The organism is Pseudomonas sp. B111 (genome assembly GCF_026428275.1).
In the GTDB taxonomy this organism is placed as follows: domain Bacteria; phylum Pseudomonadota; class Gammaproteobacteria; order Pseudomonadales; family Pseudomonadaceae; genus Pseudomonas; species Pseudomonas aeruginosa.
In genome coordinates, this window is sequence record NZ_CP097857.1 from 4,165,079 (window position 1) to 4,222,749 (window position 57,671).

The window sequence follows — 57,671 nt, forward strand, 5'->3', positions numbered from 1 at the left end:
CCCCAGGGTCAGTATCCAGTCACCCACTCGCAGCTTGATGTCGCCATCGGATTGCAACTCGAAGGCCGGCCCCCAGTAGGGATGTTGGTCGTAGTAATCGGGATGCGGCGCATGGGCGTGAAGATCGATGAGCATAATCTGGATACCTCAGGGTGGCATTTTTTATGTTTGTGTAGCGCAACGCTCGTGATGTAACCGATCTAGCCGGGTACACATCACTCAACATGCGCGTCAGGCCCGCTTTCATGGCGAAGCATAATTTTAAATTGATCATAAATCAAAAATCTGTTCAATTTATTTTTAAGATCACAATACACAACCCCTACCCCGCCCCCTTCGAGTCAAGCGGTGACAGAACGGCTCTAGGAGGGATGGGAAAGGAAAAAGGTGAGGAAGACAGGATCGAATAGGAAGGATGCGACTGAGCGAGAGCGGGGGCTAAAGCAGAGAGGACGGGGAAGGGAAGGGAAGGGGCCAGCCCCTCCCCCTAGCAGAGGGTGACTGCAAGGTCGATCAGCGGCGAGAGCGCGAGGTGGAACCGACAGTCAAGGCAACGATGAGCTTCCGCACACGTACCGGCAGGAGACGGCGACTAACCCCTTCAGGCACGAGCACCTCGCTCAGGACATAGCGAATGATCATTTCGCAGACCAGCTCCCTGTCGATCTTGATGCCTAGCCGGGCATCCCACTCATCGAACACGATCCCAAGCAGGTCCTGAAAGCGCACGATGGAATCATGGAATATCCGTCGGAAGAAACCCAGGGCGTAGTCGGGCGCCACCACAAGCAGACGTCGGGCGCGGCTCTGCTCAAGGTAATTATCCAGGTAGACAATCAGCGCATTCAAACGCGCGTCGGGGTCGGCAATATCCCCCAGCGCCAATGCCAGCGACTCATGGAAGCTGTCCCGCTTGTGACGAGAGAAGGTATCCAGCAAGTCTTCTTGGGAGGAGAAGTAGCGATAGAACGTCCCCCGGGACACCCCAGCCACCTGGCAAACATCCAGGATCGATATCCGATCTGCACCGGAACGCAGCACCACCTCCTCGGTGGCAGACAGGATATTCGTAACGGTCTCCTCGGAGCGCTTGTTGGGTCTTACTTTGCCATTCGCCGACGAGGCAACACCGTTTTTCTGAACAGGCCTTTTCGTTACGGCAGCAGGTTTCTCCGCCGGACTGGCCTTCTTTCTGACGGGCTTGTCACTCGCGCCCTTGCTCGATCTGGTGGCTTTCGAAGTCATTGACAAGGATTCTCATGGGATAAATGAGCGCAATCCTAGCACAAGATATAGGCATTATTAGCAAAATCTGTCCAAATTTTAACTGGAGACATCTGTAAAATTTGAATCTAGAATGGCATTCTCTCTTCAAAATAAAATCGCCTGCCCGCACCAGGACAGGCTCCAAGGAGATCGAGACATGAACGGCACAGGCCATCCGGACACCTGGTCCATGGGGGAACGAGACACTGTCATCGCAGCGCTTGAACGAGCGGCAGCGAAGCATCCAGACCGAGTCCTACTGGATTTCAGCGGAAAGTTATACACATATTCTGAAGTCGACTCGATTTCCACGCGCATGGCCCACGCACTCTCGAACCTCGGCGTACGACCAGGCGAGACCGTGCTGACAATGCTGGATAACAACATCGACGCAGTCGTGTGCTGGCTGGCGATCAACAAGCTGCGTGCAGTTAGCGTTCCGATAAACACCGCGCTCAAAGGCGAGTTCCTCCGTCACCAGATAGCTGACACCGGAACCCATCTGGTCATCTGCGAAGCGGACTACCTGCCACGCATCACTTCGCTGGCCGAGCAGCTCACTAACGTCACCCGGATTCTCTGCCGGGGTGACTTCATTGCTCCGAAGGACTGCCGCATTCCTATCGCCGCTTTGGATGAACACCGTGGCAATGACGACACACCTCTAAGCGTCAAGCCGGAACCTTCCGACTTGGCTTGTCTGATCTATACCTCTGGCACCACCGGCCCCTCAAAAGGCTGCATGATCAGTTACAACTTCATGTGCAACCTGGCGCGCCTGCAGCTGCGAGCCGGTCCGGCCAACGAAAACGACGTTACCATCACGCCCCTGCCGCTGTTCCACATGAACGCCTTGTGCGTCAGCATCATCGCCAGCATCCTGGTTGGTGCGCGGGCAGCGATCCTGCCGCGCTTCTCGGTCTCCAATTTCTGGCAGGAAGTCGAACGTTCCGGCGCTACTATTGCCTCTATCCTCGGCGGAATGGGTGGTCTGCTAGCTCACGCCCCTGACAACGAAGCGATGAGGCGCTGCCATGGTCAGATCCATACTGCCCGCGGCAACCCCTATACCGAGGAAACCAAGAAAATCTGGCGCGAACGCTTCGGCAGCAAACTGGTCGGCGGAAACGGCTACGGCCTCACCGAGGCTTGCGTAGTCACCTCTCTGGCCGCTGGCGAATACGCAGCGCCCGGCTCGTCCGGCAAGCGCATCCCAGACTTCGACGTGCGGATCGTCGATGACAATGATCAAGAGCTGCCCGCCAACACTCCCGGCGAAATCGTCGTCCGCCCATTGCGCCCAGATATCATGTTCCAAGGCTACTGGAATCGCCCCGAAGATACCCTGAAGCTAATGCGCAACATGTGGTTCCACACCGGCGACATCGGTAAGTTCGACGACGAAGGCTTCTTCTATTTCGTCGATCGCAAGAAGGATTACCTGCGCCGCCGTGGTGAAAATATCTCCAGCTTCGAGATGGAAGCCGCCTTTGCTGTGCACCCGGCCCTGGCCGAGGTTGCCGTGCATGCCGTGCCGTCCGACAAAGGCGAGGACGACGTCAAGGTGACCGCAGTGCTACATGAAGGGGCCTGCTTGACTCCGGAAGAGCTGTTCAACTGGGCTGTCGAATCGGTCCCCTACTACGCCCTGCCCCGCTATATTGAGTTCCGCACCAACCTGCCGAAGAATCCGCAGGGGCGCGTGCTGAAGTATGAGCTGCGCGAAGAAGGCAAGACAGCCGACACCTGGGACCTGGAAGACACTGAGATCAAGGTTGCCAAGCGCTGACCCACCCTGCAGCCCCGGCCTTGCTTTTGGGCTGGCCGGGGCTCGCTATCCATCCACTCGACAGCACCGGCTTGCAGCTCACCCTGAGTGACCTCGCCGCCGTGTTACAGAAAAAAGCGCGGCGGCATTAGCCGCGCTCGATACCTCCGTCAGTACTCGCGCACAGGTACGGTGGCCGGTCGGGAATTGTAGCCGGGGAGGTGCAGCCCGCCATCGACATGGAGAGTCTCGCCGGTGACGAAGCGCGACATCTCAGAAGCCAGAAACACCACGACTGGCCCAATGTCTTCCTCCGGCTCCCCGCAACGCCCTAGCGGGCGCAGGGCGGCGGAACGTTCGGCAAACCCTGGGTTCTCCGCCGCCAGCTTATGGAAGGTCGCCCCCATGGCAGTAGGCGCGATGGCATTCACACGAATGTTGAAGCGTCCCCATTCCGAGGCCGCACTGCGGGTCAAGCCGACGACCCCCGCCTTCGCTGCGTTGTAGTCACCATGCAACCAGGCACCGACCTCGGTGTCGATGGAGTAAAAGTTGATGATCTTGCCGCCGCCGCGCGCGCGCATGTGCGGCAGCGCAGCCTTCATCGACCACCAAGCGGCCCACAAGGTGGAGTCGAGGGTCCGAGCTAGCATCTCGTCGGTCTTCTCCTCCAGCAGCACATTGGGCGTGGGGGCGAACGCGTTGTTGACCAGAATGTCCAGCCCTCCGAAACGCTCCACTGTCACCCGGATAGCCGCCTCGATATCCACCTTGCTGGTCACGTCGGTCTTGATGAAAACCGCGCGTGCGCCAAGCGCCAGCAACTCGTCTTCCACAGCCTTGCCAGAGGCTTCGTCCAGCTCGGCTATCACGACCGCGGCGCCGGCCTTGGCAAAGCTCAATGCCACGCCGCGGCCAATACCGCCACCAGCTCCAGTCACCAGCGCTATCTGCTCGTGCAATAGCTTCATAATGAATTCCTTCTTGTTTTTAGATGAACACTTTTAAGTATACTGTTCAAATATACTTCAATCCGCAAGACCAGGCACCTGCGGAAACCAACGCAAGGAAAAAACGATGACCAACATGTTCCGCCGCCGAGTGGAAATCGTCTCTACGCCACAGGATGCAACACGAGAGGTACGGGCCGCTCTTGAGGACGATTTCCATCACTTCCGCGTCTGGCTACGCCATAGTGACGGCATGGTACGCGAGATCGGCGGGGAGGCCGTGCGCTACCCCTACTCCGCCTGCCCACAAGCGTCCGGCCAGTTGGAACAACTGATAGGCATGCCACTCAGCCATATCGCCCATTCAGTGACCCGGCAGACCGATGCCCAGCATCAATGCACACACCTGCTAGACCTTGCCGGCCTAGCCATCGCCAACGCGGCCCGTGGAACGCTCCGCCGATGCTACGATGTCCAGGTACCGGACCGCGTCGACGAACACACGACACCGGTACTGCTTCGTGATGGCAGGCTCCTGCTGAGCTGGGACGTACGAGGCTCGATCATCCAAGGGCCAGCGCCCTACTGTGGGGTAAACCTGCGCAAAGGAATGGCTCGCTGGGCCCTTAGCCACCTTCCCGAAGAGGATGCGGAAGCTGCGCTGCTGCTACGCCGGTGTACCCAGATCTCACTTGGCCGTCAGCATCCATTAGACTCCCAGGTCCATGCATCCAGCACCAGTCTCTGCTTTAGCCAGCAGCCGGCACGGGCTGCGCAGGCCCTGCGGATCAAGGGTTCAACGTGGGATTTCAGCGACACGGCAGCACGTCTATGCTCGGGCGACCAAGACTGGCTAGCCGGAGAGTAACCAGCCGGCCACTCCCCCCTTTCCCCTCAGGAGAAGGGATAAGCCAACCGGACGCAACAAAACTCCGACACAACGTGACGCCGGCTTCGGCAGATAACGTGCACTCCGAAAACGTCAGTCTGCCCCACAAAGACAGGGCCAACATAAAAGAACCCCGGCACCGGGATAACTCGCTCCGGCACCGAGGTTCACAACAGCATTGAGCGCCCCTTCAAAGAATGGAGCGCCAGGTTAGGGGCGTCAGAGGAACACTGCGAGGTTCGGCGTGCCCAACACGGCCTGGTCAAGAATGACCTCACGGCGCGCCAGCTTGAAACCCTCATCGGTCACACGCAACACATCCCGGCGCTCACCACTTATGATGTCGACATGGTGGTCCTTGAAGCGATTGCGGGTTAACAGTAAGTAGCTGGTCACCACGAATTCGTTGGACTTTTCGGTCTCCTCGACGAAGACGTTGGTCACCAGACGTCGGGTGCGCGAGGGCGGATCCTCCGCCCACGCACTCTTGCCGGACAGCCGCAGAATTCGCCCCATGATCGAGCGGTAGTCGTCATGGTAATGCTGCACGGTACGCACGATGGTGGTGGACAACTCCGACTGCAGGCGGGTGTGGCGAAGCGGTACGGTATAGACGAGGTCTGGGGCCAAGCGTGCGCCCCACTCCTGCAGACGAATCTGATCCAACAAGGTCGCCTCCTCATAGAGGAAGGTCACCACCTGGTTGTAGATATCCGAACCTACCGAGACGCGCTTGATGCCGACGGGCGATCCCGGCTGGATCTGATCGACACCGCGCTCTTGTACTTGGGCCATGGGTAACTCCTGAAATGTGTGGTTTTGCCTGGAACGACGCGACGATCAGCCCTCCGCCGTCATCAGTTCATGCCAGTACAACCACCAATGCCACTGGGTGTCGTCCTTGGTGAAGCCCTCGTTGACGATGCCCGGCCCTGGCCAGCCCGCAGGCGCGCCGGTCTCATAGCAGGCTTGGTACTTGAGGGTCATCTGGCGGCCCATCGCGCCCTTGGCAGCCAGGGTCATGTGCGGCCAAGTGTCGGAGTCATCCTGCTCGACCATCCCGGAGGTACCGAATAGCTGGATAGTCTGCTTGAGCATCTTCTCGCGCAGTTCTGCCGGCGCGTCCTTCTCGGCGAAGATCCAGTTGACGAACTCGAGCTTGTCGGGCCCCTGAGGCACATAGGCGTGCATGGTCATGGAACCAACCACCGATCCATCCGGCTGCGGGATATAGACGAACCCGAACAGTATGTTCGGGAACATTCCCCCGACCTGCGGCGGCATGCTGGTCAGTACCTTGAGCTGCTCCTCGCTGAGATTGCGCGCCAGTTGCTCAACCATCTCACGCGTCATCCCGGCCGGCGGCAAGGCGTTCAGCTTCTCCTGTACCGACAGTTCCGCAGGATCGAGACCGGTAAGGCGTTTTATTTTGCGGGCCAGGTCAATGCAGCGAAGAGCATGGCCGTGCGGCGAACTGACCTCTACCCCGATCATCTCTGGACTGAGGTCGGCGCCTTCACCTTCACCGTCGCCTTTCTTCGCATAGTTACCGACCTCGCCCAGCCAGCGGTGCAGGGTCAGTGTATGGAAGCCATCGGCGGCGGACTGCTCACCAGCGGTCTTCCAGTTGGCGTTGACAATGAAGCGCTGCGGCGGACCGAGCACTTCCATGCCCTTGTCAGAACGGCAGAACAGCATGTCGTAATACCACTTGGCGTCGCCGAGGAACTCATCGAAGGAGGGGCCGTCGATGTTCCAAGTGGCGAAGATCAGCCCACCATAGAGCGTGACCCGAGCCTTCTTCAGGCCAAGCGCCTCCTTTGGCAAGATCTTGCCATGCATACATTCGCGCTCCACCGGCGAGCCGATGAAGTCACCGTTGGGACGGAACGCCCAGCCGTGATAGATGCACTTGTGGATTTGCGTGTTGCCGCAGTCGGCAGTGCTGATGCGCATGCCGCGGTGGGGACAGACGTTGAGGTTTACATAAACCTCTCCCTCCTTGCCACGGGCGACAATCACCGAGTCGGAACCCATGTCGCGCACAACAAAGTCGCCGGAGTTGGGAATCTCGGACTCATGGCCGAGGAACACCCAGATCTTGCCGAAGATCTTCTCCATCTCCAACTCGTAGATCTCGCGGTCCGACAACACGCGCATCTGGACTTCGCGGGTATCGGGGAAGATAAGGTCGGAAACCTTGGTTCCGTCGGACAATACAGGACTTGTTCTTGTTAGCATGATTGCCTCCTGATCAGGGCACTACGGCGAATAAAAGCCTCGGCAGAATATAAGACACTTTTAATAAAAATGTACATATAAAGCGCAAGACAAAATACTGGGATATGACGTGCCAACAGAGCTGCGGCTTGAGACACATCAGCCCCCCCTTTGCTCCGCGCACCCCACCCGGGTGCGCAGCACACCAATTCCCTCCACAGCCAGTTCGACCAGATCGCCAGGATTCAGATAGCGCAATTGCTCCAGGCCACAGCCGTTGCCGACCGTGCCGGAGCCGAGGAACTCCCCGGGATAGAGCGTTTCCGAACGCGACACATGGGCGATGACGTCCTCGAAGGACCAGCGCATATCACGAGTGTTGCCACGCCCCCACTCCTCGCCGTTCACCTTCGCGACCATTTCCAGATCGTAGGGGTCGCCCAACTCATCAGCCGTCACCAGGCATGGCCCCATGATGTTCGCCGTATCGAAGTCCTTGCTCTTGGCTGGGCCAAGCATGCCGGGCATCTCCGCAGCCTGGGCGTCGCGGGCGCTCATATCGTTGAAGATGGTGTAGCCGACGATGTGCGAGCGAGCTGCATCGCGACTGATGTCCTTACCACGCTTGCCGATGTAGCAGCCGAACTCCAGCTCGAAGTCGAGTGCCTTGCTGAAACTCGGCCATTGGAATTCGTCGTCAGTACCGATGACCGCGAAGCGGTTGCATTTGTAGTAGATGGGTTGGCGGTTGAAGGTTTCGATGACGCGCTCGTCGGCACGTGCATTCATCGCTTTGAGCGTAGCCTCAGGGTCTGGCGTCCGCAGCGCGCGAGCCCGGCGTGCTGCGGCAAAGCTCTGCCGCAGGTGTAGCTCGAAACAGGAGCAGTCGCGCATTTGCGGCGGCGGCTGAATCGGTGCGTGCAGCTTCACCGCCGCCCGGGCACGCACAGCTCTTGCAGGAACCAGCTCCACCATCGAACGGGCAAGAGCCAACCCCTCCTCCCCGGCCTCGACCAGCGCCAGCACGCTGGCCAACTCGGGACGCTCATTTCCATACCGGACCTGGCAGGCGGCCTGTAGGTCCAGGACGATCTGGTCGTGCTCCAGCAAGGCACCGGCACGTGCGACCCTGTTGCCGTCGGTAAAGGTTACCAATCTCATGACTTTTGTACTCCAGTCGAAGAGCAGCAGAAGGTCACGGGCGTCATACCCGACCAGATACGGGCAGGCAGGCACCCGTGATAGGTGTGGCGTCGTCCGAGAGCAGGAACGCAATCACTCTGGCCAAAGCTCCCGGCGTTACCCAACGACTGGCATCGGCGTCCGGCATGGCTGCGCGATTCGCTGGGGTGTCGATGATGCTTGGCAGTACAGCATTGACGGTGACCCCACGGTCTTTTAACTCTTCAGCCAGCGCCTCAGTGAGGCGTGCCACTCCGGATTTAGAGGCGGCATACGCGCCCATGCCCGGGCCCGCCTTCAGGGATGCTAGAGCACCAATGTTGACGATGCGTCCGGATGCGGCAGCAAGCAAATAGGGCAGCGCAGCCTGGCTGCTGACTAGAGCCGTACGAAGGTTGATCTGATACAGGCGATCCCAAGTATCCAAAGCACCATCCTCGAATGATTCCCAGGCGAACCCGCCAGCGACGTTGACTAGGCCGTCGAGATGTCCGAAGCGCTCCACCACCCGGGCCACAGCAAACCGCGCCGACTCGGCAGAGGTTAGGTCGACGCCGCCCAAGGGCAGAACCCCAGAAACATCGCCCAGACTAGCTGGAACTTCGGTGCGATCGAGCAGAGCAACCTGCGCACCGCGCTCCAGCAGCAGGCGGCCCACGGCCCCGCCGAGGGCACCGAAGCCGCCGGTGACGATGATTGTCTTGTCTTGCAAAGGCCGGGACATGGCAAAAGGATCCTCTTGTTGTTAGATGGCGAGCTATATGGCTAGCGCATAGCCCCGCACAAATATATGACACTTTTAAAAAATATGTGCAATTATTAGCACGCATACATCCAAACCAGTGCTCTCAGGTTCCGCGAATGATCAGAAAACTGCCCGCCCTCAACGCTGATAACCGCGCCTTCTGGCAAGGCGGCGAGCACGGTCGACTGTTGATCCACCACTGTCATGGCTGCACGCACTATTTCCACCCGCCCGGGCCAATCTGCCCCCGCTGCGCGAGCCTGGACGTCGCACCTCGTGAGGTATCAGGAAAAGGCAAGGTGCTGAGCTACACCCTCAACTACCAGCCTTGGGTCGCTGACCTGGAAGTGCCCTACGCCGTCGCCATCATCGAGCTGGTCGAGCAGCAGGGCCTGCGTTTCGTCAGCAATGTAATTGGGATGGACCCGCTCCAAGTGCGGATCGACATGCCTGTACGGGTCAGCTTCCTCCACGTCGAGGATGTCTGGCTCCCTCTGTTCGAGAAGGATCAATGATGCTCCCTCATCGCTACGAAAAAGAGGTCGCCATCACTGGCATCGGTCAGTCCGAGGTGGCCCGACCTTCCAGCAAGTCGGCCATGCGCCTGACCCTTGATGCCTGCCTGGAAGCCATTGCCGATGCTGGCCTGGAGCGCCATGAGATCGACGGCGTCGCCTGCTGGCCGGGCGACAACAACAATGGCGATCCCTTCTCGCCGGTCGGTCCCAGCGCCCTGAAAAGCGCCTTGGGGTTGAACGTCAACTGGTTCGGCGCCGGCTACGAGGGGCCCGGCCCATTGGCCGGGGTGATCAACGGAACGATGGCCATCGCCGCCGGTCTTTGCCGCCACGTCCTGGTTTTCCGTACCATCACCGAGGCTTCGGCGCGCCAGCACAACAAGCAGGCGGGAGCGCTGACCAACAAGACCCAGGGACGTGATAGCAGCTACGCCTGGCAATGGCTGACGCCCTTCAATATCATGTCCGGCATCAACCTGATGGCCCTCTACGCGCAGCGCCATTTCCACGACTATGGCACGCGCCCCGAACAGCTCGCGCAGATCGCGTTGACCTGCCGGCGCAATGCTGCGCGCAATCCTAAGGCCATCTACCGCACACCGATGACGATGGACGACTATTTGCAATCGCGGATGATCTCCACGCCCCTACGCATGTACGACTGTGATGTGCATTGCGATGCCTCCACCGCCATCGTCCTGTCGCGCCGCGATGCCGCACGGGACACGCGCAATACTCCGATTCGCATAGAGGCCATCGGTGCCGCACTGAACCAGCCGTGGTCCTGGGACCAGATCTCCCTGACTGAGATGGCAGCCTTCGACGTTGCCCGGATGATGTGGTCGCGCACCGACTACACGCCGGTTGATGTCGGCTCGGCTCAACTCTACGACGGCTTTTCGATCCTCACCATGATCTGGCTGGAAGCCCTGGGTCTGTGCCCGGTGGGACAAAGCGGCGCCTTTGTTGAAGGCGGAGGGAGGATCGCCCTGGACGGCGAGCTGCCACTCAATACCAACGGTGGCCAACTGTCCGGAGGACGCACCCACGGCCTAGGCTATGTCCACGAAGCATGTCTGCAGTTATGGGGACGCGCACGAGGACGCCAGACTGCTCCGCATTCACTCTCTGTGGTGGCCGCCGGCGGCGGCCCATTGGGCGGCAGCCTGCTGCTGGCCCGTGACTGACACGGCCACCAGCAAGAGATCAGAACAGAATACCCGCCAGTTCGGCACAGAACTCGATCAGCTCGGCAGCCAGTTCGCCAACCCCCTCGTCGTCTCGCTGGCCGCGGAACATCACGGCGGAGACAGTGAAATCGATAGTGCCCTCAGGGGAATACACTGGCGCAGCGACTGCCTGGATACCAACCGAGAAATACCCATCGTCCACTGCCCAACCCCGTTCCGCGGCTAGGTGAACCTCCTCGCGATAGATCTCGATTGGCAAGGGACGCGCCCAGCGTATCCGATGGTAGATATCCTCGAATGCCGGCGTGTCCAGGTCCAACTGGGTCGAGAACAGCCGACCGCTGGCGCCCATCAGCATCGGAAAGCGCTGCCCCTCGGCCATGTCGATGCGCACATCGGCAGGACTGGCCGCCGAGCTGACGATGACTATGCGATCCGCCCCCATGCGCCGCCAAAGGGTGATGGTTACCTGCATGCGCGCTGCGAATTCCTGTAGCAGCGGCTTAACCAATTGCACACGCTGCCCTTGGGTAACCAGTTGCCCAACCAGGCGGGCCAGCCCCAGGCCGGCCGAATAGCGCTTGGACATCGGGTTGAAATCGATCACATCTTCCATGAACAAGGTACGCAAGATATTGAAGCAGGTGCTGGGGTTGATCGACAGGCGCCGGGCGATGTCCACCGAACGCTCCGGCGCCCCGCTCTGACTCAAATGGCGGAGAATGCGAATCGCGTTAGCGACCGGTTTCACCGTGACGCTGGCACCCTTGCGACTACTGCCTGCTTCCGTGAACTCTGGGCTTTCCATAGGAGCGTTCTCTATTATTTTCAGCCGATAAATTCTATAACGAGAACACTATCGGCCAGCAAATTTAATATAGAGATTTCTAGACACCCTCTACCGGTGCTTGATTGATATAGCGTCGGATCGATCGGTCCTCGCGAAAAGGCGAAAGCAGTACTGCCTGCGCCACGTCCCCCCGGGTCATGCGCCCGCACTGCCGCAGGTAATCCAGCCACGACTCGACGATGAAGCGCTCTACGTAGCGGTTGGGCTCCTCTAGATCACGGTACAAGCGCCAATTCCGCGCACCATTACGCCGTCGCGTCTGGCCGACGCCATAAACCACACGCAGGAACGCCTCACGTCCGGCAGCATCCACCTGGTAGCCGACCTCAATGCACACCGGCCCGTCGCCGTGGTCGACGCCCTCAGCGACCAGCATCGGCTTATCCGTCTGCAGGGCATCGGCAAAGTCAGCTTCGCGGCCCATCTCGATGGCCCCGCTACGAGTCAGGAACAAGCCCAGGAAGATGCTCGATGCCGATAGCAGCAGACTTTGCTGCAAGCCCAGGTATTGCGTGATAGCCCCCCACAGGGCACCACCAAGGGCCATCGAGCCCATCAGCACCAGGAGGTATACCGAGGCGACACGTGCTCGCACCCAGTTCGCAGCATAAGTCTGTACCACGGTGGAGATGGTCGCGTTCACCGCCATCCAGCCCATGCCGGCCAGCAGAAGCGTGGCGCAGATCACCACCTGGCTGCGCGACAGCGCCGCCGCCAGGGTCGCCACGGCAAAGGCGAGGGCCCCGATATCGATCAACCGTCGCAGAGCAAAACGCCGATAGACGCTGGTCAGGCCGAGCGCAGCAAGGACCGCGCCAGTCCCCATAAACGCCATCAGCAGTCCATAGCCACCCGCGTCCATGTGCAACTCCTCCTTGGCTACCAGCGGCATCAGCGCCCATAGCGCGCTGGCGCAACTGGTGAACACGAATACCTGCCTGAGCGCGCTAGACAGAACCGTCGAGTGGCGGATGTAGCGCAGGCCGCTGCGCATGCCGCCGGCTAAGGTTTCAGGTGGTAAGCCGTCGGCATGGACGCGAGCCGGCAGACGGTAGATGAATACGAGCACTGCAGCCATGCACAGTGCGATGACCAGAAATACTGCGGCACTGGTCCACCAGACGATCAGTAGGCCGGCCAGAGCCGGCCCCAGGGCCCGAGTGGCATTGATGGAAATACCATTGAGAGCGACCGCCGCCGGCACCTGCTCACGCGGGATGACTCCGACCACAGTCACCATCCAGGCCGCCATACCCAAGGCGCTGCCGCCCCCCAGCAGGAACGTGAACAGCAGCAGCGACCAGGCCCCCAGCAGTCCCACCCAATCCAGCAGGCAGAGCGCTGCGGCCGCCACCAAGATGACCGCCTGGGTGAGAAGCAACAGACGGCGCGGATCCATGCGGTCAGCGAGCACCCCGCCCGGCAAACCGAACAGGAAGACAGGCAGAGTAATGGCTGTCTGCACCAGGGAAACCATCAGGGGTGATGCCGATAGCTGGGTCATGATCCAAGCTGCCCCCACGGTCTGCATCCAGATCGCTAGGTTGGCAAGCGCGCAGGCTAGCCAAAGGCTGACGAACAGCCCATGACGCAAGGGCGCCCAGAACGAAGAGTGTTCCGCCCCTGCCAAAGCAACGTTGGCCTGCCTGTCCATACTCATTCGCCGTCGGGCCTGCCCAGCCGCCCAGCACTTCGCGCAGCAGGCAGTCTACGCTGGCGGCCAACCCGGTTGCGCAGCTCGCCGATCCCGCCGATACGCGCCTCGACCAAATCCCCCGACGCGAGGAAGCGACCGTCCTCCAGGCCCACACCGTGAGTCGAGCCGGTGAACACCAGGTCGCCCGGCCGCAAGCTGATACGCGCATCGAGGTAATTGAGCAATTCGTCCACCGGGAAGATCATCTGCCGAGTATTGTCCCTCTGGCGCGGCTCACCGTTGACCTCCAGCCCCATCTCCAACTCAGGCTGTCCGATGCCGCCTAATTCGTCGAGAGTGACGATCCAGGGACCGATCGGTGTAGTGCGATCCATGGATTTCTGGGTTAGCAGGTCGAGGCGACCGATACGCCTCCCCGCATCCCGCGCACTGATGTCATTGCCGACCGTGTAGCCGAGCAGGCAAGCGCTGGCCTGCGCCTCCTCGCCTAGCGGCCGGGCAACCACAGCGACCAACTCGACCTCATAGTCGAGCTGTCCGGTCAGGGCCGGATAGGCTATTTCGTCGTACGCCCCCACCAGCGCGGAATCCGGCTTCAAGTAGGCCAGTGGATGAGCCGGAGGCGAACTGCCAAGACGCTCAAGATGGCTACGATAGTTCAAGCCCACGCCAAAAACACGCGCCCCCGGTTCCAAGGGCGGCAGCAGACGGCACGCCGACAGCGCAAGGCGTTCATCATCGAGTCCTAGGTTGATCCAGCCCCCCTGGCCGATCGCCTGCGCCCAAGCAGCGAATGGCTCGCGAACACGACGAAGGTGCTGCAGATCCGGATCGAGCAACCCCCAGAATACCTCACCGCCCACCTCCACCCTAGCCAGGCGCAAGCTCAGCGCTTCTTGCCGGCTAGGTACTCAGCGTCCAGCACTTCCTCGGGGGTACGCACGCTCGGCCCAAGGATCGGACCAACCATCTCATGACCCCATAGACTCAGAGTCTCGGGGTTGAGCTCATAGGGATCGCCCTGCCACGGCTCAATCTCGGCTATGGTCTCGAAGGCAAAGCCGGAGGGGGTGAAGTGGTAGAAGGACAGATGCGGATCCTGGCTGTGCTGGCCAAGAGTCATCATCATCGGCAGTTCACGCTTGCGCACGATATCGTAGGTTTCCCCCACATCCCGCACATTGCGCACGAACAGACCGACATGCTGCACCCCCATGCGCCCTGGACCGTGGCCGTAGGCAATGTCATGGCTGGTCTTGTCGTTCAGCTTGGCGCGGAAGAAGCCGGTTCGGCCCTTGCCGGCGCCGGCTCCGTACCAGTGGAAGCCCATCACATCAAGCAGGAAGCGCTCTAGCTCCGGGGTGTATTCCGGGGTGATCACCACTACGTGTCCAGCACCACGTTCATCGGCCAGGAAACCGGTATGCGGTCGACCGGGAATGAAAGAGCGCGGCGTCCACTTCTGTCCGTAGAACAGCTCGTACTGGTAACCCACCGGATCGCGGAAACGTACTACTTCACGCACCCCACGCAGCTCGCAAAACGCCGTATCGCCACGGACGAACTCAACTCCCGCAGCCTCGAGCTTCCTCAGACCGGCCTCGAAGGCCATGCGTCCAACCGCCTCCCAACCGATATAGGCAAGGCGATCCACCTTGCCGGGATGAAAGGCAAAGCGGTGCCGCCGGTCGTCGATCCTGAAATATAACGACTCCAGATCGCTGTCCGGCGACTTGCCAACGCCGAAGCCCATGACCTGCGGGCCATATTCGCGCCAGGCGTCAAGGTTCGCGGTCTCGAACCCCATGTAACCGATGCCGATGATATCCATGCCTTCACCTTCTTGTTCGAATGTCTTGGGAGGAACTGTTGTGCCTAGCTAGATAGCCAGCAGACCACCATCGATGACGAAATCAGACCCGGTTACGAAGGAAGCCTCGCCGGATGCCAGGAACAACGCCAGGGCGACCACTTCCTCCGGCTCGCCAGGACGATCCATCAGGACACCATCGAGAAGCGCCGCTCGCGCCACCGGATTCTCCAGGAACTCCGAGGTTCCCGGGGTAGCGATGAAGCCCGGACTTAGACTAACGGCGCGAATCCCCAGGGGAGCCCCTTCGACAGCAAGTTGCCGAGTAAAGGACACCACCGCTCCCTTCGCTGCGGCATGCGCGGAAATTCCCGCGACCTTGGAGCCGCCCCAGGCTGCTGTGGAAGAAACATTGATAATGACTCCGCGCCGCTCGGCCAGATGGTTCCAGGCGTACTTGGTGGTATAGAACAGCAGGTCGATCTCGTTGCGAATGGTGTAATGCCAATCCTCGACAGACAGTTCATTGACCTTGCCGAAGCGAGCCGCCGATGCATTGTTGTACAAGATATCGATGCCACCATGCTCAACGACGGCCGCCTCGACCCAAGCCCTGGCCTGCTCATGGTCACCGAGGTCGACGGACGCTCGACCATGCAAACGAAGTCCCTGAGCGCTTAGCAGAGTGGCGGTTTCCTCGTGCGCTGCACCATTAAAGTCGCAGCCCACGACAATAGCGCCCTCGCGGGCGAAGCGCAGCGCCGCCGCCCTACCCTGGCCACCGCCAGTTCCGGTGATCAGCGCGACTTTACCTTCAAGACGCCCAGTCATTACATGCTCCATTTCTTATTCTGATTTTCTCGGATCGGCTACCGCTATCGCCCCTCGGGCTTGATCTCTTCGAGCCAGATGGCTTCGGCCGGACAAGCTTCGGCGCCCTCTCGCGCCTCGTCCTCCAGCTCGACGGGAACAGCCTTGTTATCGACGTAAACTAAGCCATCGGCATCCAGCTTATAGATGCTGGGACAGATCGCAGCGCAGAGACCGTAGCCACAGCAGCGGCTGCGCTCGACCACAACCTCGAATCGGGCCTTGTCGGAACTCATCTTATTCTCCTTATCCATCCAGGCAGACGTAAAAATAATGAACACTTTTCTCAATTTTGTAAACAAATGCCCGTTTCACCCCCAAGAAAACCAAAGCCATCTCGCCTCGAATAGCTGCGACCGATCCCCCAGACCGCCAAAACCGGCCAATTGCCGCCGATCCGTCGGCAACAGAAGGGCAAACACAATCGCTGCTCCCGCACAAGATCAAACCAAGATGCAGTCGACCGCCTCCGTCTCTCCTTGAAAGCGGAAGCGACCTACCGCCAGGGTCAACTCCTCGGAGAGTCCTCGTAGAGAAATAACGGCACTGGAGACACTATGGGCAATTGCATCCCCCTCTCCCGCCATGCGCGCAATGCGCTCGACATTCAGAGCCACGTTCCGTCCACCGGCGTTCTGCACGCGGACCGCATCGGCAATCTGTTCAACCCCACGAGTGGAATCCCCCACCAATTCCGCAGCCTGCTGTAACGTGGACTCCAGGTCAGCCAGCAGCCTGCTGCTGTCCTCCAGCGCCACAGTGCCAGCGCGCAAGGCTTCGTCCACCACTTCAGACTGCCCCTCCAGCTTCGAGGTCAGCTCGTTGATCGAGTTGGCCGCCACGGCGGAACGTTGCGCCAGGCTGCGTACCTCGTCCGCCACCACGCTGAATCCACGTCCACTTTCGCCGGCGCGCGCAGCTTCGATAGCCGCATTGAGGGCCAGCAGGTTTGTTTGTGCCGACAGGCCCTTGACCTGAGTAATGCTCGCAGTGATGGCCGCGGTGCTTTCCACGAAGTCGCCTACCGATCCGCGTATCTCTGAGAACGCGTGACGCACGCTGTCGATCTTCTCGAGCAAGCGTGACAGCGCCAGATGACCATTCTCCGCCCCATGCAGGCTCGCCTCCGCCGAACTGCGCAAGTTTTCCGCATGACTGGAAATAGTCGCTATACCGTCACTCATCTGCCCGATAGTCAGCGATACCGCGCCCACAGCATCGACCTGCGCAGTGGAGCTCTCAGCCACCTGTGCGGAGGCATCCACCAACTGTTCCGCTGAGGCACCAACTGACACTGCCACGTTGGTGACCTGCCGCATTGCCTGCTGAAAGCTGTCAATCAGCTCGTTGAAAGCCTGCGCAGTATGGGCTATCTCGTCACGCCCCATTACTCGCACACGGATGGTCAGGTCGCCATCGCGCAACCTCACGGAAGCCTGCTCAATTTCCCGAATGGCTCGAACAATCTGTCGACGCAACAGCAGACTGACAAACAGGGCCAGAACGCTAGCTGCAACGAGGACAACAATCAGCATCCTGGACAACTGCCGCTGCAAGTCGCCAGCCTCGACGAAGGCATTGGAGGTCAACTCCGCCTGCACCCCCAGCAAGCGGTTGAACTGCCCCTGCAAACCGTTGTATTCGGCACGTATTCGCCCCAGCAACGCCGCCGCCTGCAACTGATCATCAACGGCCGTGCGTTTGAAGTCAGACAAGCTTTCGCCGACCACTCCAGCCTGATCTTCCACGGCTCGATAGAGCGCTTTCTCCTCGTCGCCCAGGCGGGTCTCCTGAGCCAGTTTGCCCATCCCTGCCTGCAAGTCATCGATACTGTCTTGCATATCCTCGAGATAGGACTCGAGCTCCTCCCTGGAGGCCGAGCCATTCGACTCGAGGATCCGCACTACCGCAGCATAGGCGCCCACCATCGCCGCCTGCGAAGCCGAGGAGGTTTCGAGGACCTGGCGATACTGATGGAAGCGCAGGTGGTCGATTTCCTCGATCACGGCGTGCTGCTTGACCAGCCCCCGATAGGCCATCCCCGACACGATCAGTAGCGACAGGACGAACAACCCTGGAAGTACGAGAAGCTTGGCGCCGATCGACAGCCCTCTCAGAAACATCATGGCACTCACCGTTCTTGTTGTTATGGAAGATAGCTGGACAGGCCCGCTGCCCCGCCATACTATTTGCACAGTATTAACATTTATGTTCATAACATCAAACAAAAGCCTTACCTGCTCGAGACCCGGCCCTACAAAACCAATAAAGGACGCCAAAGCATGTCTACCGCCCGAAACGAAGCGGCTATCGACTTCACCGAGTTCAAACGGGGATGGCGTATCCTGCTGCTATCCGTGGTTGGGGTTGCTGTCAGCATCAATGCTGCCCTGCTCTATGGGTTCGGTACCCTGGTAGTACCGCTGGAAGCGGCATTCGGGTGGAACAAGAGCGACCTTCAGGCGGCGATAACTTTCCTCTTCGGTGGCGCGGTAATCTCGCTGCAACTGGTTGGCTGGTTCAACTTGCGCTACGGCATGAAGCGGGTGACAGTCATCTCGCTGACCCTGCTGTCTCTGGGCTACCTAGCTACCACTCAGTTGAACGGATCGATCTGGTCGCTATACCTAGCTTTCGCTGTCCTGCCTTTGATCGGCATGGGGGCGCTGGCGGTAACCTGGACCCAGTTGCTCAGCCTCTGGTACGACCGCAATCGCGGGCTGGCCCTAGCTATCGGCCTGTCCGGTACCGGCTTGACCGCGGCGGTCGTCCCGCGCCTGCTGTCCTGGGGCATCGAACAATGGGACTGGCGCGCGGCCTTCGTCATCCTCGCCCTGCTCAATCTGCTGGTCCTGCTGCCGCTGACCCTGCTGTGGTTCAGGCTCTCCGCCAGCACGACGCAAAGCAGCCAGGGGCATGCCAGGGAACTGCTGGACCTGCCCGGCATGAGCTTTCGCGAAGGAATGCGCTCGAGGAAATTCTGGACCTGCAACCTGGCTCTGGGCCTGGTGATCTCGTCGATCGTCGGCATGGTCACCAGCACCGTGCCGATGCTGCAGAGCAAGGGCCTATCAGCCAGCGATGCCAACCTGATCTTCAGCGGCTTCGGCATCGCCCTGATCTTCGGCCGTCTGCTCATCGGCTACCTGATCGATCGCATGTGGCCGCCGCTGGTATCCGCCGTCAGCCTGGCCCTGCCAGCCATCGGCTGCCTGATCTACCTCAGCGGCACCGTCGAGTTCACACCATTGCTGCTGGCGGCGATCCTGGTCGGCTTCGGCGCCGGCGCCGAGTTCGACATCGCCGCCTTCCTGATCGCGCGCTACTTCGGTGTACGCGAGTACGGACGGCTGTTCGGCGTGCATCAAGGCCTGAATACCGTGGCCTCTGCCCTTGCCCCGCTGCTGTTCGCCTTCCTGCTCAGCCGCACCGACTCCTACTCGGCCATGCTGACCTACACCCTGGCCTGCAGCCTGGTCGGTCCCCTGCTCTTGCTGACTCTCGGCCGCGTTCCGCGCTTTGTCGCAACACCGCTCGCGGCCCATCCCTGATCCGAACATTCCAGGAGAACACCATGCCCACACTGACGTTCATCGAACACAACGGTACCGAACACCAGGTCAACGCAGACGTTGGCCAATCGGCCATGCAGGCCGCCACCTTTGCCTCCGTGCCCGGCATCCCCGCCGATTGTGGCGGCGCCTGCGCCTGCGCCACCTGCCATGCCTACGTAGACGAAACCTGGCTGGAACGTCTGCCACCGATGGACAGCACCGAGAACGACATGCTCGATTGCGCCGTCGAGCGCCGCGACAACAGCCGCCTGACCTGCCAGGTATTCATCAGCGAAGAGCTCGACGGCATGGTGCTGCGCCTGCCCGCGTCGCAATTCTGAAGAAGAGGTTTCCATGTCACTCGCCTCAGTAGTCATCGTCGGCGCCGGACAGGCCGGTTTCCAGGTTGCCGCCTCGCTGCGACAAGAAGGGTATGACGGCACCATCACCCTGATCGGCGATGAGCCGGGCCTGCCGTACCAGCGCCCGCCGCTGTCCAAGGCCTACCTGCTCGGCAAGATCACCGAGAATGCCCTGCTGTTCCGCCCCGCCGATTTCTTCGTCAAGCAACGCATAGACCTGCGCCACGACCAGGCCACTGCCATCGACCGACAGAACCGTCGCGTGCTGTTCGCATCCGGCGAGGCGGTCGCCTACGATCACCTGGTGCTGGCAACCGGTGCGCACAACCGCCCACTGCCGGTGCCCGGCGCCGAGCTGCAGGGCGTTTACGGCGTCAAGACCAAACAGGATGCCGACGCCCTCGCCCCCCTGGCCAAGGCAGCCAGCAGTGTGGTCGTAGTCGGCGCCGGCTTCATCGGCCTGGAATTCGCTGCGGTAGCCGCCGAACTCGGCGCCAGCGTGCACGTGCTGGAGCTTGGCGATCGGCCGATGGCGCGCGCTGTTTCGACGGAGATGTCCCAACTGTTCCGCCAGGCGCATGAGTCCTGGGGCGTAAAGTTCGACTTCCGCCAGGGCCTGACCCGCATCGACGGCAAGGATGGCAAGGTCAGCGGCGTCGAGACCTCAGACGGACGCAGACTGCCAGCCGACCTGGTAGTTTTCGGCATCGGCGTGATTCCCAACACCCAATTGGCCAGCGAGGCGGGTCTGGCCATCGAGAACGGCATCCGCGTGGACGCCAATCTGCTGACCTCCGATCCGCACATCTCCGCTCTCGGCGACGTCGCCTGCTTCCCCTGCCTGCAGAACGGCGAGCAACCGACTCGCCTGGAATCCGTGCAGAACGCCGCCGACCAGGCACGCAATGTGGCCGCTCGGCTGCTCGGCAAGCCGGCCCCGTACAGTGCGTTGCCCTGGTTCTGGACCGACCAGGGCAACCTCAAGCTGCAGATCGCCGGGCTCTCCACCGGCTACGACAGCACCGTCATCCTCGGCTCGCCGGAAACCCAGCAGCTCTCGGTACTGTGCTTCCGTGACGACCAGTTGGTCGCGGTGGAGTCTTGCAACCGACCGGGCGACCACATGGCCGCGCGCAAGATTCTCTCCCGCCCGCCGCAGCTGAGCGCCGCCGAGGCCGCCGCCGAAGGCTTCGAGCTCAAGGCCTGGGAAGCCGCCAACCGCGACTGAACGACCACCGCCGCGCCCACCGCCGGGCGCGGCGTCAACCAGCGCCACGGCCAATCCCGCTTCCTGCGACCGGGCCTGTCCGCACTCCCGTCCGCTCAAGGCGACACCTGATGAACGCCCGCAGCCAATCGCTTCCCACCGGCCTGTCGATCGTTTCGATCGTCTGCTTCAATTTCGCCTCCTACATCGCCAACGGACTCCCCCTGGCCGTGTTGCCCGGCCATGTCCTGAATACCCTGGGATTCAGCAGCGCCATGGTTGGCCTGGTGATCGGCACGCAATACCTGACGACCCTGCTGTCGCGCCCACTGGCCGGCCTGCTTGCCGACACCCATGGCGCCAAGCGCACGGTCATGACCGGACTGGCCGTGCTGACCGGCAGCGGCCTGCTGACGGCCCTGGCGATCATCCTGCCGCTGCCCCTGGGTGTCGGCCTGGCGCTGCTGATCACCGGGCGCATCCTCCAGGGCATCTCTTCGGCGCTGATCTCCACGCCCTGCTGCACTTGGGCCATCGGCCTGCATGGTACGTCGCGCACCGCACAGGTGATGTCCTGGAATGGCATCGCCGCCTACGGCGGAACCGCCCTCGGCGCGCCGCTCGGCGTTCTGGTACGGGACCAGTTGGGGCTCGCCGGCATCGGCTTCGGCATCACCCTGCTCGGCTTGCTGCCCCTGCTGTTCGCCCGGAGCCGACCGCCGGCACCGTTGCTGCCGGGCATACGCCTGCCGTTCCACAGCGTGTTCCTCGCGGTGCTGCCCAACGGCCTGGCCGTCGCCTGCAGTTCGGTGGGCTTCGGAAGCCTGACCGCCTTCGTCGCCCTGTACTTCGACAGTCAGGACTGGAACAACGCGGCCTATTGCCTGAGCGCCTTCGGCATCGCCTTCATCTGTGCCCGGCTGGCGTCGCCCAATGCACTACCGCGCTTCGGCGGCTACCGGGTGGTCACGTTCTGCCTGATGGTACAAACCCTGGGGCTGCTACTCGTGTGGCTGGCGCCTACGCCCCTGGTGGCGATCCTCGGCTCGGCGCTGACCGGTCTGGGCGTGTCCTGGGTCTATCCGGGGCTGGGGGTGGAAACCCTAGCGCGCACGCCGGAGAACAACCGCAATTCGGCCCTGAGCACGCTGTCGCTGTTCTTCGACCTGGCCGTAGGGCTGGCCGGCCCACTGATGGGCCTGGTGGCCGCGCATTTCGGCCTGTCATGGATTTTCTTCTGCTCGGCCCTGCTCTCGACCCTCGGCCTTACCCTGGTGCTGTGCCTGCGCCAGCGCTCCGGCCGGTGAAGCGTGGACGCTGGCGGCCGAAAACTAACTGAACAATTTAAATAATACTGCCCATAAAAATCGAAACCTGCATTCTGCAGCCAGCGCCCCGGCCGTCGGCGAATCTGCCGCACACGCCTCCATAAGCCCGACTCCAAAGACCTGCAAGGCTATCCAGCGGAGTAGCAACGTGCCTGACCGGTGGTTTTCAGCCCTGAGCAGCCGTTGACCCAGATCAATTCAGAAGCCCTCCACGGGGCAGATAATCGGCTCGCAAATGAACATAAATCTATTTTTTGTTCATATAAAACAACAAGAGCGAAGACCGACTATGACCAGTACTACCAACCCGGCACTGAGCGACGGCACGAGGATTTCGGACCTGATTGATCTGGAAAAACATGAAGTGAAGATGCGGACGCTGTCCGACCCCGAGCTTTATGCCCTGGAGATGAAGAAAATCTTCGCCAGGACCTGGGTCTTCCTCGGCCACGAGACAGAGATTCCGAACAAGGGCGACTTCATCGTCCGCGACATGGGCTCCGACTCGGTGATCGTCGCCCGCTCCAGCGACGAGCAGATCCACGTCTCGCTTAACGTCTGCCCGCACCGTGGCATGAAGATCTCCACCGTCGACGGCGGCAATGCCGCCGCCCATGTGTGCATCTACCATGGCTGGACATTCCGCCCCAACGGCGACTTCATCGCCGCGCCGGTGGAGAAGGAATGCATGCACGGCAAGATGCGCACGAAGGCCGAACTCGGCCTGCACAAGGCCCGCGTGTCCGTCTATGGCGGCCTGATCTTCGCCACCTGGAACGTCAACGGCCCGTCCTTCGAGGACTTCCTCGGCGATGCCAAGTGGTATTTCGACACCCTATGGTGCCGCACCACCGCCGGTATGGAAGTGCTCGGCCCGCCGCAGCGCTTCATCATCCGTGCCAACTGGAAGACTGCATGCGAGCAATCCGCCTCGGACGGCTTCCACACCCTGACCCTGCACCGCTGGCTGGGCGAGGTCGGTCCCTATGCAAAGAAGCCGGATGCCGAAGGCAAGGGCGGCGACCTCAGCCCGGAAATGTACGGCGTTGAAGTCTGGACCGAACACGGCCACACCATGCGCTGCATCGAACTGGACCGCAAGATCCAGCGCCTCACCGGGCGCGACCCGTCCACCATGAGTGCCGAGGAAAAACTCACCCTGCTGCCGCCACCGGGCATCACCCGGGAAATGGTCCCCGAGCTGCTCAAGCGCTTCAGCCCGGAGCAGTTGCACGTCATGAGCTGGCGGCCGCCACAGGTGGGCAACTTCTTCCCCAATGGCCTGTTCGAATTCATCTACCTGCCGCAGCCGGACGGCACCGTGCTCGGCGCCATGGCCCTGCACGCCTATATCCCCAAGGGGCCGGACAAGCTGGAATTCGTCAACTGGATCCTCGCCGAGAAGGACACCCCGCCGGAAATCAAGGCGCGCATGCTGCGCCAGTCGATCCAGTTGCTCGGCACCTCCGGCATGGTCGAGCAGGATGACTCCGATACCTGGCCACACATGACCCTAGCGGCCAAGGGAGCGATGAGCGAGGCCATCACCCTCAAGTATCAGGCCTTGTACGAGGACGACGCCAAGCCTGCCGACTGGCCCGGCCCCGGTCATGTCGGCGAGGGCTTCACCAAGGACGATACCCAGTGGCAATGGTGGAAATACTGGCACGCGCTGATGACGGCCTGACCACCCTGCCCCTCGTACACCCTGCCCGGCTGCGTAGCGCGGCCGACGGCACGCACAGCCTCACGGAGATCGCCATGAACGACTTACAGACCCTGCTCGCGCCCACGCCCCTTCCGCCGACCGACCGCAGCAAGCGCATCGCCAGCGGCAGCCCGCTGCACAGCGAAATCGTCGACTTCCTCTACGACGAGGCGGAGCTGCTGGACACCCTGCAACTCAAGCAGTGGAGCGAAACCCTGACCCTGGATATCGAGTACAACGCCCCACTGCGCCTCACCCGTCCCAATCGCCAGCAACAGCAGACCGTGGTGCGCAACGTCCAGCACCTGCACGAGAGCCATGGCTCGCTGATGGTGCGCATCATGCGCATCACCGACACCCGCAGCGCCTGGGGTGAGGACCCGCCCTCGCGCACCCGGCGCCTGGTCAGCAACGTCCGCGTGTTCGGCACCGACAAGGCCGACGAATACAAGGTGCTGAGCTACCTGCTGGTGACCCGCAGCCGCTTCGACTTCGACGACTTCGACCTGATCCCCTGCGAACGCCACGACATCCTGCGCCGCGAGAACGGCCAGCTGAAACTGGCGCGGCGCGAAATCCTGCTGGACCAGGCGGTGATCGGCACCCCGAACCTCGGCATTTTCCTTTGATCGACCCGACAGGGGTAAAGGCCACTGCTGCGGCCAACCACGGAGAACGACAATGCAACTCGAAGACATGATCCTCGTCAGCGTGGATGACCACGCCATCGAACCGGCCGGCGCCTTCGACCGCCACATGCCGGCACGCTTCAAGGGCCGCCAGCCGCGCGTCGAGCAGCACGGCGGTCGCGACGTCTGGGTATTCGAAGGCCAGGCCACCGGCTACATGGGTCTCAATTCCGTAGTCGGCCGGCCCAAGGAAGAGTACGGCATGGAGCCGCTGGGCTACGAGCACATGCGCCGCGGCACCTGGGACATAAAGGCCCGCGTCGACGACATGAGCGCCAACGGCATCCTTGGCTCGATCTGCTTCCCGACCTTCCCCGGCTTCGCCGGCCAGCGCTTCCAGGTACATGCGGATCGCGCCGTGTCCCTGGCGGCGATCCAGGCCTACAACGACTGGCACCTGCATGACTGGTGCAACGCCGCCCCGGGACGCTTCATTCCACTGATGCTAGTACCTTGGTGGGACATGCAGGCCGCTGCTGCAGAGGTTGCACGTCTGGCTAAGCAAGGCGTGCATGCCCTGTCGCTGTCCGACAACCCGGCGCTGCACGGCTTCCCGTCGATCCACAGCGACTACTGGGACCCGCTGTGGAAAGCCTGCGCCGACAACAAGGTGGTGATCTGCTGCCACATCGGCACCGGCATCAAGGCCGAGCACGCCTCCGAGCTGTCGCCGATCGATGCCTGGATCACCTCCATGCCGATCTCCATCGCCAACTCGGCGGCCGATTGGATCTGGGCGCCGATGTGGAAGAAGTTCCCCGACCTGCGCATGGCCCTCTCCGAAGGCGGCATCGGCTGGATCCCCTACCTGCTGGAGCGCGCTGATTTCACTCATCGCCACCACCACGCCTGGACCAACGCCGACTTCGGCGGCAAGAAGCCCAGCGACATCTTCCGCAAGCACATCATCACCTGCTTCATCGAGGACGATTTCGGCCTGCGCAACCTGCCGGACGTGGGCGAGGACATGGTCACCTGGGAATGCGACTACCCGCACTCCGACTGCACCTGGCCGAATTCGCCGGAGGTGGCCTGGGAAAGCCTGCGCAAGCTGCCCAAGGAGACCATCCACAAGGTCACCCACCTCAACGCCATGCGCGAGTTCTCCTACGACCCGTTCGCCCTGCTCGGCCGCGACAACTGCACGGTCGGCGCCCTGCGCGCCCAGGCCACGCACGTCAATATCGAGCCCGCACTGGGCATGGGCGGTGCGGCGCCCAAGCGTGAGAAAGGCAAGCCGGTGACCTCCGGCGACATCAACGCGATGTTCGCCCAGGCGGACGCCCAGACCGCGCTGTAGGCAAGGCCATGGCCCCCTCCCGGGCAAAGGCCGGGAGGGGGCGGCTCAAGACAATCACAAGAGGCCAGCATGGACATCATCGGCATTGGCTACCTGGGCTTCGAAAGCCCGAACCTGGACGCCTGGCGCGAGTACGCACCGCAGGTGCTCGGCCTGGGCCTGGGCAACGCCGCGGCGGGCGACCCCGACTCCCTGTACCTGCGCAGCGACGACCGTCGGCACCGCATCGCCTTTCACCCCGGCCCCACCGACCGCATCGCCTACATCGGCTGGGAGGCCCGCGGGCGGCAGGCCTTCGACGCCGCCGTGGCGCGCTTTCGCGCAGCCGGCGTGGCCCTGGAAGTCAGCGACGCGGCTCTGCGCGAGATCCGCGGGGTGCGCGAACTGGTGCGCTTCCGCTGCCCGGCGGGCTACCAGCACGAACTCTTCTACGGACAGAAATGGACGCCACGCTCGTTCGTTCCCGGCCGCCCGCACGGCGGTTTCGTCGCCGACGAGCGCGGCGTCGGCCATATCGTCCTGATGACGCCGGACTACGGCCCGGACCTGGAAGCCTTCTTCATCGAGCTGATGGGCTTCCACTGGTACGGCGCCGGCGCCGGCAAGGGCCGCACCGGCTTCTTCCGCGCCAAGCTGAACGACAAGACCAGCCATGACATCGCCTTCGGCCATGCGCCCGGCATGAAGGGCGTGCAGCATATCGGCCTGTTCGTCAAAAGCCTGCGCGACCTCGGCGAAACCTACGACATCGTGCGCCAGCGCGCGCTGCCGATGCAGATGACCCTCGGCCAGCACAGCCAGGACCCGCACGTTTCCTTCTACCACTTCAGCCCGTCCGGGTTCGCCGTGGAGTGCATCCACGAACTGCAGCCCTGGCACCACGACGGCTTCGAGCTAAACCCCGAGCACCTGAGCGTCTGGGGCCATGAACGGGTCGGCCCGATCCTTGGCCCGAGCGTCATGCCCGTGGAACGCTACCCCGACGACTGAACACGCGAATCCAGCACCAACATCGACAGAAAAAGGACAAAAAGATGAGCAAGATCTATGACATCGTCATCGCCGGCGGCGGCCACAATGGCCTGGTCGCCGCCTGCTACCTGGCCAAGGCCGGGCGCAGTGTGTGCGTGGTGGAGAAGAACGACAAGGTCGGCGGCGGGGTCATGACCCGCGAGCTGACCATTCCCGGCTTCAAGCACGACGTCTGCTCGGTGGCGCATACCCTGCTGCAGGCTAACCCGCTGCTGCGCAACGACGAACTGGAGCTGAAGGCGAAGTTCGGCCTGAAGTACATCAACCCCGACAAGATGACCGCGATCTTCTACGACGACGGCAGCACCCTGGAGTTCTACACCGACCTGGAGCGCACCTGCCAAGCCATCGCCAAGTTTTCCGAGCGCGACGCCGATGCCTACCGCCGCTTCAACCACCAGGTGTTCCAGAACCTCGACATGCTGGTCATGGGCATGTTCAACACGCCGCCGAGCGCGTCGCACCAGGCGCTGATGATGGAACAGAGCCAGGTCGGCCAGGAACTGATGCGCACCCAGGCGATGAGCGCCTGGGACTACATCAGCGAATGGTTCGAGAACGACAAGGTCAAGATCGCCCTGGCCCGCTACGCCTCCGAGGCGATGATGAACCCGTTCGACAACGGCACCGGTTTCGGCTTCTACATCATCCTGCCGCTGATGCACCGGTACGGCGTGGGCATCCCGGTCGGCGGTTCCGGGGCCTTCGCCGACGCCCTGCATGCCTGCCTGGAACACCACGGCGGCGAGGTACGCACCCAGGCGCCGATCAAACAGTTCAAGATCGACGGCGGCAAGGCGAGCGGCGTGATCCTCGACAGCGGCGAGGAAATCCTCGCTCGCCAGGGCGTGATCTCCACCCTGCACGCCAAACAGGTGTTCCCCGCCATGGTCCCCGGCTGCGAATTGCCCGAAGGCTTTGAGCAGCGCATCCGCACCCTCAAGCACAGCAGCTTCCAGCCGTTCAACATGCATGTTGCGCTGCGCGAGGCACCGCGCTACAAGGTCGGCCCAGCGGTGGACGACTTCTTCTGGGTGGAGCGCTCGCATTCCGACCCCGAGGAATTCTCCCGCGCCTTCCGCGACCTGGAATACGGCATCCCGCGCCGCGACTTCATCGCCTACGTGACCCAGGACACCTACGACAAGACCCGCGCCCCGGAAGGCAAGCACGTGCTCAACATGTATGCCTTCTGCCCCTACCACCTCAAGGGCGGCGCCCAGCGCTGGGACGAGATCGGCGAAGAGGTAGCCCACGCTTTTCTCGACGACTTGCGTAAGCTCACCACCAACATGGACGACGACAACATCCTCGGCTTCTCGTGGATGACCCCGCTGGACATCGAACGCCACAACAACGCCATGATCGGCGCCGATATTCTGCACTTCGGCTCCTACTCCTGGCAGATCGCCGGTAACCGCCCAGCCCCCGGCTACGCCCAGTACAAGTCGCCAGTGGACGGCCTGTACCTGGCTGGCGCCAGCACCCACCCCGGCGGCGGTGTCACCGCCGCCTCCGGGCGCAACGTGGCACGGGTGCTGCTGGAAGAGTCCGGCCTGGATTTCGACGAACTGGTCGGTGCCTGACCACCCCTTGCAGGAGCGAGCGCAGCATGAAGATGTTCAGCAAGGAAGGTGTGGAGATGGTGGACATCAAGTCCATCACCCGCGATGAGCAACGACTGGTCATCAAGGGCAAGGTGATGGGCGCCATGACCACTACCATCCTGGTCCACCCACAAGACTGCTGGCAGGCCGCCCGCCTGCTCGGTATCGGCGGGATCCTGCGCTTGCCTCTGATCCTGTTCCAGGGTTGGCTGGCCACGCGCAGGACAACCCGGGTGAAACGCTGACGCTCATCCAGTGCGAATGGGGCGCGACCGAGGTCGCGCCCCATATTGCCTCCTCACGTCTTGATGAAGTAACGCACCCACAGCCTGCCGTCCTGGAAACGGTACAGCTCGATGGTCTCGATACCGCCGCTGCCGTCGCGCAACGCGTTGCGATGATGGCAGGCAGCTTCCTCGCCGTTGATGATGGTTTGCTTGACCTCAATGCGAAAACGCGGCTGCTGGTTTTCCCACATGCCTTCCAGGATCTGCCATGGATCGGTCGGCAAGGCACGGCCGACGTACTCGATGCTCAGGCTGGCGGGCGACATCCGCCGGTAATGCTCGAAGAACCCCTCCTTGTCACCGTTGTTCCAGCATTCGATCTGGCCATGCAGGAAATGCTCGATGGCTTCTTGCGCACTCATTGATTTCTCCTCGGTTGCCATGGGCGGATCTGGCCCGCCGGACTTTTCACACACCTGTTCAGTGTTCAGGCGTGCTGCTGTTGGACCGTGACCACCGCTGCCGGCCGTAGCCAGAGCAGGATCGACGGGCCGATGATGGAACAGGCCAGGCAGCACAGCAGCACTGCCAAATAACCGTCGTAAGCCTCATAGAGGTAGCCGAAGAACACCGGCATCAACCCCGAGACGATGGTGATCAACCCCAGGTGCAGGCCGAAGATCCGCGCGTACTCGCGCAGGCCGAAATAACGCGCCATGAGAAGCGCCGCCAGGTCGAACTCCGCTCCAGCGCTGACGCCGATGCACAGGGTGGCGAGCACCAGCAGCGCTATGCTTTGCACGCCGCCGAACAGGAAAATCGCACAACCTATGGCCGGCAGTGCCAGACTGATCACCGCGACCAGGATCGGCGAGTAGCGATCCAGCAGATACCCCACCAGCAAGCGCCCGGCGATGATGGAAATGCCGAAACTGCTGAACACCTGGCTCGCCACTTGGGCGGAAAGCCCCTTGCCCTGCAACATCGGCACCATATTGGTGACCATGCCGACGGTCAGACACACCGAGAGGATCAGGGCAACGTTGAAACTCCAGTAGACCGGCGAGCGCAGCGCCTGGCTGAAGCTGAGACCGTCCAACTGGGCTACCGTCTCGCTTCCCCCCGGCAACGCCGGCTCCAGTTCGCCCGGCAGGCGCATCCACAGCAATGCCATCGGCAAGGTGAACAGCAGCGGCAGCGCGGCCAGGGTGAAGAAACCCGCCTGCCAGCCGAACTGGGCGATCAGCCTGGCCAGCAGTGGCGGCAGCAGCACCGCCATCAGCCCGGTACCGCAAAGAATGACCGCCAGGGCCAGGCCACGGTTGCGCTCGAACCACAGGTTGACCAGTTGCGTCCAGGTAATGGCGATGGTTCCCGCGCAAACCAGCGGCATGGCGAAGAACGCCAAGTACAACCAGCCGATGGAATGCTCGATGCAGGTGATCGCCGCATAGCCGATCACCTGCATCACGATCGACATGATCGCCACCCGGCGCAGGCCGAAACGGCGGTACAGCGGGCCGACCAGTTGGGTAGAGATCGCCACGCCGGCGAACAGGAAGGTAATCGACGCCTGCAGTTCACCCCGGCTCCAGCCAAAAGCCTGTTCGAGGGGAATCACCAGGGTGCCGAAGCCGTAGAGCAGACCCGCGCTGATACTGGTGCAGATACCGACGAGGCCAAGCAGCAGGATGCGCCAGCCGCGCTTGAACTCGGTGAGGTCGATGGCCGCCCGCTGGGGCGAACTGGATGTATCGGACATATGAGGACTCCTATCTCGGACCGCCGTGTCAGTCGGGCCGTACGGATCGGGCTCAATGCCCCTTGAGGATTTCTTCGACCTTGGGCATCGCCACCATGGTGGCGCCACCGTCGACCAGCAACGAAGTGCCGGTGATATAGGAAGCCTCGCTGGAAGTCAGGAATAGTGAGGCGGCGGCAATATCGGCCGACTGTCCCAGGCGTGGCACGGGGAAGCGCTCGGCCAGTCGATGCGGCAGTTCCTCCCCCAGGGTTTCGAGCATATGGTCGGTGCCGATCAGCCCCGGCTCGATCACATTGACCAGGATGTTCAGCGCACCGAACTCCACCGCCAACCCACGGGCGAAGGCATTCATGAACGCCTTGCTGGAACTGTAGGGGATCAGCGTCGGCGTGTATTTGCGATTGGCCTCGCCGGAGGAGATGAAGATCATCCGGCCCTTGTCCTGGGCCCTGGACAGGTGGGGCGCGGCATCCTTGGCCAGCCAGAACAGCGACTGGATATTGCTGCGCACCAGATGATCGAAGGTCTCGTCCGCCATCTCGGCGATCAGCCCAGAGGCCGTATCGGCGGCGCAGTGCACCAGGATATCCAGTGCCCCAAAAGCCTCGATGGCACCGTCGACCATCGCCCCGACTGCCGCACGATCGGCGATATCGCCGCCGACCAGATGGGCCTCACCGCCCAGCGCGGTGATCTGCGCAATGGTTTCCTCGCCATGCCGTGGCGTACGTGCCGACACCACGACCCTGGCACCTTCGCGGGCGTAGGCCAGGGCGATTGCGCGGCCCATGCCACGTCCGGCGCCGGTGACCAATACCACCTTTTTGTCGAATCTCATCACCTGGTTCCTTATTGTTCTTGTTCAGGATTGTTCTTGCTCGGGTCGCCCCTGTCCGGAATGGTTCGCGCCCGCGGTCAACGAACCGCGGGCGTCGGCTCAAGCCGGATCAGATATCGGCGCCCGGCACGTTGCGCGCCGAGCCGTTGCGCCGATCCGACTCGCCCCAGGCCAGCCAGTGCGAAGGCTTGCGGGTGTCGCCGACCCGTTGCCAGCGCCCTTCCTGTTGCGCGGTGACGGGGAAGCCGCCAACGAAGTCGATCATCTCGCCCCTGGGGTCGGGCAGGAATTCCCACTCTTCCTCTCCCTCGATGACGATCCGCGCCGACTCCAGGAAGTAGCTGCCGTCCTTGTGTCTGGTCTGCCCCTCGATATCGGTGGTCACGCGCACTTCGCCCTTGTCGTTGCTGAAGATCGCGTAACCCAGGTGATCATGGCCGACCATGAAGGAGCCTGCCTCCCAGCTACCGTCCTCGTACAGGTTGGCGAACGACCACCAGATCACGTGCTTGTTGTTGTTGACCACCAGATCCTTCTGGAAGTGGATCGCGCCCCCCTCGGCCATGTAGAACTGGTCGAGCGCCATCGCGCCCCTCACCGGCCGTCCCTCGCAGACACCGGACAGCTCCCACAGCTGCGAGACGTAGAAGGTGCCCCACTCCACGCCGGGCAAATACCACTGCAGGCCCGGGCCAAGCAGGCGGCCTTCCAGCTGGAACAGGCCATCTTCGCGCCAGGTCAGGCGCTCGCTGTTGGCGGTGATTTCCCAGCCGTTACCCGCTTCGCCGGGCAGGTTGGTCCAGCGCACCGTGTCGCCTTCCAGGGTCTGTACCGGTAGTGGCGTCAGCGCCTGGCGGGCCATCTTCTCGTGGTCCATGCGCAGGTTGACGCCATCCACATGGTTGTTCAGGTAGTAGAACTTGGTCGGGTTGGGCGTACCGCCCGGGGCCATCAGCGAGCGCACGAAGGAATAGATGTTGCCGTCCTCGTCGCGCACCGAACCGAATGGCGAGCTTTTGCTCAGGCGCAGACCGAAAAAGCCACGGCTGCCGGCCATCGCCGCGCCGGTCACCTTGTGTGGGCCGACCAGTTGCTGGAAACCGAAGTCGCCGCGCTCGGGAATCGTCTTGAACGTTCTCATGGCATTCGTCTCTTGTCGTTGTTGTCGAAAGGTTCGCGAGGCGTGACCGGGTTCAGTCCCAGATCACCGGGAGCGTGGAAACGCCGCGCAGCTGCGCGCCCTCGATGACGGGCGCGGGCTGCGACGGATCCAGGCGGATATTGGGGAACAGGTCGAGGATGGCGTTGATCGAGCAATTGATCTCGACCTTGGCGATAAACTGGCCGATGCACATATGCGGGCCGAAACCGAAGCCGAAGGACGGCTTGAGCTTGCGGTCGATGTCAAACACATCGGGGTTCTCGAAGGCATCCGGATCACGGTTGGCAGATACCACCATGCACTGCACGAAGGAGCCCTTGGGAATCTTCACGCCATGGAACTCGACGTCCTTGGCTGTCTCGCGCACCTTGAAGGTGGCCACCGGCTCGTAGCGGGTGGTTTCGTCCATCAGCTTGGGAATCAGCGAGCGATCAGCCTTGACCCGCTCCAACAGGCCCGGGGTGGTGAGTAGCATGGCCATCACCGAGCCGAACATGCGTGTGGTGGTTTCACCGGCGGCGGGCAGCAGCGAACGGGTGAAGGTGATGACTTCATGGTCGTCCAGGGTCCGCCCTTCGTATTCGGCACGCAGCAGGCGGCCAACCACGTCATCGCCATGGCTGCCCTCGGCGCGGCGTTGCACCACCACGCCCTGGATGGCGTCGTACAGGCCCTTGACCGCGATACCGGCCTGCTTGCGCGCCTCGGCCATCTTCGCCGGGTCGATCTGGTTGCCCCCGACCATGGCCAGCGCCCAGGCGGCGTATTGCTTGTACTTGGAGGGGTCATCGGTGGGGAAGCCCATCAGCGCGTACATGATGCGAATCGGCAGTTCCAGGCCGAACTCCATCAGGTCGGCTTTCTTCTGCGGCACCAGCGGCTTTAGGTATTCCTCGCGGATCGCCTCGTCGATCTGCCCGCGCCACTTGTTCACGCTCTCGGGCATGAAGGCCGGTTGCAGCAGCGCGCGCACCTTACGGTGCGCCTCGCCGTCCATGGCCAGGATCACCAGGCCGTCGAAGAAGGCGCCGAGGCCTTCGGCAATGAACCCGCTGGTGTAGGTGTTGCCGTCGCGCAGCACGGCCATCACGTCCTGGTACTTGAACAGGGCGAAGGTCGGCCGAGTTCCCTGCTGGATACCGGCGTTGGTCGGTACGCCGAACTGGGTGATGAAGTCGCCCTCGTAGATCGGTGACTTCAGGAGCTGCTCGCGGCACACCTCATGGATGTCCAGATCGGTGCCACGGTAGGTCTCGGAAACGGCGGTGTAGTTATTCTTGAGGTCTAGGGCGGAGGCGGTGCTGGTACTCATCGGATTCAACCACTCTGTGGAATTGTTGTTGTCGGAAGTCGAGTGACGCCGGTACGCAGACCGGCCATCAGGCTGGCGGAAGCGCGTGCCCCGTTGCGGTTTTCATTTGGAAACACGCCGGTTCGCTCGCCCAACCGCAAGTAAAGGTATCCTTTCGGAGACACCGATCTGGGATACTAACGGGCTGCCTTTTTTCTGCGGCCCGATTCGTTTTACCCAGGGTCAAACGAAGTGCATCGACCATTGTCGTGATAAGGAGAAAAGGGTGAACCCTGCCGAGCAGAACGAACCAGGAAAACGCAACACACTCCGCCGCCTGATCGAGGCCGCACGCCTGGAGTTCGCTGACAAGGGCCTCGCCGGCGTACGTATGGAGGAGCTTGCCCGCGAAGCGGGGATCACCAAGCAACTGATCTATCACTACTACGGTTCCAAGGAGGGACTGTTCGTCGCCGTGCTGGACGAATGCTCCGAACGGGTCATGTCCGAGCTGGTGGCACTGGATGTCGACTCGCTGCCTCCCAGGCAAGCCATGCGCGCGATGCTCAACCACTTCTTCGACCAGTACCGTCATGACCCGCTGCTCGGCGCCCTGGCCCTGGAAGGCATCCACTACCACGATACCCACCAGACGCCGCGCAACCGCTTCCTCGAACTGACGCCGACGCTGATCGACAAGCTCGACGGCATCCTGCGCCGCGGCGCCGTGGCCGGTGACTTCAAGACCGACATCAACCCCCGGCTGTTTCTCGCCACCGCCGCGCTGGTGACCACCGGCTGGTTCACCAACCGCTATTCGATGTCGGCATTGGCCGGCCTGGACACTGTCTCGGAAGAAGGGATGAGCACCTGGCGCCAGTACTCGGTGGATTTCATCCTGGCGAGCATTGGGCAGAACCAGAACGACCACAGCGACTGAGGCCGCAGCGGTCGCTCCATTCGATGCCAGCTGTTACTTACCTGCTTTCGCCAGGTAGCGCTTCACCCGGCCGGCCGCCAGCCGCCCAGCCATGCCGTTGACGCCGCCGCCCGGGTGAATGCCGGCACTGCCCAGGTACAGCCCTTCGATCGGCAGCGTGTCGCCACCCAGCCCGTAGGCCGGGCGCATGGCGCTGGAACGCATGGACGTGGTATCGATATGCACCACGCAACCGTTCACCGTGTTCAGGCGAGCGGTGAAATCCGGCGCCGCCTCGATCCAGCGACCGATCACATGCCCCTGGATGCCCTCCACGTATTCGGACAACTGCTCGACCACCTGATCGGCCACCCGCTCCCTGAGCGCGTCCCAGCCTTCGCGCGGGGCGACCGGCATCACCGGCGGATAGATGTAGAGCACGTCCTGGCCCGGCGGCGACTGCGAGGGATCCACCGAGTTGGGCGCAACCATGGTGATGTACGGTAGGCGCGGTACTTCGCCACGGGCGCTGGCGGCGAAGTTCTCCAGCACCGCCTCTTCCGTGCCGATCATCAGGCAGGCTTTGCGCAAATCGACGCCGTCACCCCTGGCCGCCTCGAAGCGCGGCACGGAGATCTGCCCGTCGAGCGCTAGGTCGACCTTGAGCGGCCCCGAGCCCCTGGCGTTGGCCGGCGCCAGGGCGATACGGGTCAGCAGGTTTCTCGGCATTTCACCGGCGCTGACCATCTCCAGCGCCACTTTGGGGTGACAACCGGCAATGACCGCGCGCGCCGTGAATTCACGCCCGTCGGCCAGCCGGACGCCGCGAACCTTGCCCTGACTGGCAAGGATTTCTTCGACGCGGGCCGAGGTCATGACCTGGCCGCCCAGTTCTTCCAGGCGCGCACGCATGGCATTGCTGAGCTGCTGCATGCCACCGATGACCCGGCCGACGCCGAAGCGATGGAGGAACCCCAGCAAGGCATAGTAGATGCCGCCGCCGTCGGCACTGATGTCACCCGCCAGGCCGGTCAGCGCGCACATCGCGGAGATGGTCACCGGATGCTCGAAGCGCTCGCGCGCGGCCTGGTGCGCGGAACCGGTCATCAGCGCCATCAGCTCGGGCTTGTGCTTGCGCCGCTTGAGTGCGGTTCCCACCATCTTCAGCTTGGCCATCAGGTTGGTGCGTGCCGGATCGACTCGCATCATCGGCAGGGCGATGTCGAGAAACAGGTCGATGACCTTCATGAATTCGAGGAACGCCTCGGCATCTCTGGGACTGTAACGGCGAATTTCCGCAGCGGTCTGCTGGCGATCACGCCAGAACACCAGCGAGGTGCCATCCGGGTGCAGGTAAACGTAGCCCGGCGACAGCTCGATCGACTTGAAACCGTGCCGTTCGAGTTCCAGCTCACGGGGTACGTGGGCATGCACGCGCATGGACATCATGTCCATGGCGCAGGGGTGCACCAGGTGCTGTGGCGCCTCGGGGATCAGGTAGCCCGATGAAGCCATGCCGCCGACCTTGTCCAGCGCTTCGAGCACCAGCACCTTCTTGCCATCCATCCCTAGATAGCAACCAGCCGACAGACCGTTGGTGCCACCACCCACGATAATTACATCGAAATCCGTGTTGTCATTTTTCATGGTTTGATTGTTCTTGTTCATTGCTGTTGTGAGTAAGCGCCAGGCGGCCTGACAATCTCTCGCTGGGACGCTTTACCGCTTGCCAGAAAGCTAGGGCCCTGCCCTTCAGCAGGAAGGCAACGCTAGCAACAACCTCTTGGCAGCGGTTGTTCATCGTTTTACCGGCAGTAAAACAACTCCCCAGCGTTCCCTGCGACGCACGACACAGCTCTCGCCGGCATCACCCTCGGTGACCACGAATAAAGTTTTAAAGGGAATGGCCGATGAAATCGCAACGACCGAAGAGATACGCTTGGTCTCTCCAGACACTGACATGCTCACCCAGGTCCATTCGGATCGCTGCGGAGTGAGCATCAGCTCCTGGGTGCAGGACCTAGCCGGCTCTACCGGCCCGGCTTCGCCTACATGCTATTGCGGCCCATCTGGGCGAACAGTTTACGCATCGCGACTAGTGACGGAGTGTGGCTACTGAAGCCGCCATCGGCCACCAGGGTACTGCCAGTGATGAACGACGATTCGTCGGAGGCGAGGAAAGCCACCACGTCCGCGATTTGCCGTGGGGTACCCAACTCGGGCGTGCAGTGGTTGTCACGCATGATTTCCAGCAGGGCCTCAGGCAATGGGTGCTGCGGCGCAAGACCAATCTGCACAGCGTTGCCGCGAATCCCTTGCTTGCCGTACTGCGCGGCAACCAGTTTGGGCAGCATCAGCAACGCCGCCTTGGAGGTGGCGTAACCAGTCAGCGACATATCTCCCTGCACCCCCAGACCAGAGGTGGCGAAAATAATCGAGCCGCCAGCTTGCTCCAACATCACCGGGACGACGTGTTTGGTACATAGCACCGCTCCACGCAGGTTGACAGCGATGGCCCGGTCGAAAGCGCCCATGTCGAGATTCGCCAGGTCGCAATCGCGCTGCCGCTGCTCGGCATTGAGCACCGCAGCATTGTTATGCAGCACGTCAATGCGACCGAAATGGTCTTTGACCTGGCCAACCATGGCGTGGACATCCTCTTCCGACGAAACATCGGTACGGATGCCCAACGCCTCGTGACCAGAAGATCGCAAGGAAGCCGCCACTTCCACAGCAGCCTCTCCATTGATGTCGACTAAGGCGACAGAGGCACCATGGGAGGCTAATACCCGCGCGCATTCGGCCCCCAGTCCGCCACCGGCGCCGGTGACAATCGCAACACGTCCAGACAGTTTTCCCATAGTGGTCATGACCTTGTTCTCCACCCCACTTTCAACTCGTTCCCGTTACTCACCGGTGAAGCGCGGTTCGCGCCGCTCGGCAAATGCCAGTGCGGCCTCGCGCCGATCCTTGGTTGGTGCCAGGAGCGCGAACAGGTCCAACTCAAGATCAAGCCCGCGCTTGATGTCCAGCTCCAACGCAGCCCGCGCGGCCTGCTTGACGTATGCCGAAGCGGCCGGCGGCTTGGCAGCTATCAGCCGAGCAAGTGCTGCGACCTCATCAAGCCAGTTGGACTCGTCGCTCGCCAGGCGAGTGACCAGGCCAATTCGGCGGGCCTCATCGGCTCTCACGCGCTCGCCAGTCAACAACAGATCCATGGCCAAGCCCGGAGCCACGACTCGCGCCAGGCGCTGGGTTCCACCGCCGCCAGGGATGAGTCCCAGCCCGGTTTCCGGCAGGGCGAACACTGCATTCGGTGCAGCAAATCGGATATCACAGGCTAGAGCCAACTCGAGCCCTCCCCCCATGCAGTACCCATGAATGGCGGCTATCACCGGCTTGCAGATGCCGTCCAGGGACTCGATCCAGCGCGAACGCTCCATACGTTGGCGAACCTGTATGGCCGACTCTTCACCACGTTTTTCCTTGATGTCCGCCCCAGCACAAAAGCCTCGTTCACCCTCACCGCGAATCAGGATGACCCGCACCTGCGGGTCGGCTTCCAGCAGCCCTAGGGCCTTCGGTACACCAAGGCGGATATCGTCGTTGATCGCATTGATCTGCCCGGGTCGGGTCAGCACGATCCAGCCCAGAGCGGAATCTCGTTCGACGCGGACAGACTCATTGATCAACAGCGGATCCAATGCATCCGAACCGGAGGTCATACACTCACCTCCTCGAACTCGAACACTTGGCCGTCCAGCTCCCTAGGATCGACCTTGATCAGCGGCCGGCCACCAACTGCCTCGCTCGACTCGATCCACCGGAAAGCTGTACCCCGCGCACGCAGATCTTCGGCCTTGGCTGCCAGGTCGTTGACGCCGATACGGATGTAGTACGGGCCCGGGCCCCAATTGTTCAAGTAGTGGCCGGCATCGGTGTTCCATTGAGTTGCCTCAAGCACATCGAGGGTCGCACTGTTGGCAACAGTAAAGCCCATGCGCGCACGCCGGTAACCTTCCTCTCGCAGTTGTTCCACCGGACCACTGGGTTCCCAGTCAAGGTTAGTGGACACCTTGCGCAAGGTCTCGTCCAAGTCACGCACCAGGAAGCCGCGAGCAGTCACCCGCACCATACTGCCGGGCGCTAGATCGCGAGGTTGTGCCGGCGGCAGGGTGTAGGTTTCCGCCGGCATCTGCAGCGGTTCGGTCTCCATGATCTCGATGCATAGACCACCGTCGACCGAGGGCTGGTAATACGGCCGCTCCGGCGTGGCGCCGAGCCACAGGCGATCAAATGGCATCTCCGGCGTGCGCTGTGCCATGCGGAACGGCAGGCGGCGACGCATCAGCTTATCTACCAGCACAACGAACTTCTCGCGATGCAGAGCCAGGACGATGGAGTGGGTAATCATCGGCCGGTGATGCCCCTGATAGTCCTTGAGGCTTTCCAGGAAATCGTGGAACAACGGGTCTCCGGGATTCGGCTTGTCGAGGTGCCACTGCGGCTCAATGCGCGTCGGCGCTACCGCCAGGGATTTGTGCACCCTCAGAAAATGCGCGATGTAGGGATGGTTGTCGAACGCCTGCCGCCACCGCTCATGCTTATAGATACCAAGCTTGTCTACCAACTTCTCGGCCATCCCGTCAGGATCCGGCACCATCATGTCGGCGCTCATCAACAATTCGAACATGCGATTTTCCTCTTGTCGTCGGCTAGGCACGGCGGAATGCCACTGAGCATCCGCCCCTGCGGACTGGATTGATCAATGGGCGGTAGCAGCCTGGGTATTCGCGTCTGTACCTTTCCCGAGAGAGACAGGCGCTGTGCTACCAGCCACTTGGGGCTCCGCGGGACGTGCTTTGGGGTTGAGCAGGAAGTGGGACAGGGCCGGGATGAGAACAAGGGCGCCGAGCATGTTCCAGAGGAACATAAAGGTCAGCAGGATTCCCATGTCAGCCTGGAACTTGATGGGTGACCAGGCCCAGGTAACGACCCCCGCCGCCATGGTCAAACCGATCAGGGCAACCACTCTGCCGGTAAAGTCGAGGGAGCGCCGATAAGCCACGATCAAGCTGCCACCACGCTCCTGCACCGCCAACTGCACACTGAGCAGATACAGGGCATAGTCGACGCCGACGCCCACGCCCACGGCGATGACCGGTAAGGTCGCTACCTTCAGGCCAATGCCCAGCCACACCATCAAAGCCTTGCAGATGATGGTCGTCATCAGCAACGGTATCAGCGCTACCAGCGTGGCGCGCCAGCTACGGAAGGTGAGTAGGCAAAGTAGAGCCGTGGCGCCGTATACCGCCAGGTACATGGTGACGATGCCCCGCTCCACCTCGATATTGGTAGCAGCCTCGATACCGGCGTTACCGGCAGCAAGGAGGAACTCGACCGGTTGCTCTCCAGTGCTGACGTTATTCTGTTTGGCGAACTCCTCGGCAACCCGCAGCACGCGAGTGAGCGTGTCAGCCTTGTGATCAGCCAGGTAGGCAATCAGCGGTGTAACCGAACATTTCTGGTTGGTGATTCCCGGTGCGGAGATCATCGCCGAATCGACCGAGGAGTTGGTGATTGCCTGGTCGCGACTGATGGTCAGCCACTTGCCACTACCTTCAGCCATGCCCGCAGTGAAGAAACGGACGGTCTCGGCCAGCGAACTGGTGGTCTGCACTCCCTCAGTCTGGCGCAACTGCCAAGCCAGCCGGTCCATGGTCTGCAACGGTTGGTAAAGGCGGCAGTTGTCCTCATTGGTCTTCATGATCACCACGAACTGGTCGCTAGACAGCCCATAGTTAGCGGTGATGAATGCGTTGTCCCGGTTGTAGCGCGAGTCTGGCCGCAACTCCGGCGCCCCAGGGTCAAGGTCACCGACCTTGAGGTGAAGCATGACCACACTGCAGGCTGCGGTAACGATAACGGACAAGGCGATCACGCCGATCGACCAGGGACGCTCGGTGAAACGGTCAAGACCATGCCAGATATGGCCGAGGAATCCGCGGTTAGACTCCCCGGCGCGATCCTTCTCAATGGCGATCCGTGCAGCCTTCTGACTTACCCCGAGATAAGACAGCGCTACGGGGATCAGCAGCAATTTGGTGAAGATCAGCACAGCCACACCGATACTAGTGGTCAAGGCCAGGTCGCGAATTACCGGGATGTCGATGATCACCAGGACGGCGAAGCCGACGATATTACACAGCAACGCTGTCAACCCGGTCAGGAACAAACGGCGGAAGGTGTAGCGGGCAGCGATGTACTTATGTGTGCCACGTCCGATGTCCTGGAGAATGCCGTTCATCTTCTGCGTGCCATGGGAAATCCCTATGGCGAAGATCAGGAACGGCACCAGGATCGAGTAAGGATCCAGTTCGTAGCCGAGTAACTCCATCAGGCCAAGCAGCCAGATTACGCCAGCCACGGCGATGCCAACCAGCAGCAAAGTGCTGCGCAGGCAGCGGGTATAGAAGTAGACGAAGACTGCGGCGATGATCACCGACGCGCCGAAGAACAGCATGACCGCATAGAGGCCATCGATCAGATCACCGACCAGTTTGCTGAAGCCAACGATATGGATACCAATCGACTCGCTCTCCATCGACCGTAACTGGTTCTCCAACTGGCTGGAGAACTCACGGTAGTTCAGCGGCTGGCCAGTCTGGGGATTGGTTTCCAATAAGGGGGCGACAATCATGCTGGATCGATTGTCGTTGGCCACCAGGCTTCCCAAGATGCCTGCGCGCGCGATATTGCGCCGAAGCTTGTCGATGGACGTCGGGCTACCGTTGTAATCGGCAGGCATCACCGCACCGCCGTCGATACCCTCCTCGGTGACCTCCTTCCAGCGCACGATCGGCATCCACAGAGATTTCATCCAGGACCGATCGACCCCAGGAATCAGGTATAGGGTGTCATTCACCTTCTGCAGTGCGGTCAGGTAGTCATGGTCGTAGATATCTCCCTGCTTGTTCTCCACCACGATCCGCACGCTGTTACCGAGCCCCGGCAACTCGCTCTTGTAGGCAAGATAATTTTTGATGTACGGGCTGGTGCTAGGAATCATCTTTTCGAAGCTGGCATTGACCTGCAAGCGAGTCGCATGGAAACCCAGCACCAGGGTGGCAACAAGGCATACCAGCAACACCAGGATGCGATTGTTGAAGATCACTCGCTCGAGATACCCGCCGGAGGTCATGTCGAAATCCCGAAGGTTAGGGATCACCGGCATTCCACTGTTGTACTTCTGCTCGACCATTTCTACGTTCTCTCTGGAGGGTAAGCCGCTGGTTTATTTCGCCGTAGCGATCTGCACTACCCGTGCGCCGGCATAGGTAGCAACAAGCAAGTGGCCATCCTGTCCAGTTCGGCTCGCCGCATAAACTTCGCTGGAGCGCATCGGCTCGAGGGGCCGCACCAGCAATGAACTCGGTTCGAGTACCGCCAACCGCCCGCTCTGGCTGACCAGCACCAGCGAACCCGCTTCCTCAACCAGGCCCACCACACTGCTGTCCAATCCGGCTTCCACCTTGCGCCAGTCCCGGCCATCATCCTGGCTGGCATACAGATTTCCGCGCAGGCCATAGGCAAGCAGCAAGCCATCATGCGCGGCAACACCAAAGAAGGTTCCGCCATAGGGCGTCTCGACTCTAACGAAGCGCTGCGACTCGGCGTCCAAGCGCATCAGTAGCCCTTGCTCACCACAGGCGTAAAACTGACCGTGGTGTTGGGCAAGCCCATAGAGATGCATCCGCCGCTCGTTATCTGCGCGCTCAATCCAGGGCTCCCAGGTGGCTCCTGCATCTTCGCTGCGCAGCATGAGTCCGAAAGCGCCGACTACAAAGCCGGTACCCTTGTCATCGAAGGAGACATCGAGCAACGGGGTGGGCAAGACATCCGGTGTCGCAGAGGTTTTCATTGCTAGGTCAATTTCACGCAGCAAGTCGCCAGCCTGCTGATCTCCGGCTTTCTCTGCTCGCGAGTAGTACTCGCGCAGCAACACAAGCACCTGTCTTCCATCCAGGCGTACCTGCCAGCTCCGACCACCGTCACCGCTGTGCAATAGCAAAGCGTCGTGGCCGACAATCCAGCCATTCTTCGGATCGGTGAAGCGTACTTGCACCAGGTCGCTGGAAACTGGACTGGGAACCTGGCTCCAATTCTGGCCATAGTCTTCCGAGCGCAGGATCACACCATGTGGACCGACACCGAGCAGTGCCTCGCCCGAGTAGGTCACAGCAACCATTGGAGGGCGTATATGGGGGCTTATCTTCAGAGCAGGCTTGCTCAGGACGTCATGCCCGACAACCGTCGCCGCACCAGCAAACGACGAAGCGGACAGCAACAGAGAGGTCGAAGCCACAGCCAACAGTACCTGCCGGCGAACTTGCCATCTGCCAGTCAGCAGGCGGTGCATCGAGTGGATCAGGTCACGGCAAGGGCTTGTCATTGTTATTTTCCTCAACCACCGGGCGCGTCCGGCCAAAGCAACCACACCGGCGCGCCCATTTCTTGTCATCTGCCCACGCAAGCAATATCGCGCAGGCTCACAGTCAACGCTGAGTGACGCGGGAAACGATCGCCTCCGGGTTCATCTGACGTTCCGAATAGGGCACATCGGTGAAGCGATAACCACCTTTAAGCGCATCGTTCAGCAGTGCCCACATCCCCTTGTTGAAGTCGTATACGACGTTTTTAACGTTGTACGGGATGTTCTTGTCGTAGATCTGCACGCCACTGAGGAAGATCGACCGGTACAGTGCACCGCTCTTGTCCCAGGCGTCGTAAAGGCCGATGCCGAAGGTATCTTCGTCGAGGTAGTAGGTACGCTTGCTGTAGACGTGGCGCATGCCCGGCTTGAGCGTGGCTTCGACCACCCAGACACGGTGCAGCTCCCAGCGCTCGCAAGCGGGGTTGGCGTGACTCTTGAGGAATTGCTCGTCCTGCTTGCAGCCGAAGTAGAACTTGTAGGCGTTATAGGGAATGTACATTTCCTTACGGCCTACCAGTTTGTAGTCGAAGCGGTCCTGGCTACCAGAGAACATCTGCAGCTCATCGAACAAAGTCACTCCACCCTGGCTAGCTACAGGAGTGTCGAAGTTGAACTCAGGGGCCAACTTGACCCGGCGCTGCCCTGGGGTGTAGCTGAAGGAACGGCGCGGCTTGGATTCCGGATCGAGGAAATCGTTGAGGACGATCACCTCTCCCGCCCGCCGCGCGGGGAAGTTGTTCAGCGAATACACCCTGGCGTACATCATCGGATCGCGATCAGCCTGGCTGGTCTGGTAGAACGGCGTTTCTTCGAAGGTCGCCTGCTCGGCGGTCTTAGTCACTTGGCCATTCGTATCTATCACCCAGCTATTGGAAGAGCTGGTGGTGGAATAGCCCGGACCAATCTTGTAGCGCAGTTGCTGATTCCACATCACCTCGTTGCCGTTCTTCGGGATAGGGAACGGCAGGCCGCCACGACAGGCAGGGTCGACCGCTAGGCCATCCTTTTGCACCTGGCAACCGGTGGCATTGCGTAATGTGGCGTTTACCACTGCGTCGGGATAGGCGGTTGTCCGATGGCTTGGGTAGATATCCATGTACCAAGTATCAGGATTGCGCTTGAGGAGGGCCTTTTGTCCCTCACTGAGCTTGTCCGCGTACTTGTCGGCATTCGCAGCAGTGATGCGGAACAGGGGTTTCTCATCCTTGAAGGGATCGACCCAGAATCCACTGTCCGGCTGGAACCCAGGCGGGGCCTTCTTCAGCCCCCCCTCATAGGCAGGGATGGTGCCATCGGCATTACCAGCTTTGATCGCCCCCCAGGGCGTCAGGTCCTTGCCAAGTTCAGCGGCTTCCTGCTGGCTCACTGCAGCCAGTACCGGCAAAGAGAGTCCACTAAAGGCAAGGGCTAAGGCGAGTCGAAGTTTCATGACCAGTCTCCGTTCTTGGAATTATTAAAAGGAGGTTTTGTAGGTGAAAACCAACCAACCACGGTCGGTACCGCCAACGTTACCGTTGCCATTGACCATCCGCTCGCCATTGGCATTCAGGGAGTTCTTCTCCTGCGCGGATACGTCGGCATAGCGCAGACTGAATTCATGTTCCTGGCGGTAGGTCATCTTGGCACCGACCGACCATGAAAGCGCGCCCTCACTGCCACCGCCTGCGCTGGCGGCATTGCCATGCAGGCCATAGTTAATGGTCAGCGGCACATCAAGGGTCCACGATGGCAAGATTTCGACATATTGCGGGGTGTAGTTCAGCGCCACTGCATAGTAATCACGGGTAGAGCAACCATCGGATTTGTCACCCTTACCACCGGTTTGAACATCTACGCATTTGTAGCCTTCTCCCTTGTACAGCTCCTCGTGCTCCGTCACCTTATCCAAATGGCTGTAAGCGAACTCAGTAACCAGCGTTGCGTTATCGGCGATGAAGTTACGCGGCACACCGTACACGGCGTTGGCCACGAAGTGGATGGTGTCGCCACGCGGCCCCTCGTCGTCCAGCAGGCTAACCCCCGTAGCATTGAGCGCCCCATCCTTGCGATAGGACAGCTCAGCACCTACTGCAGCGCTGCCGATAGCCCGGGAAGCACTGACCCCCAACAACTTGACATCCCGCGGATAAACCAGTCGATATTGGCGATGAGCAGCATCCACCTGTGGCGATAGCCAGGGTTGGTAATCGTCGAACTGGCGATAGTAAGCACCGAAGGTAGTTTCGATAGCCTCGACATTTAGCTTGGCCATCACTCCCCAGTTCTCGCCATCGCGCCCACGCTTAGAAGACGCATGATTGAGATTGAAGCCTGGAGCCGCAGGCAACCTGTCAGGGCCTTCGAAGAAGGGGTCGGCTGCGCCGAAGTAGGTTCCACCGTACGGGAAGCGGGTGTTATCCCACTCGTAGAAATACTGACCGGCAATGGAGAGGTTGTCGGTGACTTGGGCTTTCGCCGAAATCTGCCCGATCGGCAGGAATACCTCTTTAGTCTCAATACCTGGACTGGTCACTGCTTTCATGCCATCGGTAGGTGCCTGGGAATAAGACACTGCATGGGCGCCGAACAGTAGCCCCTCCCCCCAGTAGTTGGTGTGCCGGCCAACCTTGACGTTGACGGGCGTCTGCCCCAACTGAAAGTTGCTCCACACAAAGGCATCCAGGATTTCACCGGAGGGGCCGAGTGCATAACGTTTGGTTTCGGAACTGTATCGATCCCGGTTGTAACTGGTCGAATAGCCCGGGACGTTACTCTTCACGTCAGTATCGTGGTAGGCATCGTCGTACCAGGCCGCGGCGCTCAGGCGTGCGCCGTACTGATCGCGGAAGGAGAGGTCAATCTCACTGAGCAAATCAAGGCGATTGGTGACGATATCGCCTTTGTCGAACTTGCCATCGGACTCGTCGTAGTTCGGGTTGTTCATGATCTTGTGATCCTGCCCCTCAGTCCGAACCCCGAGGTTGTACCGCACGGTGTTGTCCCAGCGCAGTCGCAGGTCGGGGTTACCGACATCGATATCCATCGCCATCACGCCACCGACCTGCCCCATTACAGCCAAGGCCAGACCGCTGAGAACGAGGGACTTGCGCCCAGACATCTTCATTGCCATCGCGTTCATCTCAGATCCTTTTATTTTTATTTTCAAACACTTAGGAGCGGAATCGCACTACTGCCCCTACCGGCCTCGCCTGAGCCCCTCGGCAATTTATGTACAACAATCGCAGAAACGTTCCATCAAACCTATCAGCACCCTAGCCGACTACTGCAAAAAATTCCATATGCAGATTTCAATTCTATACTCAGAATAATACACGCGCACTGAGCTCCCTGCTTAGAGGCGCCCCACGCTCCCGGAATACACGCAGCTTGGCCCCATATAGGACCTTCACAGACGCCGGGCCAGGCAGAGTGCGAGAGGCGAACACAAAATAAACACAACGAGTTTTTTTGTTCAATATTTTCTTTAAAAAACCCGCTCCCTAGGATTTAATGCGGCTCAACAGGCTGGCATCCATCGGATACCTTCGGCCATCGGCAACAACAGGAGACTCCATGCACATCGACCTCAGAGGTAAACGAGTCATCGTGACCGGCGCGTCGCGAGGCATTGGTAAGGCAATCGCCCAAGCATTTGCCGACGAAGGCGCGAAAGTGGCTATTTGCGCCCGCACCTTGGAAGCTGTGACGAGCGCTGGCCAGGAACTGCAAAGAACCGCGCAGGCCGTCATTGCTCGTGCCGTCGATGTCACCGATACAACGAGAGTCAAGGCATTTGTCACCGAGGTGGCCGAGACCTGGGGCGGAGTGGACGTCCTGGTCAACAATGCAGGTCAAGGCAAAGGCGGCAACCTGGACACCCTGACGCCAGAGGCCATCCTCGAACACGCCAATATCCTGCAGATGGGTCACTATCGTTTCGTCCAGGCAGTGGTTCCATACATGCGCGCTCAGCACTGGGGACGGATCATAGAAATCAACGCCCTCGCCGGGAGCGTGCCCACCCCGGACGGCATCCCCTCGGTGATCAATCGAGCCTCCTGCATCGCCCTCTCGCGCTCACTGGGCATGTCCCTGGCGCGAGACAACATCCTCGTCAACAGCCTGAACATGGGCTGGATCGACACCGGGCAGTGGGAGCGCCATTACAAAGAGATGCCACCAGGCGTAAGCCGCGAGGAGTTCAACGAGATGGTACTCAAGGTGGTTCCACTCGGCCGCTTCGGCAAGCCTGAGGACGTCGCCGGCATGGCTCTGTTCCTGGCCAGTGAGTACGCTGCGTTCATCAGCGCCGCGTCCATCGATATCAGCGGCGGCATGGGTGGGCAGATAGCCTATTTCCCGACTCTCAAGCGCGATTTCGTCGAAACAGCCCGGAAACGCAACGAACAAGCCTGAGAGAACCGATCCCCGCCTCAAACGAAAGGAGCAGAACAACATGACCCAGGCGATCTACGACATCCCTCTCAAGAGCATCGAAGGCGATGCCCTGACGCTCAAGCGCTTCAAGGGTAAGGTACTGCTGGTGGTGAACGTTGCTTCGAAGTGCGGGCTCACCCCCCAGTATGCTGGTCTGGAAAAGCTCTACGAGGACAAGGGTGCGGCCGGGCTCGAGATCCTGGGCTTTCCAGCAAATGACTTCAAGGAACAGGAGCCCGGCAGCGACGAGGAAATCAAGGCATTCTGCGAACTGAACTACGCCGTCCAGTTCACCCTGTTCTCCAAGATCGCGGTGACCGGCGAAAACCGCCATCCCCTGTATCGGCTGCTGACGGAGGCACAACCACACACCGTTGGCGAAGGTCCGATGCGTGAACGTCTCAAAGGCTATGGCATAGAAGCCGGACCGATTCCCGCGGTACTGTGGAACTTCGAGAAGTTCCTGGTCAGCCGTGACGGACAGGTGGTTGGCCGCTTCGCCCCGGATGTGGCGACGGACGATCCGCGTCTACTTCAGGCCATCGAAATCGAGCTGAACAAGCACTAGAAACTGCCCCTGATCGCATGCATCGAGCCGAGGCGGGCTGTGCACTCCCTCTCGGCCGATGTCTACCAGCGCGTTTAGGAAGCACATGCCATGATCAGGAACTGCCGGAATGCCTGGGCGGGCTCCGGTAGGTCGGCGTCGGGATGCCAAACCAATCCGAGTTCCATGGGCGGAATGGCATCGGCTAATGGACGCGCCTCGATTTTCTTGCCCTCCAGGGACCAGGCGCGATAAAGCATGTCGGACAGGATGGCGACGCCAAAACCGTGCGCCACTAGACCACGCAGGGCTTCCATCGAAGAGGTGCGGAACGCCACCTGTGGCGCTAGCCCCTGCGCCTCCCAGTAACGGTTAGTCGAGACATCCCCCTCGTCCACTGTGGCCAGAATATAGGCGTGCCCGGCGACATCCTCGAGAGTGACGGAGCTCGCCGTCATCAGAGGATGCTGGCTAGCAAGCCAGAGCTGGCGCCGAGAACGGATCAGTACATGATGCTCGAAGCGGGACAGATCCTGACTGTTGGAGGTGATCGCCAACCCCAGGTCAAGGCAACCGTCGGCCACTGCAGCCTCGATGCTTGAACGGTCCATGTCGATGAGGTCGATTTCCACTTGAGGGTAACTGCGCTTGAAGCGCGCCAAAAGCGCCGGTAGGAAGTAGCCTAGCACCGTGTAAGACGCCCCGACCCTCACGACTCCCTGCATCGAATGACCGAGCAACAGCGGCTCACTGAGGGCATCCTGCAGGGTATCTAGAATATGTCGGGCATGCAGGGCAAACTTGTGCCCCTCGGCAGTCAGTGCCACTCCATAAGGTAAGCGCTCGAACAGACTAGCCCCCAACGTTTCCTCAAGCTGCAGGACGGCCGCAGTGATTGCCGATTGCGATACATGCACCTTGAGTGCGGCCTGGGAGAACTGGCCGGCGTCAGCTGCCGCTACGAAGTAACGGAGTTGCCGCATGGAGATGTCCTTGCCTTTTACCATCTGCTTTCCGATACACGCCCCTTATTTTTACGAATCGCCTTCGTGATCGCGCTGGTTAGAGTTGGGCTTAGACGAAAACACCGCTGTGCCCGGTGTTCCTGCGACCGTTCACCTTTCAGTTGCTAGCCAACAGGCATTTGCTGATCGAGCAGGTCGCCTATGGTGCCGGTTTCCAGAATGCCGCTGCTTTCACCGCAGCCTTTCGCATCGAAGCCGGATTGATAGCAGAGGAGTTCCGTCGCCAGCGCAACAATTACAGTCCCTCTTAGCGGAGCGGCAGTACAGTCCGCTCCGCACCCCAGCAAGCATTAGGCTTCTTAACGCCAGGATGCGGATCGCGGCACCCAAACGGCTCAGCGTTTGATGCGTGCAGTGATCTTCGCGTGCGGGCCGGCCGCTTGTGCTGCCCAGGCTTCAGCGGCCTGGTCCAGGGTGTAGTCCATATAGTCAATCCAAATTTCCTGCTCCTTGGCGATCTTCAGGAGACGCCGCCAGATCTGCTCACGCTCGATCGGTGGACGCTGACCGGTGCCTATACAAGACAACGAGCGAAACAGCAGGTCGGCAATGTCCAGGTTGACCTGCCGGCCCGCCCCGGTACCGATAGTCATAATCCGCGCCCCCCAGTTGGTGGCCTTCAGGGCGGTGAGCAACGGTTGGCCACAGACCAGATCGAGGACCACATCGAACCCACCGTCGGCGGCATCCTTAAGTGCGGACACGTCGTCCGCCCTCCCCAGAGTTACCACCTCATCAGCTATACCGCGTGATTTCAGGCCCAACAGGGCTTGCTCCGAGCGTGCGGCACCCACCACTTTACCCGCCCCCATACCACGCGCCAGTTGTAAAGCGATCTGACCCAGGGTACCGGTGGCCCCCAGGATGAGCACTTTCTCGCCCTTCTGGATCTCGGCTTTCTCCAACGGCACTATGGCCCCAGTAGCGGCGATGCCCATGCTGATGGCGGTCTTGTCGTCGACGTCGTCCGGTACCTCCCACACCTCGGGAGCAGGTACCAGGGTACGCTCGGCCCAGGCCCCGAATGGCGCTACCGAGCGCTCACCAAAATACACGCGGCGGCCATCGCTAGCGTGCCCCACGCCCTCTCCACGAATCACGCAGGGATACTCAACCCCTAGGCGGTAGGCACCGAGCACATCCCAGCCACCGAGACCGGCGGTGTCGACGTCGATCAGGACCGCGCCGTCCTGCAACTCGGGCTCACAGAAATCACCCACCAACGGTAGGGCATTGCGTTCGGAAATCACAGCAGCACGCATACAGCCTCCTTCTTGTTTTTCTACACGAACTCAGAAGCAGACTAATTGAACATATTTTAATAATTTGTCCAGAAAATTATCCGTGCACTACGCTGCCCCGCCTGAAGTGTGGATACCCCCAGCGTCAGCAACAACAACGGGCCGATCAGGAAGCAGGCGAACTAGAAGCGTGGCTATCACTGATCAGGAACAACAAGGCAAACAGCAAGGGCGCGGCAGCAGCGCCAGCGGTAACCAGCCCCAGGTACACGCCGAACAAGCGAGCGTAATCACGCATGCCAAAGTATCGGGCGATAAGGAACGCTGCGATGTCGAACGCCGCGCCGGCGCCAATCGGGTATCGCCGAAACGCAGAAATCCATTACCGAAAGGCACAGACGAAACCAAGGTATTAGATTTTCAGATACCTGTAAGTAATTTTTATCACTCAACAAAAAATGAACACTAACCAATACTTCGTTCAATAAAATGCGATACGTCCTGGCGCGGTCGCAACGACAAGAACCATTGGAGGTTAGCCGTGAGCACACCACTCTCCCTGGAAGACAAGTACGCCCAGAAGACCGGAAAGGCCCTTATGACAGGGATCCAGGCACTGGTCCGGCTACCGTTGATGCAACGCCAGCGCGACCTCGACAACGGCCTCGACACAGCAGGCTTTATCTCCGGCTATCGCGGCTCCCCCCTCGGTGGCTTCGACCAGGCGCTGTGGAAAGCCCGCGACCACCTCAAGCAGCACCAGGTATTGTTCCAGCCGGGGGTCAATGAAGACCTCGCGGCCACCTCGCTGTGGGGTACCCAGCAGGTCAACCTGTTCCCCGGCGCCAAGCACGACGGCGTGTTTGGCATCTGGTACGGCAAGGGCCCCGGCGTGGATCGCTGCGGTGATGTGTTCCGCCACGCCAATGCCGCCGGTACCTCACGCTTCGGCGGCGTGCTGGCCATTGCCGGCGATGACCATGGCGCGCGCTCGTCCTCGCTTCCGCATCAGACCGAACACATTTTCAAGGCCGTGATGATGCCGGTGCTGGCACCGTCCGGCGTACAGGAGTACCTCGACTATGGTCTGCACGGATTCGCCATGTCGCGTTACTCCGGGTGCTGGGTAGCGCTCAAGGCGGTGGCCGACACCGTAGAAAGCGCGGCTATCGTCGACCTTGACATCAATCGCGTGAAGCCAGTCATTCCCGATTTCGCCCTGCCTGAAGGCGGCCTCAATATCCGCTGGCCAGACCCTCCGCTGGCCCAGGAACAGCGCTTGCTGGAGCACAAACTCTACGCAGCAGCCGCCTATGCCCGAGCCAACGGCCTCAACCGAGTGACTCTGGACTCGAGTCGGGCACGCATCGGCATCATCACCTCCGGCAAGTCCTATCTGGATGTGTGCCAGGCGCTGGACATCCTCGGAATCGACCAGGAGCAGGCCGAGCGGATCGGCCTGCGAGTCTACAAGGTCGGCATGGTCTGGCCGCTGGAGGCAGAGGGGGTGCGCCAGTTCGCCGAAGGGCTGGAAGAGATCGTAGTGGTCGAGGAAAAGCGCCACATGATCGAGTACCAGCTCAAGGAGGAGCTGTACAACTGGCGCGAAGATGTGCGCCCGCGCATCGTCGGCAAGTTCGACGACAAGGGCGAATGGAGCCTGCCGCACACCGATTGGCTGCTGCCGGCAATCAACGACCTGACGCCAGCGCAGATCGCCCGCGCCTTGGCCAAGCGCATCTTGCGTTTGCACCCGCACGGTTCGCTACAGATGCACCTGGCGGTGCTAGATGCCCAACTCGGTTGCAAGCAACAATTGAGCAACCTGATGGAGCGGGTACCGCACTACTGCTCCGGATGTCCTCACAACTCCTCGACTAAAGTACCAGAAGGCAGCCGAGCTCTGGCAGGCATCGGCTGCCATTACATGGCGGCCTGGATCTATCCGCGCACCGAGACCTTCAGCCAGATGGGCGGCGAAGGCGTGGCCTGGGTCGGCCAGGCGCCATTCACAGAAACCCGCCACGTGTTCGCCAATCTCGGCGATGGCACCTATTTCCACTCTGGCCTGCTAGCCATCCGTGCAGCCGTGGCGGCCAAAGTATCGATCACCTACAAAATCCTCTACAACGATGCTGTGGCGATGACCGGAGGGCAACCGGTGGACGGCAGCTTGAGCGTGGCGCAGATCTCCCGCCAACTCGCCGCCGAAGGCGTTCAGCGAATCGTGGTGGTCAGCGACGATCCGGACAGATACCAGGAAGTACACGACCTAGCAGCCGGGGTACCGGTCCTACGCCGCGACCTGATGGAAGAAGTACAGAAGCAGTTGCGTGAGTTTCCCGGTGTCTCCGCGATCATCTATGACCAAACCTGTGCTGCCGAGAAGCGCCGCCGTCGCAAGCGCGGCAAATTTCCCGATCCGGCGCGGCGGGTGGTGATCAACGAGGCGGTTTGCGAAGGCTGCGGCGATTGCAGTAATAAGTCCAACTGCATGTCGGTAGTCGCAGTGGAGACCGAGTTCGGTAGCAAGCGAGCGATTGACCAGTCGTCCTGCAACAAAGACTTCACCTGCCTCTCTGGATTTTGCCCAAGCTTTGTCACCGTCGAAGGCGGCCGGCTGCGCAAGCCCAAAGCGCTGGTGCAGAGCGCCGGGGATGTCTGGGAGCTTCCCCAGCCGCTGCTGCCCGACCTCGGACAGCCCTACAGCATCTTAGTCACCGGCGTCGGTGGTACCGGAGTAGTCACCATCGGCGCCCTCCTGGGTATGGCAGCCTTCATCGAGGGCAAGGGCGTGCTGAACCTGGACATGGCCGGGATGGCGCAGAAAGGTGGCGCGGTTTGGTCACACATCCGCATCGCCGCTCGCCAGGAACAACTGTTCGCCCCCCGTATCGCAGAGGGCGAGGCCAGCCTGTTGCTGGGCTGCGACCTGGTGGTAAGCGCCAACACAGAGACCCTGGCCAAGCTACGCCAGGGCGTTAGTCACGCTCTGATCAACAGCGAGGAAAGCATCACCAGCGCCTTCGTCCGCACCTTCTCCCGCCAGGCAGAATCCGGTGACCTGCTGGAAAACCCCGACCCGCGCTTCCGCAGTCCCGAAATGGCCGCACAGATCAACGAAGCAGTCGGCGCGGAGCGGGCGGAATTCGTCGATGCCAGCGCCATCGCTACCGCTCTGATGGGCGACTCCATCGCCACCAATACCTTCATGCTCGGCTATGCCTACCAGAAAGGCTGGTTGCCGGTGGGGGAGACGGCCTTGCTGGAGGCCATCGAACTTAACGGCACGGCGGTTGAGTTCAATCGTACTGCCTTCGTTTGGGGCCGCCGCTCCGCAGCTGACTCACAACGAGTACACCAGTTGCTCGCAGCGGGCAGAGTCCAGAGCCGCGACCGGCAATTGACGCAGACCCTGGACGAGATCGTTGCTCGGCGCACCGACATACTGACCGATTATCAAGACGCAGCCTATGCCGAGCGCTACCGCAAGCGCGTCGAACGCTTCAGCGTCGCGGAAAGCACCCTCAATGGCCAGCCCGGCGCCCTCACCGAGGCAGTGGCGCGCAATTACTTCAAGGCACTCGCGATCAAGGACGAGTATGAAGTGGCCCGTCTATTCGCCAACGACGAGTTCATTCGTAAGATCGAGGCAACCTTCGAAGGCGATTACCACCTGAACTTCCATCTGGCTCCGCCACTGCTCAACAAGACCGCACCGGGTGTGGAACCGGCCAAGCGCAGCTTCGGTCCCTGGATGCTCAAAGGCTTACGCCTGCTCAGCCGTTTCCGTCGCCTGCGTAACACCTGGCTCGACCCCTTCGCCCGCACCCATGAGCGCAAGGTCGAGCGCGCATGGCTGGAAAGCTACGAGGCGATCCTCGACGAAGTGCTGGCCCGATTCACTGCCGACAACCTCGCCACCGCCTTGGAACTAGCTCGATTGCCGGATGCCGTACGCGGCTATGGCCCGGTCAAGGAGCGCTATCTAGCCCACGCCGAAACGCGCAAGACACAATTGCTAGCCCGGTTGCGTGGTGAAGCACAGTTCCACGACGCCACTCAGCCAACTGGCATGAGTGCACGTATCCAAGTCACCCAGCTGTGACCAAGACGAGAGCTCGAGCCGGAGCCAGTTTTATGCGGAGAGATAGTATGCAAGACGTCGTCGTCGCCGATCGTACTGCCATCGGTGCCATCGGTGCCATCCAGGACAGCCTGGCCGACTTCAGTGCAGTCAAACTAGGCAGCGCCGTAATCCGCACCCTGCTAGAAAAAACAGGCGTGGCTCCAACCTACTTAGATGAAGTGACTCTCGGCCAGGTGCTTACCGAGAGCTGCGGACAGAATCCGGCACGCCGGGCGGCAATCACCGCCGGGCTGCCTTATATCGTGCCCGTCCGTGAGTAAGCTGTGCGGGTCAAGTCTGAGACTGTCGCCACGGCGGCCCCAGACGATCCGCTGCCGTGATGGGAGTGATGGGTGTTGTCCGCTCCCAGCCAGCCGCAAATACCTGGAAAAGGCCAGCTGGGAATTGGCCGATCTCGACCTGATAGAAGCCGACGAAGCCTTCGCCGTGCAGGCTCTTTCAGTTGGCGGGAAGCCGGGTTGGGACATCGACAAAGTCAATGTCAATGATGGGGGCATCGCTCTTGACTACCCGATTGGCCTTTCCGGCAGCCAGGTACTGGTTACCCTCCTGTGCGAAATGAACCGCCGCGATGCCAGGAAGGGCCTTGCCACGTTGTACATCGGCGGAGGCCTGGAGCTTGCCTTGACGCTGCATCGAGATTAATCGTGAAATTAGCCATATCGCCTGCCAAGTCCGACTGCCCAGCCGCCGAATCGATGCTATATCGGCACGGGGAACACGCAAAGCCGCAACAGGTCGAACAGACTAGCTCTCACGAAAGACTTCGTCGAGTGGCACTCCAGTTGTTCGTCGAGCAAGGCTTCCAGAGCGTCAGCTTGCGCCAGCTCGCCAATGCTCTCGGCATGCAGGCCGGATCGCTATACAACCACATGGACAGCAAGCAGGCATTGCTGTTCGAGCTGATTGAAGAGCATGAATCAGATCTACTGGACACACTCAGGGCAGAAGATCCGAATAACGCCAGCGGCTTGCAGCGCTTACGGCAATATATCCATTCACACGTGCACTTCAGTCTTGCTCATCACGGCAGGCAGATATTATCTCGCCTAGAACTCCGCCAGCTCACTAACGAGCAAAAGAGCGCGATAATGGCGATTCGGCTGTCTCAGATCGAGCATCTTAGGGAAATCTTAAAACAAATGTCGAGCCAGTACGCTAGGGATGAGGGAAAACTGACGGTGGTCGTTCGTAGTGTAATGGCCATTCTTGACGACTATCCGGAATGGCGCTTACCAAGCTGCCGACTCGAAACGTTGGTCGAAGTACTGCCGCGACTTGCAGTAATGGGTATTACATACGAGCAATTTCAAAAATGAGTACTGCCGGCGCATGGCGAATCTAGCCTCCCCAAGACGGATGTACCACGTGCAGTCTTCATAGGGGGCTAAGCAAAGAAAATTGGCCGATTCAGCTTATTCTGGAAAACCACCTCGCTTGAGAGCCTATTTCCCTAATGATCAGTCAGATAGAAACATCTGAAGAAAGCGGGAAAATTCGGAGAACTCTTTCTCACTGAATCTCGATAGCCGAGAATTCAGCAAAGGAACTATGAACTCAGTCCCTCTGTCAGCTATTCGCTCCCCCTTCGTAGTGAGGTGCAGGACGATCACTCGACGGTCCTCGGTACTCCGGATGCGACAAACGAGTCCCTTGCTCTCGAGCCGGTCGAGCATTCGCGAAACCGAACCAGTATCGATACAGAAGAGCTTGGATAACGCCGCCGAGGTAATCGCCTCACCTCGGCGTAGAGTTAACAGCACGCCCATTTGCTGCCCAGTAACCCCCAGTTCCTTCAGGGCAGCATCCGCCTCACACGAGACAATGTTCCGCGCCTTGACCAACATGAAACCTATATTCTGGCCAGGAACGAAGTTCTTATTTGAATAATGCACCATCAGTTTGCCACCTTATCTAACAAATCCATCTGATCGAAAAGACTGGAAGCTGTCATTTCTCGCCATGGGGCATTGCTGGCAGACAGCATTAGGAGCCCTAAAATAATGAACGAAATGTAAAATACTGTTCAAGTTTATCGCAATGAACAATCGATGACATCATGCGTAACGCTGCCCATACCTGACGACGTGCCGGTGGAGCATCCTGAATCGCCCCTAGTTTTGTAGACACCTTCGAGCCTCATAATGAGGCCCATCAGGAGGTGCCATGAGCAACCAGCGTTACCCCAAAGAATTCAAAATCGAAGCGGTCAGACAAGTGACCGAGCGCGGCCTGCGCGTTGCGGAAGTAGCCGAGCGTTTGGGCGTGTCGGTGCATAGCCTTTACAGCTGAATCTCGCGAACGGGCGATAGCCGGTTCAAACTGCCACGCAATACAGCTCGTCAACTCAACCCTTTGGCCACTCGCCATCATCCGTCGAAGCCAGATAGGATGAAGCGATGTAGGGAAGCGCGCGCCGGGGGTAAGCCCGTCACGAGAGTTTTCCGCCGCCTGGCCACTTCGCTAGGTTTGGACAAGGAGATCGAAATGAGTGATGAGGTTATTCAGCAGCCAGGTCGCGAGCTGCCTCAGGATTCGCACGCCACCGTAGAGGCTATCGAGCCGGAGGCGATAAAGACCGTCCGCATTCAAGCGACGCTGGTCGCCAAGCTCAACCTGGCCGACTTCCAGAACTCGGTACCGGTGATTCGAGAGCTGCGCCTGATCAACGACAGTGATCAGAAGTACAGCATACTGGAGCTTCAGCTCCTATCCGACCCTCACGTCTTCAAGCCCAAGACCTGGCATATCGACGCGCTGGGCCCTGGCACATTCCTTCCCATACCAGGGCTCGATCTGCAGATCGATGGCGCCCTGCTTGCCCGGCTTACTGAAGCAGAGAGAGTGGCCGTCACCTTTGTTCTGACGTCCCTGGGCAATGGTGACGAAGAGCG

50 protein-coding genes and 4 pseudogenes (2 of these 54 running past the window's edge) are annotated in these 57,671 nt (G+C 60.8%); 22 read left to right on the top strand and 32 right to left on the bottom strand.

Annotated elements, in window-relative coordinates; all coding sequences use genetic code 11:
- Both M6E97_RS19400 and M6E97_RS19405 read right to left on the bottom strand, forming a co-directional pair.
- Positions 1–135 carry the start of an amidohydrolase family protein gene (locus M6E97_RS19400; protein WP_033970234.1) on the bottom strand. Its footprint begins 942 nt before the window's first position, so 135 of the gene's 1,077 nt are visible here — the first part of the coding sequence; it begins with the start codon at positions 133–135; its stop codon lies beyond the left edge, outside the window.
- Between the two features lie 378 nt (positions 136–513).
- A complete protein-coding gene (locus tag M6E97_RS19405) occupies positions 514–1,245 on the bottom strand; it encodes a TetR/AcrR family transcriptional regulator (protein WP_043158290.1) in 732 nt (243 codons plus the stop codon).
- 178 nt (positions 1,246–1,423) lie between these two features.
- Here M6E97_RS19405 and M6E97_RS19410 point away from each other — a divergent pair, with 178 nt between their 5' ends.
- The gene (locus tag M6E97_RS19410) at positions 1,424–3,055 is read left to right on the top strand and encodes an ATP-dependent acyl-CoA ligase (protein ID WP_033970230.1); all 1,632 of its coding nucleotides are present in this window, start codon (positions 1,424–1,426) and stop codon (positions 3,053–3,055) included.
- Positions 3,056–3,204: 149 nt separating this feature from the next.
- On the opposite strand, the gene M6E97_RS19415 is transcribed toward M6E97_RS19410, so the two are convergent.
- On the bottom strand, positions 3,205–4,005 hold the full coding sequence (locus M6E97_RS19415) for an SDR family NAD(P)-dependent oxidoreductase (RefSeq protein WP_049311106.1): 801 nt from the start codon (positions 4,003–4,005) through the stop codon (positions 3,205–3,207).
- Between the two features lie 106 nt (positions 4,006–4,111).
- Between M6E97_RS19415 and M6E97_RS19420 the strand changes: the two genes are divergently transcribed.
- A complete protein-coding gene (locus M6E97_RS19420; protein WP_049311105.1) occupies positions 4,112–4,852 on the top strand; it encodes a DUF2889 domain-containing protein in 741 nt (246 codons plus the stop codon).
- 240 nt (positions 4,853–5,092) lie between these two features.
- On the opposite strand, the gene M6E97_RS19425 is transcribed toward M6E97_RS19420, so the two are convergent.
- From M6E97_RS19425 to M6E97_RS19440, 4 genes are all read right to left on the bottom strand, one after another.
- Entirely contained in the window at positions 5,093–5,668 is a 576-nt protein-coding gene (locus M6E97_RS19425) for an aromatic-ring-hydroxylating dioxygenase subunit beta (RefSeq protein ID WP_033970220.1), read from the bottom strand.
- A gap of 45 nt (positions 5,669–5,713) precedes the next feature.
- Entirely contained in the window at positions 5,714–7,114 is a 1,401-nt protein-coding gene (locus M6E97_RS19430; RefSeq protein WP_033970218.1) for an aromatic ring-hydroxylating dioxygenase subunit alpha, read from the bottom strand.
- Between the two features lie 138 nt (positions 7,115–7,252).
- Positions 7,253–8,254 (bottom strand): fumarylacetoacetate hydrolase family protein, encoded by a 1,002-nt coding sequence (locus tag M6E97_RS19435; RefSeq protein WP_033970217.1) that lies wholly within the window; start codon positions 8,252–8,254, stop codon positions 7,253–7,255.
- A gap of 43 nt (positions 8,255–8,297) precedes the next feature.
- Entirely contained in the window at positions 8,298–8,999 is a 702-nt protein-coding gene (locus tag M6E97_RS19440) for an SDR family NAD(P)-dependent oxidoreductase (RefSeq protein ID WP_033970216.1), read from the bottom strand.
- Positions 9,000–9,136: 137 nt separating this feature from the next.
- Here M6E97_RS19440 and M6E97_RS19445 point away from each other — a divergent pair, with 137 nt between their 5' ends.
- Together M6E97_RS19445 and M6E97_RS19450 are read left to right on the top strand one after the other, a co-directional pair.
- Complete coding sequence (locus M6E97_RS19445) at positions 9,137–9,535, top strand: Zn-ribbon domain-containing OB-fold protein (RefSeq protein WP_049311104.1); 399 nt, start codon at positions 9,137–9,139, stop codon at positions 9,533–9,535.
- A complete protein-coding gene (locus M6E97_RS19450) occupies positions 9,535–10,725 on the top strand; it encodes a thiolase family protein (protein WP_049311103.1) in 1,191 nt (396 codons plus the stop codon). The genes M6E97_RS19445 and M6E97_RS19450 overlap by 1 nt, the downstream gene beginning before the upstream one ends.
- A gap of 19 nt (positions 10,726–10,744) precedes the next feature.
- Here M6E97_RS19450 and M6E97_RS19455 read toward each other — a convergent pair whose 3' ends face one another.
- From M6E97_RS19455 to M6E97_RS31225, 8 genes and pseudogenes are all read right to left on the bottom strand, one after another.
- Positions 10,745–11,536, bottom strand: a complete 792-nt coding sequence (locus M6E97_RS19455) for an IclR family transcriptional regulator (protein WP_033970213.1) — start codon at positions 11,534–11,536, stop codon at positions 10,745–10,747.
- A gap of 79 nt (positions 11,537–11,615) precedes the next feature.
- On the bottom strand, positions 11,616–13,238 hold the full coding sequence (locus tag M6E97_RS19460; protein ID WP_049311102.1) for an MFS transporter: 1,623 nt from the start codon (positions 13,236–13,238) through the stop codon (positions 11,616–11,618).
- Entirely contained in the window at positions 13,235–14,119 is an 885-nt protein-coding gene (locus M6E97_RS19465) for a fumarylacetoacetate hydrolase family protein (RefSeq protein WP_049311101.1), read from the bottom strand. Before M6E97_RS19465 ends, M6E97_RS19460 begins: the two co-directional genes overlap by 4 nt.
- Before the next feature lie 2 nt (positions 14,120–14,121).
- The gene (locus M6E97_RS19470) at positions 14,122–15,066 is read right to left on the bottom strand and encodes a VOC family protein (protein ID WP_033970210.1); all 945 of its coding nucleotides are present in this window, start codon (positions 15,064–15,066) and stop codon (positions 14,122–14,124) included.
- A 48-nt stretch (positions 15,067–15,114) separates the two neighbouring features.
- Positions 15,115–15,876, bottom strand: coding sequence for an SDR family NAD(P)-dependent oxidoreductase (locus tag M6E97_RS19475; RefSeq protein ID WP_033970209.1), 762 nt, complete (start codon positions 15,874–15,876; stop codon positions 15,115–15,117).
- Between the two features lie 44 nt (positions 15,877–15,920).
- Complete coding sequence (locus tag M6E97_RS19480; RefSeq protein WP_033970208.1) at positions 15,921–16,151, bottom strand: ferredoxin; 231 nt, start codon at positions 16,149–16,151, stop codon at positions 15,921–15,923.
- Between the two features lie 207 nt (positions 16,152–16,358).
- Complete coding sequence (locus M6E97_RS31220) at positions 16,359–17,303, bottom strand: methyl-accepting chemotaxis protein (RefSeq protein WP_405045855.1); 945 nt, start codon at positions 17,301–17,303, stop codon at positions 16,359–16,361.
- Positions 17,301–18,131, bottom strand: a pseudogene (locus M6E97_RS31225) (hypothetical protein); the annotation flags it as partial. The pseudogene M6E97_RS31225 and the gene M6E97_RS31220, both read right to left, overlap by 3 nt.
- 66 nt (positions 18,132–18,197) lie before the next feature.
- On the opposite strand from M6E97_RS31225, the gene M6E97_RS19490 reads away from it, so the two are divergent.
- From M6E97_RS19490 to M6E97_RS19535, 10 genes are all read left to right on the top strand, one after another.
- Entirely contained in the window at positions 18,198–19,466 is a 1,269-nt protein-coding gene (locus M6E97_RS19490; protein ID WP_033970205.1) for an MFS transporter, read from the top strand.
- Positions 19,467–19,489: 23 nt separating this feature from the next.
- The gene (locus tag M6E97_RS19495) at positions 19,490–19,810 is read left to right on the top strand and encodes a 2Fe-2S iron-sulfur cluster-binding protein (protein ID WP_033970204.1); all 321 of its coding nucleotides are present in this window, start codon (positions 19,490–19,492) and stop codon (positions 19,808–19,810) included.
- A gap of 13 nt (positions 19,811–19,823) precedes the next feature.
- A complete protein-coding gene (locus M6E97_RS19500; RefSeq protein ID WP_033970203.1) occupies positions 19,824–21,059 on the top strand; it encodes an NAD(P)/FAD-dependent oxidoreductase in 1,236 nt (411 codons plus the stop codon).
- Positions 21,060–21,169: 110 nt separating this feature from the next.
- Entirely contained in the window at positions 21,170–22,345 is a 1,176-nt protein-coding gene (locus M6E97_RS19505; RefSeq protein ID WP_049311546.1) for an MFS transporter, read from the top strand.
- 310 nt (positions 22,346–22,655) lie between these two features.
- The gene (locus M6E97_RS19510) at positions 22,656–24,053 is read left to right on the top strand and encodes an aromatic ring-hydroxylating dioxygenase subunit alpha (RefSeq protein ID WP_049311545.1); all 1,398 of its coding nucleotides are present in this window, start codon (positions 22,656–22,658) and stop codon (positions 24,051–24,053) included.
- Positions 24,054–24,127: 74 nt separating this feature from the next.
- The gene (locus M6E97_RS19515; protein ID WP_004350362.1) at positions 24,128–24,703 is read left to right on the top strand and encodes a 3-phenylpropionate/cinnamic acid dioxygenase subunit beta; all 576 of its coding nucleotides are present in this window, start codon (positions 24,128–24,130) and stop codon (positions 24,701–24,703) included.
- 52 nt (positions 24,704–24,755) lie between these two features.
- A complete protein-coding gene (locus M6E97_RS19520; protein WP_033970199.1) occupies positions 24,756–26,063 on the top strand; it encodes an amidohydrolase family protein in 1,308 nt (435 codons plus the stop codon).
- A 69-nt stretch (positions 26,064–26,132) separates the two neighbouring features.
- Entirely contained in the window at positions 26,133–27,053 is a 921-nt protein-coding gene (locus tag M6E97_RS19525; RefSeq protein WP_043158259.1) for a VOC family protein, read from the top strand.
- Between the two features lie 44 nt (positions 27,054–27,097).
- Positions 27,098–28,681 (top strand): phytoene desaturase family protein, encoded by a 1,584-nt coding sequence (locus tag M6E97_RS19530; protein WP_049311162.1) that lies wholly within the window; start codon positions 27,098–27,100, stop codon positions 28,679–28,681.
- A 26-nt stretch (positions 28,682–28,707) separates the two neighbouring features.
- Positions 28,708–28,947, top strand: a complete 240-nt coding sequence (locus M6E97_RS19535; protein WP_049311163.1) for a hypothetical protein — start codon at positions 28,708–28,710, stop codon at positions 28,945–28,947.
- A 53-nt stretch (positions 28,948–29,000) separates the two neighbouring features.
- Here the strand turns inward: M6E97_RS19535 and M6E97_RS19540 are convergent, their stop codons facing one another.
- The 5 genes from M6E97_RS19540 to M6E97_RS19560 all read right to left on the bottom strand — a co-directional run bounded on the left by M6E97_RS19540 (position 29,001) and on the right by M6E97_RS19560 (position 34,006).
- On the bottom strand, positions 29,001–29,351 hold the full coding sequence (locus tag M6E97_RS19540) for a nuclear transport factor 2 family protein (RefSeq protein ID WP_033970191.1): 351 nt from the start codon (positions 29,349–29,351) through the stop codon (positions 29,001–29,003).
- Between the two features lie 65 nt (positions 29,352–29,416).
- On the bottom strand, positions 29,417–30,691 hold the full coding sequence (locus M6E97_RS19545) for an MFS transporter (protein ID WP_049311164.1): 1,275 nt from the start codon (positions 30,689–30,691) through the stop codon (positions 29,417–29,419).
- 52 nt (positions 30,692–30,743) lie between these two features.
- Positions 30,744–31,532: an SDR family NAD(P)-dependent oxidoreductase gene (locus M6E97_RS19550; RefSeq protein WP_043158254.1), complete on the bottom strand. Its 789-nt coding sequence runs from the start codon at positions 31,530–31,532 to the stop codon at positions 30,744–30,746.
- 109 nt (positions 31,533–31,641) lie between these two features.
- Positions 31,642–32,673 carry a hypothetical protein gene (locus M6E97_RS19555; protein ID WP_049311165.1) on the bottom strand — a complete coding sequence of 344 codons (1,032 nt, stop codon included), beginning with the start codon at positions 32,671–32,673 and terminating at the stop codon, positions 31,642–31,644.
- A 52-nt stretch (positions 32,674–32,725) separates the two neighbouring features.
- Positions 32,726–34,006: a cytochrome P450 gene (locus M6E97_RS19560; protein ID WP_033970185.1), complete on the bottom strand. Its 1,281-nt coding sequence runs from the start codon at positions 34,004–34,006 to the stop codon at positions 32,726–32,728.
- Positions 34,007–34,271: 265 nt separating this feature from the next.
- On the opposite strand from M6E97_RS19560, the gene M6E97_RS19565 reads away from it, so the two are divergent.
- Complete coding sequence (locus M6E97_RS19565) at positions 34,272–34,925, top strand: TetR/AcrR family transcriptional regulator (RefSeq protein WP_033970184.1); 654 nt, start codon at positions 34,272–34,274, stop codon at positions 34,923–34,925.
- Between the two features lie 33 nt (positions 34,926–34,958).
- On the opposite strand, the gene M6E97_RS19570 is transcribed toward M6E97_RS19565, so the two are convergent.
- The 8 genes from M6E97_RS19570 to M6E97_RS19605 all read right to left on the bottom strand — a co-directional run bounded on the left by M6E97_RS19570 (position 34,959) and on the right by M6E97_RS19605 (position 46,516).
- Positions 34,959–36,572 carry a phytoene desaturase family protein gene (locus tag M6E97_RS19570; protein ID WP_049311166.1) on the bottom strand — a complete coding sequence of 538 codons (1,614 nt, stop codon included), beginning with the start codon at positions 36,570–36,572 and terminating at the stop codon, positions 34,959–34,961.
- A gap of 380 nt (positions 36,573–36,952) precedes the next feature.
- A complete protein-coding gene (locus M6E97_RS19575) occupies positions 36,953–37,774 on the bottom strand; it encodes an SDR family NAD(P)-dependent oxidoreductase (protein WP_033970178.1) in 822 nt (273 codons plus the stop codon).
- A gap of 36 nt (positions 37,775–37,810) precedes the next feature.
- Positions 37,811–38,629, bottom strand: coding sequence for an enoyl-CoA hydratase/isomerase family protein (locus tag M6E97_RS19580; RefSeq protein WP_033970177.1), 819 nt, complete (start codon positions 38,627–38,629; stop codon positions 37,811–37,813).
- On the bottom strand, positions 38,626–39,597 hold the full coding sequence (locus M6E97_RS19585; RefSeq protein ID WP_033970176.1) for a lactoylglutathione lyase: 972 nt from the start codon (positions 39,595–39,597) through the stop codon (positions 38,626–38,628). The genes M6E97_RS19580 and M6E97_RS19585 overlap by 4 nt, the downstream gene beginning before the upstream one ends.
- A gap of 72 nt (positions 39,598–39,669) precedes the next feature.
- Positions 39,670–42,165 (bottom strand): efflux RND transporter permease subunit, encoded by a 2,496-nt coding sequence (locus M6E97_RS19590; RefSeq protein ID WP_033970175.1) that lies wholly within the window; start codon positions 42,163–42,165, stop codon positions 39,670–39,672.
- A 33-nt stretch (positions 42,166–42,198) separates the two neighbouring features.
- On the bottom strand, positions 42,199–43,323 hold the full coding sequence (locus M6E97_RS19595; RefSeq protein ID WP_235565025.1) for a WD40/YVTN/BNR-like repeat-containing protein: 1,125 nt from the start codon (positions 43,321–43,323) through the stop codon (positions 42,199–42,201).
- A 136-nt stretch (positions 43,324–43,459) separates the two neighbouring features.
- Positions 43,460–44,827, bottom strand: a complete 1,368-nt coding sequence (locus tag M6E97_RS19600; protein WP_049311167.1) for a DUF1329 domain-containing protein — start codon at positions 44,825–44,827, stop codon at positions 43,460–43,462.
- Between the two features lie 24 nt (positions 44,828–44,851).
- Positions 44,852–46,516 (bottom strand): DUF1302 domain-containing protein, encoded by a 1,665-nt coding sequence (locus M6E97_RS19605; protein WP_152904804.1) that lies wholly within the window; start codon positions 46,514–46,516, stop codon positions 44,852–44,854.
- 434 nt (positions 46,517–46,950) lie between these two features.
- Here M6E97_RS19605 and M6E97_RS19610 point away from each other — a divergent pair, with 434 nt between their 5' ends.
- Together M6E97_RS19610 and M6E97_RS19615 are read left to right on the top strand one after the other, a co-directional pair.
- Positions 46,951–47,793 (top strand): SDR family oxidoreductase, encoded by an 843-nt coding sequence (locus M6E97_RS19610; protein WP_033970170.1) that lies wholly within the window; start codon positions 46,951–46,953, stop codon positions 47,791–47,793.
- Positions 47,794–47,833: 40 nt separating this feature from the next.
- Positions 47,834–48,382, top strand: coding sequence for a glutathione peroxidase (locus M6E97_RS19615; RefSeq protein ID WP_049311168.1), 549 nt, complete (start codon positions 47,834–47,836; stop codon positions 48,380–48,382).
- A 74-nt stretch (positions 48,383–48,456) separates the two neighbouring features.
- On the opposite strand, the gene M6E97_RS19620 is transcribed toward M6E97_RS19615, so the two are convergent.
- The 3 genes and pseudogenes from M6E97_RS19620 to M6E97_RS31230 all read right to left on the bottom strand — a co-directional run.
- Complete coding sequence (locus M6E97_RS19620) at positions 48,457–49,368, bottom strand: LysR family transcriptional regulator (RefSeq protein WP_049311169.1); 912 nt, start codon at positions 49,366–49,368, stop codon at positions 48,457–48,459.
- A 353-nt stretch (positions 49,369–49,721) separates the two neighbouring features.
- Positions 49,722–50,648: a quinone oxidoreductase family protein gene (locus M6E97_RS19625; protein ID WP_049311170.1), complete on the bottom strand. Its 927-nt coding sequence runs from the start codon at positions 50,646–50,648 to the stop codon at positions 49,722–49,724.
- A 56-nt stretch (positions 50,649–50,704) separates the two neighbouring features.
- Positions 50,705–50,979 (bottom strand): annotated as a pseudogene (locus M6E97_RS31230) (hypothetical protein); the annotation flags it as partial.
- Positions 50,980–51,168: 189 nt separating this feature from the next.
- On the opposite strand from M6E97_RS31230, the gene M6E97_RS19635 reads away from it, so the two are divergent.
- The 3 genes and pseudogenes from M6E97_RS19635 (at position 51,169) to M6E97_RS19645 (ending at position 56,096) form a co-directional block, all read left to right on the top strand.
- On the top strand, positions 51,169–54,735 hold the full coding sequence (locus M6E97_RS19635; RefSeq protein ID WP_049311171.1) for an indolepyruvate ferredoxin oxidoreductase family protein: 3,567 nt from the start codon (positions 51,169–51,171) through the stop codon (positions 54,733–54,735).
- Positions 54,736–54,782: 47 nt separating this feature from the next.
- A pseudogene (locus M6E97_RS19640) lies at positions 54,783–55,422 on the top strand (hypothetical protein).
- Positions 55,423–55,550: 128 nt separating this feature from the next.
- Complete coding sequence (locus tag M6E97_RS19645) at positions 55,551–56,096, top strand: TetR/AcrR family transcriptional regulator (protein WP_049311174.1); 546 nt, start codon at positions 55,551–55,553, stop codon at positions 56,094–56,096.
- A gap of 141 nt (positions 56,097–56,237) precedes the next feature.
- Here M6E97_RS19645 and M6E97_RS31235 read toward each other — a convergent pair whose 3' ends face one another.
- The gene (locus M6E97_RS31235; RefSeq protein ID WP_043158240.1) at positions 56,238–56,675 is read right to left on the bottom strand and encodes a MarR family winged helix-turn-helix transcriptional regulator; all 438 of its coding nucleotides are present in this window, start codon (positions 56,673–56,675) and stop codon (positions 56,238–56,240) included.
- A gap of 268 nt (positions 56,676–56,943) precedes the next feature.
- Here M6E97_RS31235 and M6E97_RS19650 point away from each other — a divergent pair.
- Positions 56,944–57,066, top strand: a pseudogene (locus M6E97_RS19650) (transposase); the annotation flags it as partial.
- Positions 57,067–57,264: 198 nt separating this feature from the next.
- Positions 57,265–57,671: the start of a DUF3320 domain-containing protein gene (locus M6E97_RS19655; RefSeq protein WP_049311175.1), read on the top strand. It continues 6,265 nt past the right edge of the window; 407 of the gene's 6,672 nt are visible here — the first part of the coding sequence; it begins with the start codon at positions 57,265–57,267; its stop codon lies beyond the right edge, outside the window.

Coding starts and splice junctions, on each gene's coding strand:
- M6E97_RS19405 (WP_043158290.1), bottom strand. CDS start 1,245: ATGACTTCGAAAGCCACCAGATCGAGCAAGGGCGCGAGTGACAAGCCC.
- M6E97_RS19410 (WP_033970230.1), top strand. CDS start 1,424: ATGAACGGCACAGGCCATCCGGACACCTGGTCCATGGGGGAACGAGAC.
- M6E97_RS19415 (WP_049311106.1), bottom strand. CDS start 4,005: ATGAAGCTATTGCACGAGCAGATAGCGCTGGTGACTGGAGCTGGTGGC.
- M6E97_RS19420 (WP_049311105.1), top strand. CDS start 4,112: ATGACCAACATGTTCCGCCGCCGAGTGGAAATCGTCTCTACGCCACAG.
- M6E97_RS19425 (WP_033970220.1), bottom strand. CDS start 5,668: ATGGCCCAAGTACAAGAGCGCGGTGTCGATCAGATCCAGCCGGGATCG.
- M6E97_RS19430 (WP_033970218.1), bottom strand. CDS start 7,114: ATGCTAACAAGAACAAGTCCTGTATTGTCCGACGGAACCAAGGTTTCC.
- M6E97_RS19435 (WP_033970217.1), bottom strand. CDS start 8,254: ATGAGATTGGTAACCTTTACCGACGGCAACAGGGTCGCACGTGCCGGT.
- M6E97_RS19440 (WP_033970216.1), bottom strand. CDS start 8,999: ATGTCCCGGCCTTTGCAAGACAAGACAATCATCGTCACCGGCGGCTTC.
- M6E97_RS19445 (WP_049311104.1), top strand. CDS start 9,137: ATGATCAGAAAACTGCCCGCCCTCAACGCTGATAACCGCGCCTTCTGG.
- M6E97_RS19450 (WP_049311103.1), top strand. CDS start 9,535: ATGCTCCCTCATCGCTACGAAAAAGAGGTCGCCATCACTGGCATCGGT.
- M6E97_RS19455 (WP_033970213.1), bottom strand. CDS start 11,536: ATGGAAAGCCCAGAGTTCACGGAAGCAGGCAGTAGTCGCAAGGGTGCC.
- M6E97_RS19460 (WP_049311102.1), bottom strand. CDS start 13,238: ATGAGTATGGACAGGCAGGCCAACGTTGCTTTGGCAGGGGCGGAACAC.
- M6E97_RS19470 (WP_033970210.1), bottom strand. CDS start 15,066: ATGGATATCATCGGCATCGGTTACATGGGGTTCGAGACCGCGAACCTT.
- M6E97_RS19475 (WP_033970209.1), bottom strand. CDS start 15,876: ATGACTGGGCGTCTTGAAGGTAAAGTCGCGCTGATCACCGGAACTGGC.
- M6E97_RS19480 (WP_033970208.1), bottom strand. CDS start 16,151: ATGAGTTCCGACAAGGCCCGATTCGAGGTTGTGGTCGAGCGCAGCCGC.
- M6E97_RS31220 (WP_405045855.1), bottom strand. CDS start 17,303: ATGGGGCGTGACGAGATAGCCCATACTGCGCAGGCTTTCAACGAGCTG.
- M6E97_RS19490 (WP_033970205.1), top strand. CDS start 18,198: ATGTCTACCGCCCGAAACGAAGCGGCTATCGACTTCACCGAGTTCAAA.
- M6E97_RS19495 (WP_033970204.1), top strand. CDS start 19,490: ATGCCCACACTGACGTTCATCGAACACAACGGTACCGAACACCAGGTC.
- M6E97_RS19500 (WP_033970203.1), top strand. CDS start 19,824: ATGTCACTCGCCTCAGTAGTCATCGTCGGCGCCGGACAGGCCGGTTTC.
- M6E97_RS19505 (WP_049311546.1), top strand. CDS start 21,170: ATGAACGCCCGCAGCCAATCGCTTCCCACCGGCCTGTCGATCGTTTCG.
- M6E97_RS19510 (WP_049311545.1), top strand. CDS start 22,656: ATGACCAGTACTACCAACCCGGCACTGAGCGACGGCACGAGGATTTCG.
- M6E97_RS19515 (WP_004350362.1), top strand. CDS start 24,128: ATGAACGACTTACAGACCCTGCTCGCGCCCACGCCCCTTCCGCCGACC.
- M6E97_RS19520 (WP_033970199.1), top strand. CDS start 24,756: ATGCAACTCGAAGACATGATCCTCGTCAGCGTGGATGACCACGCCATC.
- M6E97_RS19525 (WP_043158259.1), top strand. CDS start 26,133: ATGGACATCATCGGCATTGGCTACCTGGGCTTCGAAAGCCCGAACCTG.
- M6E97_RS19530 (WP_049311162.1), top strand. CDS start 27,098: ATGAGCAAGATCTATGACATCGTCATCGCCGGCGGCGGCCACAATGGC.
- M6E97_RS19535 (WP_049311163.1), top strand. CDS start 28,708: ATGAAGATGTTCAGCAAGGAAGGTGTGGAGATGGTGGACATCAAGTCC.
- M6E97_RS19540 (WP_033970191.1), bottom strand. CDS start 29,351: ATGAGTGCGCAAGAAGCCATCGAGCATTTCCTGCATGGCCAGATCGAA.
- M6E97_RS19545 (WP_049311164.1), bottom strand. CDS start 30,691: ATGTCCGATACATCCAGTTCGCCCCAGCGGGCGGCCATCGACCTCACC.
- M6E97_RS19550 (WP_043158254.1), bottom strand. CDS start 31,532: ATGAGATTCGACAAAAAGGTGGTATTGGTCACCGGCGCCGGACGTGGC.
- M6E97_RS19555 (WP_049311165.1), bottom strand. CDS start 32,673: ATGAGAACGTTCAAGACGATTCCCGAGCGCGGCGACTTCGGTTTCCAG.
- M6E97_RS19560 (WP_033970185.1), bottom strand. CDS start 34,006: ATGAGTACCAGCACCGCCTCCGCCCTAGACCTCAAGAATAACTACACC.
- M6E97_RS19570 (WP_049311166.1), bottom strand. CDS start 36,572: ATGAACAAGAACAATCAAACCATGAAAAATGACAACACGGATTTCGAT.
- M6E97_RS19575 (WP_033970178.1), bottom strand. CDS start 37,774: ATGACCACTATGGGAAAACTGTCTGGACGTGTTGCGATTGTCACCGGC.
- M6E97_RS19580 (WP_033970177.1), bottom strand. CDS start 38,629: ATGACCTCCGGTTCGGATGCATTGGATCCGCTGTTGATCAATGAGTCT.
- M6E97_RS19585 (WP_033970176.1), bottom strand. CDS start 39,597: ATGTTCGAATTGTTGATGAGCGCCGACATGATGGTGCCGGATCCTGAC.
- M6E97_RS19590 (WP_033970175.1), bottom strand. CDS start 42,165: ATGGTCGAGCAGAAGTACAACAGTGGAATGCCGGTGATCCCTAACCTT.
- M6E97_RS19595 (WP_235565025.1), bottom strand. CDS start 43,323: ATGCACCGCCTGCTGACTGGCAGATGGCAAGTTCGCCGGCAGGTACTG.
- M6E97_RS19600 (WP_049311167.1), bottom strand. CDS start 44,827: ATGAAACTTCGACTCGCCTTAGCCCTTGCCTTTAGTGGACTCTCTTTG.
- M6E97_RS19605 (WP_152904804.1), bottom strand. CDS start 46,516: ATGAACGCGATGGCAATGAAGATGTCTGGGCGCAAGTCCCTCGTTCTC.
- M6E97_RS19610 (WP_033970170.1), top strand. CDS start 46,951: ATGCACATCGACCTCAGAGGTAAACGAGTCATCGTGACCGGCGCGTCG.
- M6E97_RS19615 (WP_049311168.1), top strand. CDS start 47,834: ATGACCCAGGCGATCTACGACATCCCTCTCAAGAGCATCGAAGGCGAT.
- M6E97_RS19620 (WP_049311169.1), bottom strand. CDS start 49,368: ATGGTAAAAGGCAAGGACATCTCCATGCGGCAACTCCGTTACTTCGTA.
- M6E97_RS19625 (WP_049311170.1), bottom strand. CDS start 50,648: ATGCGTGCTGCTGTGATTTCCGAACGCAATGCCCTACCGTTGGTGGGT.
- M6E97_RS31235 (WP_043158240.1), bottom strand. CDS start 56,675: ATGGTGCATTATTCAAATAAGAACTTCGTTCCTGGCCAGAATATAGGT.